43 protein-coding genes and 1 tRNA gene are annotated in these 43,912 nt (G+C 35.0%); 24 read left to right on the top strand and 20 right to left on the bottom strand.

The window, feature by feature from the left end; genetic code table 11:
* Positions 1-344 precede the first annotated feature (344 nt).
* The 3 genes from tatB to tatA are packed head-to-tail and all read left to right on the top strand — an operon-like array spanning position 345 to position 1,619.
* On the top strand, positions 345-725 hold the full coding sequence (tatB, locus tag WC614_12880; protein ID MFA5033894.1) for a Sec-independent protein translocase protein TatB: 381 nt from the start codon (positions 345-347) through the stop codon (positions 723-725).
* Between the two features lie 14 nt (positions 726-739).
* Positions 740-1,441 carry a twin-arginine translocase subunit TatC gene (gene tatC, locus WC614_12875; protein ID MFA5033893.1) on the top strand — a complete coding sequence of 234 codons (702 nt, stop codon included), beginning with the start codon at positions 740-742 and terminating at the stop codon, positions 1,439-1,441.
* Positions 1,434-1,619: a twin-arginine translocase TatA/TatE family subunit gene (gene tatA, locus WC614_12870; GenBank protein ID MFA5033892.1), complete on the top strand. Its 186-nt coding sequence runs from the start codon at positions 1,434-1,436 to the stop codon at positions 1,617-1,619. Before tatC ends, tatA begins: the two co-directional genes overlap by 8 nt.
* Before the next feature lie 105 nt (positions 1,620-1,724).
* On the opposite strand, the gene pth is transcribed toward tatA, so the two are convergent.
* Genes pth through rplM form a run of 5 tightly spaced genes read right to left on the bottom strand, consistent with a single transcriptional unit; the run spans position 1,725 to position 4,344 of the window.
* Entirely contained in the window at positions 1,725-2,279 is a 555-nt protein-coding gene (gene pth, locus WC614_12865) for an aminoacyl-tRNA hydrolase (protein MFA5033891.1), read from the bottom strand.
* On the bottom strand, positions 2,269-2,865 hold the full coding sequence (locus WC614_12860; GenBank protein ID MFA5033890.1) for a translation elongation factor Ts: 597 nt from the start codon (positions 2,863-2,865) through the stop codon (positions 2,269-2,271). The genes pth and WC614_12860 overlap by 11 nt, the downstream gene beginning before the upstream one ends.
* Positions 2,846-3,559: a 30S ribosomal protein S2 gene (gene rpsB / locus WC614_12855; protein ID MFA5033889.1), complete on the bottom strand. Its 714-nt coding sequence runs from the start codon at positions 3,557-3,559 to the stop codon at positions 2,846-2,848. The genes WC614_12860 and rpsB overlap by 20 nt, the downstream gene beginning before the upstream one ends.
* Complete coding sequence (rpsI, locus tag WC614_12850; protein ID MFA5033888.1) at positions 3,544-3,927, bottom strand: 30S ribosomal protein S9; 384 nt, start codon at positions 3,925-3,927, stop codon at positions 3,544-3,546. Before rpsI ends, rpsB begins: the two co-directional genes overlap by 16 nt.
* A gap of 3 nt (positions 3,928-3,930) precedes the next feature.
* A complete protein-coding gene (rplM, locus tag WC614_12845; protein MFA5033887.1) occupies positions 3,931-4,344 on the bottom strand; it encodes a 50S ribosomal protein L13 in 414 nt (137 codons plus the stop codon).
* A 776-nt stretch (positions 4,345-5,120) separates the two neighbouring features.
* On the opposite strand from rplM, the gene rpsH reads away from it, so the two are divergent.
* From rpsH to WC614_12740, 21 genes are all read left to right on the top strand, one after another.
* Positions 5,121-5,507 (top strand): 30S ribosomal protein S8, encoded by a 387-nt coding sequence (rpsH, locus tag WC614_12840; protein ID MFA5033886.1) that lies wholly within the window; start codon positions 5,121-5,123, stop codon positions 5,505-5,507.
* 7 nt (positions 5,508-5,514) lie between these two features.
* Entirely contained in the window at positions 5,515-6,081 is a 567-nt protein-coding gene (rplF, locus tag WC614_12835; GenBank protein MFA5033885.1) for a 50S ribosomal protein L6, read from the top strand.
* Positions 6,062-6,391, top strand: a complete 330-nt coding sequence (rplR, locus tag WC614_12830) for a 50S ribosomal protein L18 (GenBank protein ID MFA5033884.1) — start codon at positions 6,062-6,064, stop codon at positions 6,389-6,391. Before rplF ends, rplR begins: the two co-directional genes overlap by 20 nt.
* A 10-nt stretch (positions 6,392-6,401) precedes the next feature.
* On the top strand, positions 6,402-6,896 hold the full coding sequence (gene rpsE / locus WC614_12825; GenBank protein MFA5033883.1) for a 30S ribosomal protein S5: 495 nt from the start codon (positions 6,402-6,404) through the stop codon (positions 6,894-6,896).
* On the top strand, positions 6,881-7,072 hold the full coding sequence (rpmD, locus tag WC614_12820; GenBank protein MFA5033882.1) for a 50S ribosomal protein L30: 192 nt from the start codon (positions 6,881-6,883) through the stop codon (positions 7,070-7,072). Before rpsE ends, rpmD begins: the two co-directional genes overlap by 16 nt.
* Before the next feature lie 20 nt (positions 7,073-7,092).
* The gene (locus WC614_12815) at positions 7,093-7,752 is read left to right on the top strand and encodes a hypothetical protein (protein MFA5033881.1); all 660 of its coding nucleotides are present in this window, start codon (positions 7,093-7,095) and stop codon (positions 7,750-7,752) included.
* Between the two features lie 15 nt (positions 7,753-7,767).
* Positions 7,768-8,778: a rod shape-determining protein gene (locus WC614_12810; GenBank protein MFA5033880.1), complete on the top strand. Its 1,011-nt coding sequence runs from the start codon at positions 7,768-7,770 to the stop codon at positions 8,776-8,778.
* Between the two features lie 31 nt (positions 8,779-8,809).
* Positions 8,810-9,754: a rod shape-determining protein MreC gene (gene mreC, locus WC614_12805; protein MFA5033879.1), complete on the top strand. Its 945-nt coding sequence runs from the start codon at positions 8,810-8,812 to the stop codon at positions 9,752-9,754.
* Between the two features lie 21 nt (positions 9,755-9,775).
* Positions 9,776-10,243, top strand: a complete 468-nt coding sequence (gene mreD, locus WC614_12800) for a rod shape-determining protein MreD (GenBank protein ID MFA5033878.1) — start codon at positions 9,776-9,778, stop codon at positions 10,241-10,243.
* Positions 10,244-10,395: 152 nt separating this feature from the next.
* Complete coding sequence (locus tag WC614_12795) at positions 10,396-11,955, top strand: T9SS type A sorting domain-containing protein (protein MFA5033877.1); 1,560 nt, start codon at positions 10,396-10,398, stop codon at positions 11,953-11,955.
* A 99-nt stretch (positions 11,956-12,054) separates the two neighbouring features.
* Positions 12,055-13,038 carry a MoxR family ATPase gene (locus WC614_12790; GenBank protein ID MFA5033876.1) on the top strand — a complete coding sequence of 328 codons (984 nt, stop codon included), beginning with the start codon at positions 12,055-12,057 and terminating at the stop codon, positions 13,036-13,038.
* Between the two features lie 66 nt (positions 13,039-13,104).
* Positions 13,105-13,983 (top strand): DUF58 domain-containing protein, encoded by an 879-nt coding sequence (locus tag WC614_12785; protein MFA5033875.1) that lies wholly within the window; start codon positions 13,105-13,107, stop codon positions 13,981-13,983.
* The gene (locus tag WC614_12780; GenBank protein MFA5033874.1) at positions 13,980-14,978 is read left to right on the top strand and encodes a VWA domain-containing protein; all 999 of its coding nucleotides are present in this window, start codon (positions 13,980-13,982) and stop codon (positions 14,976-14,978) included. The genes WC614_12785 and WC614_12780 overlap by 4 nt, the downstream gene beginning before the upstream one ends.
* Positions 14,971-15,645, top strand: coding sequence for a tetratricopeptide repeat protein (locus WC614_12775; protein MFA5033873.1), 675 nt, complete (start codon positions 14,971-14,973; stop codon positions 15,643-15,645). Before WC614_12780 ends, WC614_12775 begins: the two co-directional genes overlap by 8 nt.
* 2 nt (positions 15,646-15,647) lie before the next feature.
* The gene (locus tag WC614_12770) at positions 15,648-17,420 is read left to right on the top strand and encodes a BatD family protein (GenBank protein MFA5033872.1); all 1,773 of its coding nucleotides are present in this window, start codon (positions 15,648-15,650) and stop codon (positions 17,418-17,420) included.
* Positions 17,417-18,157, top strand: coding sequence for a tetratricopeptide repeat protein (locus WC614_12765; GenBank protein ID MFA5033871.1), 741 nt, complete (start codon positions 17,417-17,419; stop codon positions 18,155-18,157). Before WC614_12770 ends, WC614_12765 begins: the two co-directional genes overlap by 4 nt.
* Entirely contained in the window at positions 18,154-19,098 is a 945-nt protein-coding gene (locus WC614_12760; GenBank protein ID MFA5033870.1) for a BatD family protein, read from the top strand. Before WC614_12765 ends, WC614_12760 begins: the two co-directional genes overlap by 4 nt.
* Positions 19,099-20,136, top strand: a complete 1,038-nt coding sequence (locus tag WC614_12755; GenBank protein MFA5033869.1) for a VWA domain-containing protein — start codon at positions 19,099-19,101, stop codon at positions 20,134-20,136.
* Between the two features lie 138 nt (positions 20,137-20,274).
* Positions 20,275-22,902: a C1 family peptidase gene (locus tag WC614_12750; GenBank protein ID MFA5033868.1), complete on the top strand. Its 2,628-nt coding sequence runs from the start codon at positions 20,275-20,277 to the stop codon at positions 22,900-22,902.
* A gap of 193 nt (positions 22,903-23,095) precedes the next feature.
* A tRNA-Arg gene (locus WC614_12745) sits at positions 23,096-23,169 on the top strand.
* A gap of 129 nt (positions 23,170-23,298) precedes the next feature.
* Positions 23,299-25,074, top strand: coding sequence for an ABC transporter ATP-binding protein (locus tag WC614_12740; protein MFA5033867.1), 1,776 nt, complete (start codon positions 23,299-23,301; stop codon positions 25,072-25,074).
* Here WC614_12740 and WC614_12735 read toward each other — a convergent pair.
* The 15 genes from WC614_12735 to WC614_12665 form a co-directional block, all read right to left on the bottom strand.
* Positions 25,066-25,467 (bottom strand): hydrogenase/urease maturation nickel metallochaperone HypA, encoded by a 402-nt coding sequence (locus WC614_12735; GenBank protein ID MFA5033866.1) that lies wholly within the window; start codon positions 25,465-25,467, stop codon positions 25,066-25,068. The two genes, WC614_12740 and WC614_12735, sit on opposite strands and share 9 nt — an antisense overlap.
* A 25-nt stretch (positions 25,468-25,492) precedes the next feature.
* Complete coding sequence (gene hypB, locus WC614_12730; GenBank protein MFA5033865.1) at positions 25,493-26,182, bottom strand: hydrogenase nickel incorporation protein HypB; 690 nt, start codon at positions 26,180-26,182, stop codon at positions 25,493-25,495.
* A 13-nt stretch (positions 26,183-26,195) separates the two neighbouring features.
* Positions 26,196-27,485: a phosphomethylpyrimidine synthase ThiC gene (gene thiC, locus WC614_12725; protein MFA5033864.1), complete on the bottom strand. Its 1,290-nt coding sequence runs from the start codon at positions 27,483-27,485 to the stop codon at positions 26,196-26,198.
* 3 nt (positions 27,486-27,488) lie between these two features.
* Positions 27,489-27,896, bottom strand: a complete 408-nt coding sequence (locus tag WC614_12720; GenBank protein ID MFA5033863.1) for a polymer-forming cytoskeletal protein — start codon at positions 27,894-27,896, stop codon at positions 27,489-27,491.
* Between the two features lie 10 nt (positions 27,897-27,906).
* Positions 27,907-29,049 (bottom strand): acyl-CoA dehydrogenase, encoded by a 1,143-nt coding sequence (locus tag WC614_12715; GenBank protein MFA5033862.1) that lies wholly within the window; start codon positions 29,047-29,049, stop codon positions 27,907-27,909.
* 21 nt (positions 29,050-29,070) lie between these two features.
* On the bottom strand, positions 29,071-33,036 hold the full coding sequence (locus WC614_12710; protein MFA5033861.1) for a C25 family cysteine peptidase: 3,966 nt from the start codon (positions 33,034-33,036) through the stop codon (positions 29,071-29,073).
* Between the two features lie 280 nt (positions 33,037-33,316).
* Positions 33,317-33,493 carry a Trm112 family protein gene (locus WC614_12705; GenBank protein MFA5033860.1) on the bottom strand — a complete coding sequence of 59 codons (177 nt, stop codon included), beginning with the start codon at positions 33,491-33,493 and terminating at the stop codon, positions 33,317-33,319.
* Positions 33,494-33,583: 90 nt separating this feature from the next.
* Positions 33,584-34,912, bottom strand: a complete 1,329-nt coding sequence (locus WC614_12700) for a T9SS type A sorting domain-containing protein (GenBank protein MFA5033859.1) — start codon at positions 34,910-34,912, stop codon at positions 33,584-33,586.
* A gap of 4 nt (positions 34,913-34,916) precedes the next feature.
* The gene (locus WC614_12695) at positions 34,917-35,129 is read right to left on the bottom strand and encodes a hypothetical protein (protein ID MFA5033858.1); all 213 of its coding nucleotides are present in this window, start codon (positions 35,127-35,129) and stop codon (positions 34,917-34,919) included.
* 29 nt (positions 35,130-35,158) lie between these two features.
* The gene (locus tag WC614_12690; GenBank protein MFA5033857.1) at positions 35,159-36,133 is read right to left on the bottom strand and encodes a zinc metalloprotease HtpX; all 975 of its coding nucleotides are present in this window, start codon (positions 36,131-36,133) and stop codon (positions 35,159-35,161) included.
* Between the two features lie 71 nt (positions 36,134-36,204).
* Positions 36,205-38,127, bottom strand: coding sequence for a DUF3857 domain-containing protein (locus tag WC614_12685; GenBank protein ID MFA5033856.1), 1,923 nt, complete (start codon positions 38,125-38,127; stop codon positions 36,205-36,207).
* 390 nt (positions 38,128-38,517) lie between these two features.
* On the bottom strand, positions 38,518-39,903 hold the full coding sequence (locus WC614_12680) for a radical SAM protein (GenBank protein MFA5033855.1): 1,386 nt from the start codon (positions 39,901-39,903) through the stop codon (positions 38,518-38,520).
* A gap of 267 nt (positions 39,904-40,170) precedes the next feature.
* Positions 40,171-41,061, bottom strand: coding sequence for a glycosyltransferase family 2 protein (locus WC614_12675; protein MFA5033854.1), 891 nt, complete (start codon positions 41,059-41,061; stop codon positions 40,171-40,173).
* A 36-nt stretch (positions 41,062-41,097) separates the two neighbouring features.
* Positions 41,098-42,534 carry a glycosyltransferase family 39 protein gene (locus WC614_12670; GenBank protein ID MFA5033853.1) on the bottom strand — a complete coding sequence of 479 codons (1,437 nt, stop codon included), beginning with the start codon at positions 42,532-42,534 and terminating at the stop codon, positions 41,098-41,100.
* Positions 42,527-43,912 (bottom strand): glycosyltransferase family 39 protein (locus tag WC614_12665; protein ID MFA5033852.1); only part of this gene is annotated, 1,386 nt, incomplete at its 5' end. The genes WC614_12665 and WC614_12670, both read right to left, overlap by 8 nt.

Here is a 43,912-nt window from a genome sequence, read left to right as displayed (position 1 = left end):
CCTGCGGCTCCTATTCCTGCTAATTTTAGGAATTTTCTTCTTGTAATTTTTTTCATTTTTCCTCCAAGTTTGTGTAATTAATGTAGTATATTTTTAATATTCTAAATATAAAAAGTCAAGATAATTATCCCGTATTTACTTTACAGGGGGAGAGCTTGTAGTTTATTTTAGTAGAAGAAATTAAATCATGAAATTTCGCAAGATTACAACCTATGAAAATAACATATCAAAAGCTCTATTTAGCTAGAATCAGAAAAAAAGAATTCTCGAGTTCGCAAACAGTAATATTTTTGATTTTTTACATAAAATTTGACAATAAGAGGTTTCATATTAGAATAAAAATAATGTTTGATATTGGATTTTCGGAATTAGTAGTTATCCTTATTGTAGCATTGTTTGTGTTTGGTCCACAAAAATTGCCGCAGATTGCAAGGTTTATCGCAAAAGCTATAAATAAACTTAAATATGAAACAGACAATGTTAAAAAAGTTATAGAAAAAGAGGTTATGGAAGACAATTTAATTAAAACAAATAAACGTCATAATCCGGATTTTAATGTTTATGAAAGATTAAATAAAGGAAAAAGTATACAAACAGAAAATAGTGGAAATAGGGAAAAAAGAGAACATAAAAAGAAAAAATTAAAAGTTAGTAACACTTCTAAAACTGTTAAAAACAAATCCGGAAAAAAGATAGGTAAGAGTAAGAGACAAAAGAAATGGTAAGAGAAGATAGATCTGTGAGTTTTTTTTCACATCTTGAGGAATTACGCAAGAGACTGATTTTTTGTGTAATAACGATTATAATTACTTCTGTTGTGGCGTATAACCAGACGACGAATATATTAAAGCATCTATCCCAGCCTTTAGGCAATTTGTATTTTTTGTCCCCTGTAGAGGCATTTATTGCAAGGATGAAGATAACACTATTCTGTGGGCTTTATCTTGCTCTACCGATTATATTTTATCAAATATGGAGATTCGTGGAAACGGGATTACATAATAAAGAAAGGCGGAGCATATCTTTACTTGTAGTTTTTTCTTTTTTGCTATTTACTTTAGGGGGAGCATTTGCGTATTTTGTGATGTTACCAATAGGATTGAAATTTTTATTAAGCTGCGGGACTGCAACCTTACAACCAATAATATCGGTAGAAAAGTATATAACTTTTGTAGTTGGTTTAGTCCTGAGTTTCGGACTGGTCTTCCAATTGCCAATAATTATATTCTTTTTAGCCCAAATAGGTATCGTGAGTCCAGGATTTTTATTTAAACAACAAAAGTATGCGATTCTGATAATATTTATAGTTGCGGCAATTTTAACGCCACCGGACGTATTCAGCCAATGTTTAATGGCAATACCATTGTTGATTTTATATGAATTTAGCATTTTAATATCGGTGTTTGCGGTAAAAAAAAGAAATAGGGGGGAAGATGGGTAAAATAGGAGTAGGAGAATTATTGTTAATACTCGCAATTGTGCTTCTTTTGTTCGGCGCTAACAAGATACCACAGATAGCGAAATCTTTAGGACAGGGAATAAAAGAATTTAAGAAAGCGAATAAAGGCGAGGGAGAGGATGTTAAGAATAAGACAAAAGGAGGAGGAAAAGTTAAATAATACACTTTAAGATTGAAAAGATATAAATTATCTTCCCAAATGCTTTCGAAATGGAATGCCTTTAATAAAGTACTTATTGTAATGTATATTTAAATGGGAAACATACTATTTAAAAGAAGAGTTACATATTATCATCGCCTGTTCTATATCCCCTTTTATGAAAGTGTCTATGGTTTGGATAATTATGGGAGCTAGTTCAGTTAATGCTTTGAGTTCGGTTTTTGAGAATTTAGACAGTACAAAATCGGCAGCGTCATATTTTTTGGGGCCTATGCCAATCCTGAGACGTGGGAAATCGTCAGTTTCCAAATGATAGATGATAGACTCCAATCCTTTGTGTCCGCCACTTGAGCCTTTGCGCTTTAACCTTGCCGTTCCAAAAGGGATTTCAAAGTCATCTACTATTACGAGAAAATCAGAATTGGAAATATTATATTTTTGTATGATTTGTTTTGCAATTATCCCGCTTTCGTTGACATAAGATAGGGGTTTTACGAGAAAACATTCTGTGGTTTCACCGACGAGCCAGTTGTTTTTTAATTTTAATTTAGTATTGTAATATTCGGATAACTTATCTATAAAGGAGGATCCTATATTATGTCTTGTGGATGTATATTCTTTCCCGGGGTTACCTATACCAAAGACAACTTTAGTCTTCAATCTTAAATCTGACAAATCTTTTTATCAGAATGTTTTCACGAAATTTGGAGATGTTTTCTTTGATAAAATCTTCTACGGTTATTTCAGCGTTTTTTAAGAAAGGTTGTTCCAGTAAACAATTATCTTTATAGAATTTTTCTAGTTTACCTTCAGCTATTTTATCCAGAATCTTTTCAGGCTTCCCTGATTGTTTGGCTTCTTCTTTATAGATTTCTATTTCGTGCGCAATTTCTTCTTTGGGAACTTCGTTTCTTGAAACCCATCGTGGTTCTGTTGCGGCGATTTGCATAGCTATGTCGTGGGCAAGTTGTTTGAATTCCGGAGTTCGAGAAGTAAAATCAGTTTCACTTCTTACTTCAACAAGGACACCAAGCCTTGAACCAAAATGTATGTAAGATTCAATAAGCCCTTCGCCAGTATCTCTTCCCATTTTGGATTCAGCTCTGGCTATTCCTTTTTTTCTGAGGAGGTCCGTTGCCTTAGCAATATCATTACCACATTCCACAAGCGCATTTTTACAATCCATCATGCCTGCGCCTGTTTGGTTTTTTAAATCCTGGATTAAACTAATACTTGGTTTTTCCACTGTTTTCTTTTATTGCTCTTCCTGCTAAAACGGCATCTGCAAGAATTTGGGTTATTAATGTTACAGACCTTACTGCATCATCGTTTGCAGGTATAGGATAATTTATTGGGTCTGGGTTGACATTCGTATCTACGATAGCTACAACCGGAATATTAAGTATCAAAGCTTCCTGAAGGGCTATCTTATCAAATTTTGGATCTGCAATAAATATAATAGACGGTAATCTGTTCATATCAAGAACGCCATCTAAAAATTTATGCATTTTTTCCATTTTTCGTTCCATGTCAAGAATTTCTTTTTTCTTGAATTTAGTCCAAAGGTCGGCAGCCTTATCTGCTTCGAGTTTTTTTAATTTATCAACACTTTTTCGTATAGTAACGAAATTTGTGAGTGTGCCACCAAGCCATCTTTGAGTACAGAAAAGAGAATTACACCTCAAAGCTTCTTCTTTTATGACATCGGCTACTTGAGATTTAGTTCCAACGAACATAATTAGTGAATCATTAGAAGCTATGTCTTTGACTATATCATAAGCTTTGTTCAAAAGTTCCAGAGTTTTGTCAGGATCAATTATATGAATACCTTTTCTTTCCCCAAAAATGTAGGGTTTCATCTTTGGGTCCCAGTGAGAAGTCCGGTGCCCAAGATGCATACCAGCTTCAAGAATATCTTTAACGCTTAACGTTTTGTCCATTGGAATGCCTTCCTTGCTTTAGCTAATCCATACTTGCGGCGCTCTTTTTCACGAGCATCACAGGTCAGGAAACCATAAGGTTTTAATACTTTTCTTAGTTCAGGGTAAGATTTTATTATTGCTCTTGCAATAGCGAGTTTTAGTGCGTCTGCTTGCCCTCTAACTCCGCCCCCCCTGACATAAGCAATTATATCAAATTGTTTATCTTTTATTTGTTGTAAAGGAGCTAAAATTGTTTTTATTAAATCTTCGCGACAGAAGTATTCTTTAAGTTGTTTGTTATTAACTTTTATTTCTCCTTTACCGTTAGTTAATTTAACAAGAGCGCTGGCTTCTTTTCTTCTACCGGCAGCTTTAGAATATTCCATAAGTTATACCTCCAACTTGACAGGTTTCTGAGTCTTGTGAGGATGTTCCGGACCTGTATAAACTTTTAATCTTTTCAATCTTTTGGCATTCAGTTTGTTTTTAGGCATCATACCATGAACAGCGTGAAAAATTATGCGTTCAGGATGTAATTCCATTTCCTTTGCATAAAGCGTTTGCGTGAGTCCGCCTCTCCAACCTGAATAACGGGTATATATTTTCTTATTTTCTTTGCCTCCGGTGACTTTTATTTTATCTATGTTAACACATATGACAAAGTCCCCTTCATCTTTGTGAGGTTCATAAGTGGGTCTATTTTTGCCCATCAAAATATTAGCTATTTTTGTTGCAAACCTGCCTAAAACCTTACCTTCAACATCTACTATCCACCATTTTCTATCCATAATGGAAGCTAACATAAATAAATAAACTCTTTTTGTCAAGACTTTTTATCAAATATTAAAATGTTTTGAAATAGTGGGGAGGAATAGTAAAAATTGTTGATATCCTTGAATTTAGACTTGTAGTATATTTTTGTAAGCAATAGATTTGTGATTAATTTGCTGTCATTTTTATTCCGACAGGTATATCCCTTTTGTTAAAATATATATAAATAGTTTTTTGATGAATTAGTATTATTGATAAAATTAAAGGCAAAGAATTTTTAAAATCAATATTTCTTTATTAGAATTAGATTAGAGGAAATTTTTCCCATAACATAATTTGGCCTGTGTAAAATTTAAACTATAATGATTTATTAAAATATTTGTTCTGACTGACTGGGAGTAAATGATAATATATTATACAGTAGAGATAAGCTCTAAACATTTTACTAACAACTAAACACTAAATATTAAGCTTGAAGCTTACTTGTTTATATCAAGTTCTGAATTAGTAGCAATAAAAAATATAAGGGAGATGAAGGAACAAAATACGGGCAGTAATTGTGAAGAAATACACTTTGTTTGACTCATAAAGATGTAAGGATGTAATTTAACTTTTCAACTTTGATGATCTGGATATAAATATACTATAACTGCTTTTGTCTATATATGTTTCTCTAAATGTATATGTAATTAAAGGAATTAACGCTTAAAACTTTAGTAGTGATTAATGTTAATATTCTGAAATAGTAATCACAAAAATAAAAAACTTGTTGACAAATATTGATTTGTTATTTACCCTCACAGACTATATGGGAATGACTGATCCGATTGGCGATATGTTAACTCGCATAAGAAATGCTATTAATGCAAAGCAGAGCGAGATAATTATGCCTTCTTCAATAATGAAACTTGGTGTTGCGGATGTTCTTAAAAGGGAAGGGTATATCAAGGACTATAACTTTGAAGCCTCAAAGCCTAAAAATTTCATACATATATATCTTAAGGATGTTCCCGTTATTCAAGAAATAAAAAGAGTAAGTAAACCGGGGTGCAGGATGTATAGTTCAGCCGAAAAGTTGCCTCGTGTAAGGGATGGATTAGGAATTGCAATACTTTCTACATCGCGAGGAATATTATCTTCTCGCGAAGCTAAAAACTTGAAAATCGGTGGCGAAGTTTTGGCTTATATTTGGTAATATAAAAATGTCAAGAATAGGTAAACTTCCAATTTTAATTCCAGAAAGCGTAAAAGTTCAGATGGATAATAATAAAATTAAAATTGAAGGTAGCAAAGGAAAACTTGAATATAATGTGCCGTCAAATATAAAAGTGAATATAGAAAATAATTATGTGAAACTTAGTTTGATTGAAGAAAATAAGCTTTACGAACCTATTTTTGGGACTACAAGGGCACTTCTTAATAATATGTTCACAGGGGTAAGTAAGGGGTATCAAAAAGCATTGGTAATTGTTGGACAGGGGTATCGCGCAAAAATGGATGGAGAAAAATTAGTTTTGCAGATGGGGTTTGCGAATCCTATTGAATATATGCCCGCGGAAGGTATAAAAATAACTGTTCCTGACCCACAGAAAATTATTATTACTGGTATAGATAAGGAATTAGTAGGCAATATAGCAGCAACTATAAAAGCATATAAACCACCTGATCATTATAAAGGTCAGGGTATAATTTACGAAGGCGAATACGTCCGTAAAAAACCCGGAAAGAAAGCAGCGGGTTCAGGAGCTTATGGAAGCACGAAATCGTAGGCATAAAAGATTAAGGTATAAATTGGTAGGCACACCGGAACGTCCTAGATTATCAGTTTATAGGAGTTCAAAATATATTTGTGGACAAATAATAGATGATACTGCAGGACATACACTAGCATATATAAGTTCTGCTGTTTTAAAAGAAGGGACTAAAAAAGTTAAAAGTAAAGAGTGTGGTAAACTTATTGCTCAGCTTGCACTTTCGAGAGGAATCAAAAAAGTTGTTTTTGATAGGGGTGGTTATCAATTTCATGGCAGAATAAGTGAATTTGCCATAGGCGCAAGAGAAGGTGGATTAGAATTTTAGTGGGAGAAATATGAAAGATACAAGGAATAATGATACTTCAGGATTAGAGAAACGCACAATAAGTATAAAAAGAGTTACGAAGACTACAAAAGGTGGGAAAAGACTTAGATTCCAGTCTTGTTGCGCGGTTGGAGATTGTCAGTCTCGTGTTGGAGTTGGTCTTGGAAAAGCTCAAGAAGTAGCAAGCGCAGTTAACAAAGCTGAAATTAGAGGTGAAAAAAATATGATAGAAGTTAAACAACGGGAAGGTACTATTCCACATAGTGTTTATGGAAAATGTGGAGCTTCTAAGATTTTTATGAGACCTGCTTCACCCGGAACTGGTATTATTGCATGTGGTTCTGCTCGAGCTATACTTGAATTAGGCGGGATAAGAAATGTTCTTACAAAAGCGTTCGGATCACATAATTCAGTTAATCTTGCGAAAGCTACCATTGATGCTCTTTTAAAATTAAGAACTTCTGAAGAGGTGGCCACTTTAAGGGGAATATGGAAAAAACAATAAATATAAAAATTACTCAGGTAAAGAGTGTAATAGGAAGTACTAAACGGAAAAAGGGAACAGTTAAGGCCCTTGGATTAAGACGAATAAGGCATTCGGTGATTCATAAGCTTACTCCTGAAATTGAAGGTATGGTAAATCACGTGAAAGAATTAGTAAACGTGGAATTAGTCAAATGAACTAATTGAGGACGGGTAGGTTGAAAAATTACAACCTATTTCTAAAAGAAATTGCTGAAAAAGAAGGAATTACACTTTTTGGCACCTGTAAAATTGAAGAACTGAAAGATTTATTCCATCAGGAGATAAAAGAAAATTTGCCATCTCTTTTGTATGCTATTTCTATAGGATATAGATTATCTAATGGAGTTCTCGCAACGATAAAAGATGCTCCAAGTTTACTTTATAAACATCATTATAAAAGTATAAATTGGTTACTTGACCAAGCTGTGGAAAAAATTGCAAGTGTGATTCAAAAGGAAGGAAAGCTTGCAGTTGCTATACCTGCCTCACAAATAGTTGATTGGGATAAACAAACTGGACATTTATCGCATATACTTATTGGACAAAAGTGTGGGATGGGATGGATTGGTCGTTCCGGAACCCTTGTAAATGCGAAATATGGAGCACAGGTAAGATATGCGACTGTTTTAACCGATATGCAATTAGAAGTAAGTAGTCCTTCAGAAGGAAGTTGTGGAAATTGTAAAAAGTGTATAGAAGCTTGTCCTGCTGGTGCAATTACTGAAGAAGGATATGATAAAAAAAAGTGTATGGAGAAAATAAAAGAGTTTGCTCGTATAAGGGGAATTGGAGTTGGTATATGTGGGATATGTATTAAAGCTTGTGTCCCAAATTAATGGAGAGAGATAATTATGTTTGATAGATTTGCAAGTAGAGGGTTGGGTATAGATTTAGGGACTGCTTCCACATTGGTATTTATTCCCGGCAAGGGAATAGTTCTCAATGAACCTACGGTAGTAGCCTTTGACGTAAAATCAAAACATGTTATTGCAGTTGGAAAAGAAGCAAAACAAATGCTTGGGCGAACGCCTGATACCATAAGAGCTATAAGACCAATGAGAGATGGAGTAATTGCTAATTTTGAAGCAGTGGAAGAACTTTTAAAACAATTTATTATGAGAGTTAAAGTAAGCGGTCTTTTTGCTAAACCTCGTGTGGTTGTTGCTGTCCCTTCCGGAACGACTGATGTAGAAAGGCGAGCTGTGCGAGATTCCGTAGAACATGCGGGCGCATCTGAAGCATGGTTGGTTTTAGAACCCGTTGCATCTGCTATAGGTGCCGGGTTAGAAATTGACTCATCGTTTGGCAATATGATAATTGATATCGGTGGAGGTACTACAGAGATAGCTGTAATTGCTCTCTCAAATATTGTGTGTAATGAATCAATAAGAGTAGCCGGAGATGAAATGAACCTTGCCGTAGTTGACCATTTAAAAAAGAAATATAATTTGTTAATAGGAGAATCTACAGGGGAAGCTATAAAGATAGAAATAGGGTCTGCTGCATTATCAAAAGAAGAAAAAAGTATGGAGGTTAGAGGAAGAGATGCTATTGGTGGATTGCCTAAGGCTATTAAAATTAATTCTAAAGAAATTCGTGAAGCGTTACAAGCGCCAATCACTGAAATTATCCGGGCGATTAAATTAGCATTGGAAAAAACCCCACCGGAACTTTCTTCCGATATTATAGAACAAGGAATTACATTGACCGGAGGCGGTTCGTTGCTAAATGGTTTGGGAGGACTTATTTCTAAAGAAACTGGGCTTATAGTAAAAACCGTAGACAATCCAATTGAATGTGTCGTTAAAGGTACAGGAAAAGTGCTTGAAAAATTTGAGAAATATAGAGACATCTTAGTTTAATATTTTAAGTAAAGGTAAAATTCCATAAAAAATGAAAAATAGAATTGGGTTAATTATAGTGACGTTTGTTTCTATAATTTTGATTATAACGGGAAGGACTGAAAATGGAATACAATTCCAACTGAAATTAAGTGGTGTTTTTGCCCCGCTGGAGTCATGTACCGCTTTTTTTTTTAATACCTTTAGAATAAGGCAGGAAAACAAAATTCTCAAACAAAAAGTAGTTGAGTTATCAACAGAGAATCAGATTCTTAATAGTTATAAATCTGAAAATGCTCAATTGCGAAAACTTCTTGATTTTAGCCAGCAAATACCTTATCTTGTAGTTCCTGCAAATATAATAAATAGGGAATTAGATCCCATATCTGAAGTCTGCGGAATTAACAAAGGTGTTTTGGATGAGGTAAAAATTGGACTACCTGTTATAACCGAGGATGGTATCTATGGTAAAATTGTAGAGGTTCAATCCAATAAAGCATTAGTTCAAACTTTGTTTAACTTTAATTTCAGGATAAGTGGAATGGATATAAGAAGTGGAGTACAAGGAATTGTAAGGTGGGAAAAAGGGAAAGGGTGCATATTAGAACATGTTCCAGTAAATTTCGATATAAAAGCAGGGGATGAAATCATCTCTTCCGGTATAGGTAGTATATTCCCCAAAGGATTAAATATTGGGAAAGTTAAGGAAGTGACTATAGATCCAAGCAAACTTTTTTATTATATTACTTTAGATCCTGCCTGTAAATTTGCTAAAGTTACTAATGTTTTTGTTCTAAAAGAAACAGCTTTGAATGCAAATGTTTCTGACGATTCTTTGTTAGTTAATACACTAGGTTGGAAAGTTATAAAAACAGTGCCGGATAGTATATATAATAAATCTTCGGATACTCTATATAATAAACCGAAAGATATTTATAATAGTTCTTTAAATGATACGGGTAGCATTAATCAAGAAGATGAAGAAATAATAGAGTAACTTCACTGCTAACAGGCAAAAATGATAAAATTAATCGTATCCACTTTTTTGTTTTTTATAATGCAAATTACGATAGTTAATAATATTGCCATATTCCATATTACGCCCGATATTGTTTTAATTATTATACTTTATATTGCTTTGTTTTATGGAGAAATAGGAATGTGGATAGGATTTGGAATAGGTATTTTTTTAGATCTTTATAATTTTTCACTGGGATGCAATACTTTAATGCTTTCTTTAATTGGTTATGGAGCTAAAGAATTATCAGGTAGAATTTATAGAGACGCCCCTTTATTATGGGGTATAATAATTATTACTAGTTCGATAATAAAGAATATAATTATATTTATACTGCAAAAAGAATTATCATTTCAACTTATAATGACATATATATTACCTGAAGCTATATATACCACAGTGGTAGGAATAGTTATATTTTATATATTCAAAAACTATCTGTTTATAAAAAATACTTATAACAGATAAAATTTAATAAAAGATTTATGGGAAAATTGAAAAAGATTTGACAAAAGCAACATGTTAAATAAAGATATCATAAATATAGATTTTAGGGGGGTGATAAGGATAAATAAAAATATAGTTTATAAAAATAGTAACGATTTTTTTAGGGGGTAAAAATGAGGAAATGTTTCATTCTTCTGATGATATTGCTTTTAGGCGTAAATGTGTTTGCTATAAATACAAACCTGAAAATTCAAGGTGCATTAAGAAATAGTAGTAAAAGTTGTGATTATGCTAAGTGTTCTCTAGGTCCAATACCTTTTAGTGCTTTTTCGGAAGACTTTGAAGGTGGATCGCTAGGTTGGGAAGCAGGCTTTGTCGGAAATCTTGTACCTACAACATGGCATACTGATACTTTTCAGGCTTATGGCGGAAGTGGAAAATCGTGGTGGATGGGAGGATCTCCTTCCATAAAAGGATATGATAATTTTTGGTACCAAAAATTAATTTCACCGAAAATAGTATTGCCAGCTACAGGTCTTACTTTTACATTTAAGATGAATAGGCATGTAGAAGGTACAGCAGGGGCAGAAGCACCATATAACGGTTGGGATGGCTGTAATGTTCGTATTTCAACGGATAATGGCGCTACATGGACAGTGTTGACAAATCCAACGCCTGCTTATAATTCTACAAGTATGTATAGTTTTGGTTTTGCACATGGAGAAGGGGCTAATGTTTCAGGTTGGGGTGGCTCTTCCGGTGGTTGGGTAAATGCAAGTTTTGATATCTCTTCTTATGCAAATGATACGGTTATGATTAGTTGGGTGTTTGCTTCAGATCCTGGACTTTGCACTGTGGATAGTGTAGGGATTTTTGGTTGGCAAATAGATAGTATTGATGTAGCGGGTGTATTTACAAATGACGGCGAAGATACTACGGGATTCTCCTATGCAAGCGGAGCTCACTTAATATATGATAGATGGGTGCTGACAGATAGTTCTTATAATAGCCCTGTACATAGTTATCATTGTATTCATGATTCTAACGCAATGCATGCACTTGTATCTCCTTCTATAAGTATTCCGGATACTGGGCAATCGTTTCTTTCTTATTATGTTTGGTGCGATATGCCTGATTGTGATGGAAATGCGGACCAGAAACTAGAGGATTATTACGAGATAGATATTTCTACAGATGATGGCATAGTATGGAACAATTTTGCTTATGATTATGGTGCTGCAGGCTCAGATTCTGGATGGGTACAAAGAGATATAGGACTTATGGAATCAAATATAATAGCTTTGGACCTTAGCCAATATGCAGGGCAGACGATTAAAATTAGATGGCTTGTTATGACTGACAATAACGATGATGGTGGAGTAGGAACAGGTTTGTATATTGATGATATTAACATTGATACGCTTGGCATAGAAGAAAGCAACAAGCCGAAAATATCTACATATAGCTTATCGAATTGCTCTCCTAACCCATTTACAAGAAGTACCGGAATCAAGTATTCCATTCCTACTAACTCTTGTGTTACAGTTAAAATCTTTAATCTCTCAGGACAGGAAGTAGCAAACCTTGTAGATAAAGAGCAAAATGCAGGTTCATATACTATTAACTGGAATGGAAAAGATAAAAATGGTAAATTAGTTCCAACAGGCATGTATTTATACCAGTTGAAATCGGGTAGTTTTTCCGAAACAAAGAAGATGGTATTAATGAGATAGTACTAGAAAACGACTAAGATTATTAAAAATGAGGGCGCTAAAAAGTGCCCTCATTTTTTTCTTGACTTTTTTAAAAAAAATACTAGATACAACCATACTATGGAAATAAAAGAAATTAACGAAAAAGTTCAGCAGGAGAGCGTCTTTTTAAGCACACTTTATGCTGAAATTGGTAAAGTAATAGTTGGTCAGAAATATTTTATTGATAGGTTGCTGATTGCACTTCTCGGGGATGGACATATTTTGGTTGAAGGCGTGCCGGGACTTGCTAAAACTCTTTCCGTATCGACACTTTGCGACTGTATTCAAACTAAGTTTCAACGTATTCAATTTACTCCCGATTTATTACCTGCCGATTTGATAGGAACTCTTGTATATAACCCGAGAGAAACAAGTTTTTCAGTAAAAAAAGGCCCGATTTTCAGCAACCTTGTCCTTGCAGATGAAATAAACAGGGCGCCTGCCAAAGTTCAATCGGCTCTACTTGAATCTATGCAGGAAAGGCAGGTTACAATTAGTGAAGAAACCTATAAATTAGAACAACCTTTTATGGTTCTCGCAACACAAAATCCAATAGAGCAAGAAGGAACTTATCCTTTACCTGAAGCTCAGGTAGATAGATTTATGTTAAAAGTCAAAATAGGATATCCTACGAAAGAGGAAGAATTGGAAATAATAGAAAGAATGACAAGCAAAGAAAAACCTAAGGCTAATAAGGTTATAGGAGTAAAAGAAATATTTCACGCAAGGGAAGTAATGCAAGAAATATATGTTGATAAAAAAGTAAAAGAATATATTGTTAATCTAATATTTGCTACTAGAGAACCGGATAAATATGGCGCAAAAGACCTTAAAGGATTAATAGCTTATGGAGCATCTCCTCGCGCATCTATTTATCTCACGATTGCTTCAAAAGCTAATGCGTTCCTGCATGGGAGAGGCTATATTACACCCGAAGATGTTAAAGCTGTTGGATATGATGTACTGAGGCATAGAATTATTTTCACTTACGAAGCAGAAGCAGAGAACATAACAACGGATGATATAGTAAAAAGATTATTTGAAGAAGTGGAAGTCCCATAGTTCTTTTTCCTCTCCGTCGGAGGACGGTTAAGTTCGTCTAAGGCGGACTAAAATTTAATATTCAAAATGCTTTCAGAAGAAGTAATCAGAAAAATCAGGAAAATAGAAATCCGCTCAAGACGAACGGTTACCGATGTGTTTGCGGGTGAGTACAAGAGTGTTTTTAAAGGTAAGGGAATGGAATTTCTTGAGGTCCGCGAATATTTCCCCGGGGACGATATCAGAACAATTGACTGGAATGTTACTGCAAGAACCGGAATCCCTTATGTGAAAAAATTTGCAGAGGAAAGAGAACTTACCCTGATGATACTTCTTGATGCCTCGGCTTCTTTTGATTTTGGAACAAAGACTAGAATAAAAAGAGAATTGGCAGCAGAAATAGGCGGCGTACTTGCTTTCTGCAGCCTTAGAAATAATGATAAGCTTAGCCTTGCCGTTTTTACGGATAAAATAGAAAAATTTATTCCTCCTGCTAAAGGAACGGCCCACGTGCTTACTACAATAAAAGAAATTCTATATTTTAAACCGGAAAATAAAAAAACAGATATGAAGCTAGCATTAGAATATGTTTCTCGGGTTATGGCAAAAAGATTTATTCTCTTTATTATCTCTGATTTTTTGACACCGGGATATGAACAAGCGCTTAAAATAGTAAGTAAAAAACAGGATGTAATCCCAATAAGAATGTTGGACCCTTTAGAAATTGAACTTCCTTCTGCAGGAGTAGTTGAATTCGAAGATCCGGAGTCTATGCAGAATATTGTTGTGGATACATCTGACTCCCAATTCAGAAAAAACTTTGTTCTTAAAAGAAAAGAAAGGCATGAAGAAGTAAAGTCTTTCTTTAAAAATTCAGGTATTGATTGTATTGATATAAGAACAAATGAAGATTATATGAAACCCCTTATCAAGTTTTTTGCAATGAGAGCAAGAAGAATGAGATGAAATTTGCCGAACCTGGATTATTTGTTTTGTTGTTTATACCACTGATTATATTCTTTTTGTATCTGTTTTATATAAAAAGACGAAAACAAATCAAATCCAAATTAGGAGATATTGAATTAGTAGAAAAAATGTGTTCGTCTGTAAATTATAAAATGCAATCTCTAAAAGTGTTCTTTATAATTTTAAGTTGTATTTTATTAGTTTTTGCCTTGTGCAGACCGCAATGGGGAACAAAGTTACAGGAAATTAAAAGAAAAGGACTTGATATTATGTTTATTCTGGACTTGTCTAAATCTATGTTAGCTGAGGACATTCCACCGTCAAGATTAGAATACGCGAAATTAGAAGTTTCTAATTTCATAGATAAATTAAAGGGAGATAGAGTTGGAATATGTGGGTTTGCGGGGCGGGCATTTATTTATTGCCCGTTAACTCTTGATTATTCGGTTGCAAAACTTTTTCTCGATATGCTTAACCCTGATGCTATTCCTACTCACGGTACTAAAATCGGAGATGCTATTATAAAAGTAAAAGAATCTTTTACCAACGACAATGCATCTAATTCTAAGTATAAAATAGCTATTCTTATTACAGATGGAGAAGATATTGATTCTGACTGGCATTCTGCCGTTCAGGAAGCAGTTAAATCAGGGTTTAGAATCTATACTGTTGGAATAGGAACCCCCGAGGGGGAACCAATTCCAATTAAAGATGAAAATGGGAATATATCCGGTTATAAAAAGGACCCCGAGGGGAAAGTTGTAATGAGTAAACTTAATGAACCTATACTTGAAAACATTGCCATACTTACCGGAGCAGGTTATTCAAGAGGTGGACTGGATAAAGTCTATCAAGCATTATCACATCTTGAAAGAAGGGAACTTACCGATAAGTTTGAAACTCAATATCAGGATAAATTTCAGTGGTTTCTACTGCCGGCAATAGTTCTTCTTATCGCAGGCTTCATAATTCCTGATAGGAAAAAGAATGCTTAATTTATTGTTATTTGTCGTCCCTATGCTTTTGGGCTCTCCACGAGACCTAAATGAGCACGGGAATAAATTATACAATAAAAAGGACTATGGTGGAGCATTGGAAAAATATAAATCCGCCCAGGTGAAAGATCCAAGACTTATGGTAATAGACTATAATATGGGATGCGCAAGGTATAAAGTAGATTCTCTGGAATATGCGATGTCACTATTTACAAAAATTATGGCTTCGCTTGAAAGTAAGGAACTAAAGGAAAAAGCTTGCTATAATATTGGAAATACTCTATTTAAATCGGGGAATTTGGAACTGGCAATGGAGTCATATAAACAAGCTTTAAGAATGAATCCGGACGATAAAGATGCAAAAATAAATCTGGAATTTGCACAAAAAATGTTAGAACAACAGAAACAGCAGCAAAAAGATCAAAAAAATCAAGATAAACAGAATCAGGATAAGCAGAATCAAGATAAAAAGCAAAATCAACAGCAAAAGGAGCAACAAAACAAGCAAGATAAACAGCAACAACAGGATAAACAAAACCAGGAACAACAAAAACAAAATGCTCAAAATATTCTTAAAAGCTTAGAACAAGATGAAAAAGATACTAAACAAAAGAGTCAACAGAAAAATGCTAAAGTAGGACAGATTCAAATCCTTAAAGATTGGTAAAAATGATTAGAAAAACGGTAAATTCTAAAACTATTATTTCCTTTATCACAATATTTTTATTGCCTTTGGTTCTAAGTGCTCAAAATATAGATTTTACTGCTTCTTGTGATAGAACGCAGGTTGCATTAGGAGAAACTTTTACTCTTGAAGTTAAAGTCGGGGGTAATATATCTAATGCTCCCGAACCTAAATTGCCACAAATGAATGATTTTGATGTTGTTTCCACCGGTAGAATGCAAAATATGTCTATTATTAACGGAAAAGTATCTTCCGCCATATCTTTTAACTATACTCTTTCCCCAAGAAAAATCGGTAAATTCACTATTCCCCCCTGTACTATGACATATAAGGGGAAAAGTGTACAAACCCAGTCTATTGATATTGAAGTGGTAAAATCATCTGCGTCTACACAATCCTCGTCCCAATCACCCAATACTGTGAATCTACCTAAAAGGGGTACGGGACAAAAAGATGTTTTTGCTACGCTTACAATTAGTAAGAATAAAGCTTATGCAAATGAACAATTACTTCTAACTTTTAAATTTTATCAAGGAGTAAATCTATCATCTAATCCATCTTATAATCCACCTCCTGTAACAGGCTTCTGGATGGAAAATTTAGGACAAACCCATAATTATGAGACTATTTCCGGAAGGCAATATCTTGTAAATGAAATAAAATATGCGTTATTTCCAATGTCGGAAGGAACATATAAGGTAGGTCCCGCTTCTATAAGATATGAAGTAGAAGATTTTTTCAGTTTTCCATTTGGTGGCGAAACAAGGGTTGCAACAACCAATCCATTGGAAATTACGGTCATTAATCTCCCATCGAAAGCCAAACCAACTGATTTTTCCGGTGCCGTCGGAAAGTTTGAAATGTCATCCAAGTTAGATAATGCACAGGTAAAACAATGGGAACCTGCTACTCTATCTATTACGATTAGTGGAGAAGGAAACATAAAATCAATAGAAACTCCTAAATTACCTGAATTACCTGATTTTAAGATATATTGTTCCGGCTCGGATGTAAAATCCAATACTAGTAAAAATAGAATTGCAGGACAAAAGGTTTTTAAAGTTATCCTTGTTCCTCAAAGAGAAGGTAAGTTTGAAATACCACCTATAAATTTTTCTTATTTTGACCCTTCTATTGCCGAATATAAGACACTGACCACAGGTAATTTGTCTCTTAGTGTAAGCGCCGGGATAAAATCACAGTCTTATGTTGCGTCCCAGGAAGGACAACCCGTTGAAATAGTAGGGCAAGATATTCAATATATAAAAACAGAATTGAATCTTAAAAAAGAAAATAATTGCCTTTATAAAAATAAAATGTTTTTATTTGTTCAGATTTTGCCCTTGCTTGCTCTTTTAATTGCTTTTGTATCGGCTAAACAAAAGGAAAAACTCCTGACGGATAAAGCTTATGCTCGTGCTGTAGGTGCCGACAGGACAAGAAAAAAAGGGCTTGCCAAGTGTCAGAAAACATTAACAAAAGGAATGACAAAAGAGTTTTATGATGAAGTTCATAGAATTTTAATCGGGTATATAAGCGGCAAGTTAAATATACCGGCACCTGCTCTTACAACAGAGGTAGCAATAAATAGGCTGAAAGGAAAAGGTGTTGATGAAGAACTGTTGAAAAGATTTCATAATCTGCTTTCTTGCTGTGAGCTTACAAAATTCGGATTGGGTGAATTGAAAAATGAAGAAATGAAAAAGAATTATAAAGAATTAACCGAACTATTGACAGAATTTTCAAAAAAATTATGAAAATAATATTATTATTGATCTTATCAACCAATCCGGATATTGCTACTCTAACAGATGCCAATAACCTATATAATAAAGGACAGTATGATGCTTCCATAGAAAAATATGAAAACTTAATTAATAAAGGTGTAGCAAACCATGTGATATATTACAATTTAGGAAATTGTTATTTTAAGCTTGGTAAATTTGGAAATGCTGTTTATTTTTATAAGAAGGCACAAAGACTTGCTCCGGGAGATCATGATATTAACTATAATCTTGATTTTGTACGCTCAAGGCTTACGGATAATTTGAAAACATCACAGTATCCTAAATTTATTACTTCTTTCATAGATTTTTTTACATCTTTGAACGTTAATTTCCTTTCACTATTTGCTTCTATATTATATTTCCTGCTTGTAATTACGATTATTATGTCTTTGTTTAAAACCCGCTTCCCGGTTAAAAATTATATATTGGGGTTATTTGTAGCTTTATTTGTTGTTCTGGTTGTTTTTATTATAAATTTCAAAACAGTAAATTCCAGGGAAGGTGTCCTTATCGATAATGTTGCAGAAGTAAGAAGTGGACCATCGGAAGATTATACGCTGATATTTACCATCCATGAAGGGATGGAAATGAGAATATTGGATGAACAAATCCGACAAACAACAGGTGGACAGGAAAGCTGGCTTAAAATAACTTTGCCTGGTGGACTTGAAGGATGGCTACTTGCAGAGAAAGTTAAAAAATTATGATAACACTCCTTTTTATACTAATTTCTTCGGTTAACTTTAATACAAATGTAGATAAAAATGAAATATCTGTTGGAGACCGTATTAAATACCAGATAGATATACAAAAAGAACAATCAATAAAACTTGATACTACTGAATTACCCCAAATAGGACAACCGATTAAAGTAATTTATTTCCCTGTTGATACGGATACTTTATCTGTTAAAATGTTAAGTAGTAATTTTGAAATAATAGACAGAAAAATATCCGAAGATAAAAAATCGGTTAAAATTGTTTTTACTCTTACAAGCTTTAAGGCGGGAAACGATACTATACCTGAATTAACCATAAAATATAAAGATAATACAGGGAACAAATCCGAATTTGTTACTAAAGGAATACCTGTTAACGTTAAAAGTATATTGCCTGATAATATTCAGGATATAAAAGATATTAAGCCCCCGGAATCAATACCAAGAAATTGGGGGATGATACTTTTAATCTTATTGATTATAGTTGTTTTGGGTGCTACAGGATGGATAATATATAAGAAAAGGCGTAGGAAAATAGAAACGGCTGAAATATTATTAAGGCCGCCTTATGATTTAGCATTAGAACGCCTTAACTCCTTAAAATTAGACAAAAATAATATAAAAAAGTATTATATCGAACTTTCGGATATTATAAGACAGTATATTGAAGGAATATATACTATTTCTGCGCCTACCGAAACTACCTTTGAACTTTATAGAGAATTAAGAAAAATAAAAATAAAATATGAAATCATTGAATATATAAAAAGCTTTTTAGATAATTGTGATATGGTAAAATTTGCTAAATATGTGCCTTCTCCGGAAATAATAGAAAAGAATTATCTGGATGCAAAGGAAATTTTAAGTAAGACTAAACCTGAGGAAAAAGTTGTTATATCAGAAAATGTAGGTAAAAACGGAGGTCAATAAATGTTTCATTTCGCATCTCCATATTGGTTGTTAGGATTGCTCTCTCTTCCTTTAATATTCTGGTGGCACCTTAAGAAAAAACATTCAACTATGAGATTTACTTCCGTTGATTCTTTTGCAGGTATAAAAGAATCTTTTAGAATAAAACTTTATAAAATATTGCCATTTATTGAGATTTTTACAATTGGTGTATTGTTAATAGGGCTTGCAAGGCCTCAAATCGGAAAAACGTATGAAGAAATAGTTACAAAAGGTATCGATATAATTCTTGTATTAGATATTTCTTCCACTATGAATACTATTGACTTCCCGCCCGATTATAATGTGGATAAAATTGAAGGTATATTGAGAAGTGGGCACCAGGAATCTTTACCCATCCGTTTACAAATTGCTAAAAATGCTGCTAAAGATTTTATTAATGGCAGAAAAGGGGATAGAATCGGTTTGGTTTTGTTTTCTCAACAGTCGTTTACGCAATGTCCCTTAACTCTGGATTATAATATACTTTTAAAACTTCTTGATGAGTCCAAAATTGGAATGATTGAAGATGGAACCGCTGTGGGAATGGGCATTGCAACAGCTGTAAATAGAATAAAAGACTCTGATGGAAAAAGTAAAATTATTATTCTTTTAACAGATGGAATAAATAATGCCGGTAAAATAGACCCTATGACCGCCTCGCAACTTGCTAAAACTATGAATATAAAAATATATACTATAGGAGTGGGAAATAAAGGAATAAGCGTATATCCGGTCCAAACAGGTTTTGGTGTTAGATTTGCAGAAGTAAAAGAACAGTTAGACGAAGAACAATTACAAAAAATTGCCGATATTACAGGTGGACTGTATTTTCGTGCAGACTCTCCGGATGCCCTAAAAGGTATTTATAAAACTATAGATAAATTGGAGAAAGTAGACATAAAAACAAAAAGATATACTCTTTATCGGGAAATATATAAATATTTTGTATATATTGGGTTATTGAGCTTGTTATTGTATATTTTTCTGATTTTTGTAATAGTAGCAAAAATTCCTTGAACTAATTTATACTTAAAAAACAATCAAAAATAATAAATTCCCAGAGAAATAGTAATTGACAAACATAAAACTCCAATTATTAATTAAAAAATTTAAATTACAACCATATTATATGAAGATGCAGGACAAGGGGGCGACATGAGGAAAGGGAGATTTAATGTAGCAAAAGCTACATTAGCAGGATTCGTGAGTTTGTTTTTCATTGGCAGGCTTTTTGCGGCTAATGATATTACAAGACCGGATGGAAGTACGGATATAACTAAATTAAACACTCTTCTTAAACAGAAGGGTGCAGGATGGGTTGCAGGAGAAAATCAATTTTCTAAAATGACTTCCGAAGAAAGGAAATCTTATCTCGGAACTTTGACTTCTAACGAGCAAATTCCCGAAAAAGAAGTAAAACAGGTCAAAACATTACCTGCTTATTTTAACTGGAAAAACAAGAATGGCGTTAACTGGATGAGCCCTGTAAAAGACCAGAAAAGTTGTGGAAGTTGCTGGGCATTTTCAGCTGTTGGTGTAGTAGAAGCATTAATAAATATAGGAGAAAATAATCCTACACTTAATTATGATCTGTCAGAACAAACATTAGTTACGTGCTCAGGAGCCGGAAGTTGTGGTGGAGGATACGTCGACAAAGCGCTTAGTTTTATCCAGAGCACAGGGCTTCCTCTGGAGAGTTGTGACCCTTATACTGCTGCTGACGATGGATGCAGCAGATGTGCTGATTGGGCATCTCAGGTGAAGAAAATTAGTGGTTACAAAAGCGTTTCAGGTGCCAATATTAAAACTGTGTTATTAGAAAATCCACTTTCTGTTACTATGCAAGTTTATGAAGATTTTTGGTATTATTCCGGTGGAATATACTCTTACCAATACGGTGGTGCAGCAGGTCAGCATGCTGTTGTAGTTATTGGTTGGGATGATGCGAATTCCTGCTGGATAGCAAAGAACTCATGGGGCACAGGTTGGGGAGAAGGCGGGTTCTTCAGAATAGCATATGCTAATGACGCGGGCTTCCCGGGTTCTCCTCTTGATGCAGATTATGCCCTTGTTGCTCTTACCGCACCTAATGGCGGAGAAACTATCATAAAAGGTGATACGTATATTATAAAATGGTTTAATGTGACCGGTGATGTAAAAATAGATTTATATAAAGGTGGCGTATTTAATAGCACGATAGTAAGCAGCGTATCAAATACCGGAGTTTATAGTTGGGTTGTGCCTACAAGTTTAGGCACGGGAGCGGATTATAAAATAAGAGTAAGTCGTGTATCTAACGCTTCTGTTTATGATGAGAGCGACAATTACTTTACTATTACTGTTCCAAATGTTGTGGTTACTACTCCTAATGGTGGTGAAAGCTGGGTAGCAGGAAGTCCGTATACTATAAAATGGACAAGCGTTGGAGTTAGTAGTGTGAATATAAGCCTATACAAAGGTGGAGTTTTGAATAGTAATATAGCAAGTAATGTTGGAAGTACCGGTTCATACTATTGGAATATCCCTGCATCTCAGGCTTTGGGCACGGATTACAAAATAAGAATAACAAGTACTACTAATTCTTCTATTTTAGATGAAAGCAATAGCTACTTTTCGGTTACCGGACCGGCTCTTACGGTTACTACTCCAAATGGTGGAGAAAATTGGGCAACGGGCAGTACTTGTGCTATAAAATGGTCAACTTCCGGAGTAAGTGGTAATGTAAAGATAGATCTATATAAAGCTGGAGTTCTGAATAAAACCATAATAAGCAGTACTTCTAATTCCGGGACATATAACTGGGCTATTCCTACGACACAGACACTGGGAACGGATTATAAAGTGAGAGTAACAAGTGTTTCTAATACTTCTATCTGGGATGAAAGTAATAGTAATTTTATTATTAGTGTTCCAAATATTACCGTTGTTACACCAAATGGTGGAGAAAACTGGACACAGGGATCTGTTAATGCCATCAAATGGTCAACAGCTGGGGTGACCGGCAATATAAAGATAGAGTTGTATAAAGCCGGGGTATTTAAACTTTCGATAACGGGCAGTACCGGAAATACCGGAACATACAATTGGACTATACCTACAGCTCAAGCAATAGGAGCAGACTATAAGATAAAAATAACAAGCGTATCCAATACAGCTATCTCAGACCAAAGCAATAACAATTTTTCAATTTCAGCTCCGACAATAACAGTTGTTACGCCTAATGGTGGCGAGAGTTGGACAAGAGGAACGGTTAATGCTGTAAAGTGGACAACCGTTGGTTTAAGTGGGTATGTAAAGATAGATTTATACAAAGCAGGAGTCTTCAAAAACACTATAATTAATAGTGTTTCTAACACCGGGACATATAACTGGACTATACCTACAGCTCAAGTAGTAGGGGCAGATTACAAGATAAAGATAACAAGTTCTTCCAATACTACTGTTTCCGATCAGAGCAATAATAACTTCAGTATTGTTGCAGCGGCAAAAGCAAATATGCCAAAAGTTATAAGTGAATACAAGCTTTATCAATCTTCTCCGAATCCCGCTAAAGGACAGGTTTTAATTAGTTATCAGGTGCCTGTAAAGACTAGTGTAAGTTTAAAAATCTATGATAGAAGTGGTAGACTGGTAAAGACGCTTATAAATGAAGAAAAAACGATGGGATACTATGAAGTAAATTGGAATAGAAAAGATGATGCGGGTAATGTGTTGCCTCAAGGAGTTTATCTCTATAGGCTTGAAACAAAAGGCTTTAGAACGGCAAAAGAATTGATTTTATAAAAATTCAAAAATCAGGTTCAGATTGTACCTAGTTTGTATCAGTCTGAACCTGGTTTTTATTTTCAGCGAATAAAACTCTAGAAGCATATATAAATATTTGAAATAGAAGTTTTTGTTTTTATAATCCCAATTTATAATGGAATAAATTTTTTACTTGCAAAGTAACAATTTTTGAGACATAATCCTATTTTGTGCGCCTGTAGCTCAACTGGATAGAGTGGTGGACTTCGAATCCAAAGGTTGGGGGTTCAAATCCCTCCAGGCGCGATAGATGTATATCAAATTGTTGTCAAAATGGTAAAAAAGAATATGAATTTTATTAGCTTACTGTATCCAGCGGAGCTGGATAATCCGCCTGAGGCGGACTAAGGACTTTGTCCAAGAGCTTCCTATAAAATGAAACTATTTGCTCCTTATCTGGCTAATTATAAAACCAAACTCTTTATTTGTTTTACGTTTATGATGCTTTTTGCCCTTGTGTCGGGGTTTTCTATTTCCTTATTGTCTCCCTTTTTGAATGCAATTTTTTATAATAAACCTGTACTACCGGATGCTCATTATGATTTATTAGTTAAGTTTAACGCCTGGGTTTTAGGTGAATCGAAACTCTCTGCTCTTATAAAAATACAGATAATGCTGGTTTTAGTTTTTCTGTCTAAAGGAATTTTTAGCTATATTAACAGGTATTTGGGGGTATCAGTAGAAGAAAATATAACTAAAGATATAAGAAATAAAACATATTCTCATTTAGAAAAGCTTTCTCTTGATTATTTCCACGGTACAAAAACAGGTATAATAATTTCAAGGTTAACCAATGATATATCCAAAATTCGTGATTCAATTAAAGATGGAATGCTTGCGTATTTAAGGCAATTATTGCTTATTTTCGTTTTTCTTTGCTTTGCTGCCTATATATCATGGCATCTTATGTTGATAAGTATCGTAATTTTCCCTTTATTTGGGTATATTTTGAATAAACTTGCCAAAAAATTAAGAGAAAAAAGCAATAACGTTCAGGAAGATATGGGGAAAATTATAAGTTTACTTGGCGAAATTGTAGGCGGAATCAAAATAGTAAAAGCTTTTTTATCGGAACCCATTGAGAAAGCCAAGTTTTTCAAATCTACTCAAAGTTATCTCAAATCCGCTCTAAAATTTGAAAGAGTAGGTTTGATAGGAATTCCTTTGGCAGAAATGATAACGGCTATTGGTTCCTGTATAATAATAGGTTATGGAAGTTATGAAATCCTTGTTGTTAAGAGTCTTACACCGGACAGATTTCTTGTTTTTCTTGCCTGCGCCTTATCAATTATGGAATCATTAAGGCAATTACCTATGGCAAATGTTAAGTTACAGGAAGGAACTCAGGCTATAATAAGAATAAATAAAATTTTAGATATTAAACCCACTATTACGGAAATATCTAACCCTATACATCTTGATTTTAATAAACAAATTAAGTTTCATAACGTGCAATTTAGTTATGAAGCGCCCCAAATTGTATTAAGTGATATATCGCTAAAAATAGATAAAGGCGAAAATATAGCTCTTGTAGGCCCATCCGGGGCAGGGAAATCTACACTTACTGAATTGTTGCTTAGGTTTTATGACCCGACAAAAGGCCTTATTACAATTGACGATATTGATATTAAACAGGTATATATTAAAGAATTGCGAAGTCTTATTGGGCTTGTTACACAGGATCCTATCCTATTTAATGATACTGTGGCAAATAATATTGCTTATGGTTTTTCTTCCATAGACTATGATAGAGTTGTTTCTTCTGCTAAGCTTGCAAATGCAGATGAATTCATTAACAAGATGCCGCTAAAATATGATACTGTAATAGGGGAGAGGGGAATAAAATTATCGGGAGGAGAAAGGCAAAGACTGGCAATTGCCCGTGCACTTTATAAAAATCCACCGATTCTTATATTTGATGAAGCCACTTCTCACCTGGATAATGTAACGGAGTCTAAATTACAGGAAGCTATACAAAAATTACTTGCAAACAGGACTGCAATAGTTATAGCACACAGATTATCAACTGTCCAGAATATGCATCGCATAATTGTTATGAATGAGGGTAAAATAATAGAAGAAGGGACTCACGAAGAACTTATAAAAGCAGGAAATCTGTACCAAAAACTTGCACAAACAGAATTAAAGTAAGCCTTTCTTTTTTCGTGGGATTTTTTTTACCTTTACGCTTTTCAGATTACACTCCCGCCCTTTTATTAAATCAATCTTCTTGGAATTGCATTTTTTACATCTCAAATCAGGTAATAAAAAATGATATACAGGGTCAGCGGAAAATTTTATATTTCCACTATAACCACACTTATTACAATAAACAACAGGTTTTATTCTTTTTATATTAATCTTAAGATTGGTTTTATTTGTGTTTTTTAGCAATTCTTTTAGCCAGAACTTAATTTGTTCTTCGTTTGCAAATGTAAATTCTCCAAGTTCAATATTTAGACCAATTATTGTTAGCTTATCTTGCCGTTTTTTAAATTCATTTAAATGCATAACAATTTCTTTTGCAATTGTGAATTCGTGCATTTTGTATATGTGATTAAAGAAGTTTTTATTTTAATAACTTACTAATGAAAGTGGCGAGAAGTTCAACGCCTATGTTTTTTCGTGCACTGGTTTCAAAAACTTTTATACCGGGTTTTATCTTTTTCATAGCAGATTGTAATTTTTTAGGTTCTACACCCATTACATCTTTCAATTCTATTTTATTAATTACTCCTATATTAGCTTCCATAAAGATATAAGGATGTTTTACAACCATAAAAGGTCCTTCCGTCACGGAAACGACTACCATTCTTTTGTGTGTTCCGAGTACAAATTCTCCGGGACATATAAGATTCCCTACATTTTCAATAATTAATAAATCAATTTTATTTAAAGGAAGTTCTTTTATTGCCTTTCTTACAAGATTGGCATCTAAATGGCATTCTTTCCCCGTATTTATCTGAATTACTTCTGCTCCTGCAGATTTAATAATATCTGCATCAAGAGTTGTTGTTAAGTCTCCGCATAGAACGGCAATTTTGTATTTTTTACTTAAAATACTTACTATTTTTGTTATTAAAGTAGTTTTCCCGGCTCCTATTGCTCCCATAATATCAATTGCTAATATATTATGTTTTTCCAATAACTTTTTATTCTCTTTAGCTATTTCTTTATTCTTTTTAAGAAGGTCTTCAGATAGTTCAATATCAAAAATTTCTCCATCAATACTTTCTATTATTTTAGTTTTTCTTTGCATTCTGTCCTTTTGTTTATTTATGTTTTTTTATTGCATCTTCTACTATTTTTATTGCGCAATAATCTCCACACATAGTACATACTTCCGACATTTTTGGTTTTCTTTCCAAACGAAACTTTTTCAATATTTCGGGGTCTATTGCCAATTCTGTCTGTCTATCCCAATTTAGTTTTTTTCTTGCTTTTGAAAGCTCGTTGTCTCTTTCTTTTGCGCCTTTGATTCCCTTTACAATGTCTCCCGCGTGTGCTGCAATTTTTGATGCGATTATTCCTCTTCTGACTTCCTCTATATTGGGTAATCCGCCGTGTTCTGCAGGAGTAACATAGCATAAAAAATCTGCTCCCGCGGAAGCTGCGATTGCTCCACCTATGGCGCTTGTTATTTCATCATACCCGGGGGCAATGTCTGTAACTATTGGCCCTAAAACATAAAACGGTGCACCCTGACATATTTTTTTCTCCAATTGTATGTTCATTGCTACTTCATTCAGAGGAACATGTCCGGGCCCCTCTATCATTACCTGTACTCCTCTTTTATTTGCTCTTTCTTTAAGCTCTCCAAGAATAAGAAGTTCTTGAATTTGAGCTCTGTCTGTTGCATCACCAATTGCTCCGGGTCTGAATCCATCACCAAGAGATAAAATAACATCGTATTTATATGCAATATCAAGTAAACGGTCAAAATGCTCATATAAAGGATTTTCTTTTTTATTTGCTAACATCCATGTGATTAAAAACGCTGCTCCTCTTGAAACGATATCCATAATTCTTGTTTGAGCACATAGCCTGTCAAATACTTCTCTTGTAACTCCGCAGTGTACGGTTATAAAATCTACTCCATCTTTAGCCTGTTCTTCTATGACTTTGAAAATATCATCAGAAGTCATAAAAACAATTCCCCCTTTGGATTTAACTGTTTCTGTGGCTACCTGGTATATGGGGACTGTTCCAATTGGTCCGGCAAAAGCCTCCTGAATAATTTTTCTAAATTTTCTTAAATCTCCGCCTGTGGATAAATCCATAATCGTATCTGCTCCTGCTTCTCTTGCTACTTGAGCTTTCTTTTTCTCCAATTTAATATCACAGCAGTCTGTGGAAGAACCAATGTTTGCATTTATCTTAGTTCTCAGCCCTTTGCCAATTCCACAAGGATGTTTTAAACTGTATTTTGAGTTGCAAGTAATAACAATTTCACCGTTTGCTACCCCTTTAGCTATAGTTTCAGGAGATAACCCTTCCTGTCTTGCAACAGCCATTATTTCTGGAGTGATTTTCCCCTTAAGTGCATAATTAATCTGTGTCATATTTTAATCTAAATCGATAGCACCTGCTGTTGATCTTTCCCTTTGTCCTTTAAAAAATTGAGGTTTGGCTTGCATTTCCCTATCGCTCATGGAACAATTACCATCAAACATAACTCCCTCTTCTATAATAAGTTGTTTGCATTTTATGTCACCTTTAAGTCTTGAACCTGTCCCAAATTCTGCCCTTCCACCTATGAATATATTTCCATCTATACTACCGGCAAGCATAAATTCTTTTGCATGAATATCTCCCCTTACTTTGCCTGTTTTGCCAATAATTATTGCTTCCGTAACATCAAGGTTTCCCTCTACAGTTCCATCAACTCTTATACTTCCTTCTACTTTAAGTCTTCCGTTGACGATTGTTCCAACACCAATGATATTAGTAATAGTAGCTCTTGGTTCTTTCATTGCACCTCCTTTACTTCAAAATATCTCTTGCAATAACGAGTTTTTGTATTTCAGAAGTCCCTTCATATATCTCTAAAATCTTAGCATCTCTGTAAAAACGTTCAATTGGGTAGTCTTTTGTATATCCATACCCCCCATGGATTTGTAATGCTTTTCTGGATACATTAACAGCTGTTTCTGAAGCAAAAAATTTTGCCATCGCGGAATAACGCGAAAATTTAGGTATACCGCTATCTTTACAATAAGCTGCATAATAAACAAGCCATCTTGCTGCTTCTATTTGTGTTGCCATTTCTGTAATCATTGCCTGAATTAGCTGGAATTCAGCGATTGGTTTCTCAAATACTTTTCTTTCTTTGGCATATTTTATGGCTGTATCAAAAGCCCCTTCTGCAACGCCTAATGCTTGTGCGCCAATGTCAATTCTTGATACATCAAGCAAGTGCATACAAATCTTGAATCCATCTCCTTCTTTGCCAAGAATGTTGGTTTTTGGTATTTTTACGTTCTCAAACATTAATTCGGAATTAGAAGTTCCTCGCATTCCCATTAAATCCTCATGTTTTCCTATCGTAAATCCGGGGGTGTCTCGTTCTACTACAAAAGCACTTATCCCTTTATGTTTTAATTCTTTGTTGGTGTAGGCAAAAATAATGAAAATACTGGCTTCTCCTGCGTTAGTAATAAATCTTTTTGTCCCGTTAAGTATATAATTATCTCCATCTAATACAGCTGTTGATTCCATTCCTGCCACATCTGATCCTGCGTTGGGTTCAGTAATTCCTATGGCACCTATCTTGTCTCCTTTACAAAGGGAAGGTAACCATTTTTTCTTCTGTTCTTCTGTTCCAAAATTATAAATAGAATAGCAAATGAGAGCATTATGAACGGCAACAATAACACCGGTGGAAGGACAAACCTTTGAAAGTTCCTCTACTACAATAGCAAGAGAAAAAAAGTCAAATCCTGCGCCGCCATACATTTCAGGCACTACAACTCCCATTAATCCTAACTTTCCTAGCTTTTTTATATTTCCCTTTGGAAATTTAGCTTCTCTATCTATCTCTGCTGCCATAGGTTCTATCTCTGCTTTAGCGAATTTACGAATCATTTCCTGTAACATTTTTTGATCTGCATTTAATTCAAAATCCATAGATCCCCCTAATTTCTTAACTTATCTGAGAATCATAAGTTTATAAACTTTAGATATTTCTTCTCTTGTAGACCCCTCTGATACCGCATTGATTTTATACATGTAGATACCATTAGCCACTCTATTTCCGAGTTTATCTCTTGTGTCCCAGTAAATTTTGTTTGAGCCCGGGAGTAAAGCCGCGGATTCGATAGTTTTAATAAACCTGCCGGAAACAGTATAAATTTTTATAGTTACGCTTGACTGTTTTGATAAAAAGAAATGAAATTCCGTATGTTCTCCTCGCACAGGATTTGGAAAGTTCATAACTTTTGTAAGGGTTAGTTCGCTTGCAGGTTCAATTCTTAATATAGCAGTGGTGACACTTGTATTGCCTAAGTTATCAGATGCCTGAAACACCAGTGTGTCTATTTTTTCAGTTAAATCCAGTTGATATGAAACTCTGCCACGAGTACAACTTCCAACATCATATTGAAAATAATCTGCAAGTTGCACATTAAAATCTAATAATTTACCGCTTTTTATTTTAAGCGCAAGGACAAGATTAAGGGGTGTTATTCTGTTAAATATATTTATTCCGGATTCATCTTCTAATGTGGCTGAAAATGTGAATTGTCCGGGTACCGTAAAGAAAGTATCCGGTTCTCCTAATTTAATTGTTTTGCCATTTGCAGCCATTGTAATTTTAGGTCCTGTTATGTCTTTTATATTGCCTTTACCCCATTTAGCAGATATGTCTTTGTATGTATTGCCACATAAATTGCCATTCCATGCAAAAACACTGATTTTAGCTTGATCCCCACAAATTAAAGTATCCTGAATAGAGTCAAGTTCCGGGATAAAAAATTCCTGTTCCCATACTCCATTTTTTACTTCGGTAACACCTTCGAAAAGTATATCATCAATTAGCTGGAAAGGTTTTTGGTCAGGCCCCATTAGCATTCTTCCCCGCATCTTATATTTTGTACTACCTGTAATGCCAGCATAAGAAATGCTGTTATAGTTGTATGTATAAGTATATTCGGAACTCCTGACGGTAATAAAAGCAAATTTAGCTCCAGGTGCTTTACCTTTCACAATCAATTTTTCACCGCCTCTGATTACATTTGAGAAAGAGTCTATTTCCACTGATATAACCCTTTCAGGCAATCTTGTTGCTGGATCTGCAAATAAATTCTCATTTACTTGTAAATCTTTTGCAAGACTGCGCCCATACATTCCCTGTCCTAATGTGTTTAATTTCTGCTTAAGTAAAAGACTAATTAGTAAAGTATCCATACCTGAAGAACCACCTGTAGTCCTGGTTGACGCTACAGAAGCAATGGCGCCCTTGTTGTATACCTTTTGCAAATAATCGGCCATACAATCATCATCTATCCTATCAAAACATCCCACGCCACATGACCAGAATTGCCAGATAGGATTTTTTACGCTGTTATTTAGTGCATCAATATCACGGGGATTGTAAAAAAGAACCTCGTGACAAAAAAGGTAAAGATTGCCATGACCGGATGCAAGCGTCATATACATACCTTTGTCAATGTTTCTTATGATATCGTTTTCTGCCCTAGGTTTAACAGTACCTTCTAACGGATAGTTCATCGAATAAACCTTAAATGCATCATATTCTTTTGGAAGCATATTTGCACATCGCTCTAAATTCGCTACGAACATATCCCTGTCAGGATATTCATCGTCAGATATTAACAATACTCTGTTCTGCCATACGCCCTGACTTGTTTCATATTTAATAAGTTTATCTACGGCATTGCTGGCTTCTTCTTTACTTTTTGCCGTAATTCTTCCTATGGCAAAATCTCTGTCAGTAAACCAATCGTCCCAACAGTAATTGCTTTGAGGCGGATATCCGTATTCTCCGACTTTATACCCTTCTTCTCTCGCAGGAATACGGTTTTTGGGAACATCTGACTTGTATGCAAACGTTCCGGCACCAAGCAGTAAACAATATCCTGGTTCGCCCCAGTTGTCATATGCATAAGTTAAAAAGTTTTTTATTGCATAAGGAGAGCTGGATAATCCCCATGAAAAGTTGTTGTAAATATCATTCAAAGCAACTACTTCCGTTGCCATACCGTAATTGTTTCTATAGTCTTTAAGTCTTATCGCATATTCCATAAAATCCGAAGGTGAAATTATTATATTTTTTACAACTGCAGTTTTATTTCTTAAATTATAAGGACTTTCAGTCTTTATGCTGCTAATAGACTTGTATCTGCAACTTGCATAATAATTTCCTTCGGTCCCGTAAAACTCTGCTGTTCCATTTGCAAAGCTTGATCCATAAACTTTAACAGGATGTAATGGATTAGAAATATTGAATATTATTGGACTTTCTTGAAAATCTGTAATTGTGAATTTATCTTTACCGTGGAACTTTAATTCTCCGTTACTGGCTCTGTAACTCTTAGAATAACGTACTTCAAACCAATCGAAGAACAAAATATCTTTATCCGTTGACGAATCATCCTTGACCACCTCGAATTTTAATGTGTTTTGTCCTTCTTTTAGAGATGAGGCAACTCCTTCGAATGTTTTTTGTGGATATTCATTTGGTCCTATCCATTTTTTATCCATTATTTCCGTGTTATTTAAATAAATTTTTATTCGGTGTCTCATAGTATCTGAACGTTCTTTTGCTCCACTACTCATATCTGTATACCATCCGTAAACTGCAACCGTAATATTACAGGAAGTGCTGTAAACTCCCGTTGCGTTAAACGTATAATTTTTTGCGATACTATGAGTTCCGGGTTCCCTTTCGATTCTTTCCCAAACCCAAGATAATCCACATTTTGCAGGACATTCATTGTCCTGTTCAATATGTAGGGTGTCTCCAAAATATGACGCTGCTGTTCCACTCCCACTGCTTTCTAAACTGTCTCTTTTTCCTTGCGATTCTCCGTAAGTCAACCAATATATGTTTGTATTTGTAAATGGATTGAAGTATTCCGATTCGTTTTTCCCGTAACCTGCTAATACAGTAGCATAAAATAGAATACTTGTATCAGGTAATATGGATATCGGAATTTCAATCAAACTGTCCCCAAAATTTGTAACCATTTTACTGCCACCATTATAAATTTTTATAGTAGTCGGATCAATTCTGCCAATGCCAACGGAATTAAGCTGATTCCTGTCTATTTTGTATATGCCTTCCGCTGAAACCTCTATCTTGTACCACGAACCGGTAGAGTATTTACGGGAAGATTTTAAAGGGGACGATAATCTCCAGTTCTTTGCCTGTTCGTAGTTAAGCAATACGGCTTTAAATGTATTTTCAAATATCTTGTCTTGCCTGTAAGTTCCGCTGCCTCCGGAAAATTTTAGATGCACTTTTAAACTCTTGTTTATTGCCATGGTTTTTCTAACTGGGTTGTATCTGATTGGATTTATTCTTAGTTTTATTATTTCCTGCCCTCTGTAAATGTTCCTTTCTGCTATTTCTACTACTTTTGATGGCCAGAATATGTCCTGTGCATAAAGCGTCTTGTCTTTTTCTTTTGATGTGAAATCCTGCAGAGGAGGAACTTCTTTGTTCCTTGTTTCCTCTCCCTTTAATTCTTCAAATTGGATTTCTACTTTAGCACCAATAGGAATACCTATGGTTACGTATGTTACAGGCAACGCAGGCTTCCCTGCTTCAGGTTGAACGTCCGCGTTTAGTATGTAAGGCGAAGTCTCATATATCTCTCCGGTGTTGTATATAAAATCTATTCCGCTTTTAGACGAATTTAATACTTCAATTGTCCGCGGTGAATTACTTACATCCTCTTGAGTTTTTTTTGAGATTGTTGTCCCATTTACGGGCCCCACATTTCCTTGTATCTTTTTATCCTTGTCTTTGGCTGTTGTCTGGTTCTGCTGCGGTACAATTCCTTGACTTTGTTTGGCTTGCGGAGTTGTTTTTGTCGGGACAGGGTTTGTTGTCGTCAAGTTTCCTGTTAATATTAATAGAAATAACCACATTTTATCTCCTTGTTCTTTTGTACGATTTATGCGTTGTTATTAAATTCCACATTCAACTTATATCTATATACCTACTTATTTACTTTGCAACAAAAAAAACTTTAATTTATATAAATACTATATTTTAGTTTTTTAGATGTTTTTATTCGCTTTATGCGAATTAGACTTTTTGCCCGCTTACGATAGGCAGATTGCTAGTTTGCTATTTCCTCTTTTCGCCTTACTTAACTTGCCCAGCTTACTCAACGTGCTTAACTCTTTTTTCCCTATCTACTCGATACTACTTGCTATCTATTAATTTCTCCGCCTCATCTATCAACATTATGGGAATATCATCTTCAACCCTATATCCTAATTTGCATTTATGACATAAAAGTTTATTGTTTTTTTTGTCATACTCTAAATCACCCTTGCATTTAGGACAAGCAAGTATTTCTAATAATTTGTCATCTAACATTTCCCCTCCCGATTATTTTGCTATATTTCTCATTTTTTTATTTTTTGGTTTTTCTCCTACTTACTGCCTACTATCTACTTTCTCCTGTTTTTACCTCATCTTCACTATCTTAAATGGCTTTATCCCGCAATTATCTCTGGGCTTTGCAAAATAAATTCCTTTTTGTAAGTTGTTCCCAAAAGTAGTCCATTCATTTGTTATGTTTATGGTTTCCACTTTTCTGCCTAAAATGTCGTAAATTTGTAATTCTCCCGTATAACCACTTACTCTTGAAAACCCAACAAAAGGATTGGAAATTACTCTGAAAATATTCGTGTCTGGAAATTCATAAACCCCGGTATTTTCGAACATTCCGTATAAATCATAATCCTGTGTATTTTTTGTGCCGAATACTGTAAGATAACCAAATTTATCCGCAGAAATATCTGTCCAGTATACCTGTTCGTTTTGTGAAAAAGATTCCTTGCGGATAATTTTCCCTGACTGTGCAATCATTATAATGTTAAATTCATTTATTGTTGACGTGCTGACAATATACATATCCCCGTTAAAACTTAAGGATGGGAAATAAGAATCTTTATCCTCAATTAAAGTGATCGCAGAATCATCCACTAATTGCCCGGCTTGAGAAACTATTCTCCCTTTTATCTGGCAGTCTCCTTCCCATATCACGAACCAATTTGTACCGTCAGAACTTACTTTCGGGGAAGACTCATCCCACTCTTCATAAGATATGTACAAATCGGTAGATAGTAGTTTCCCTTGTTTTGATAACAATTGCGCTCGAATGTCATAGTTTTCTTCTAAAGCATCGCTCCATACTACTAAATATTGGTTATTATTAAAAGCAATGCTTATATCCTTTGGAATGTTTATTTCGTCAAGCGTAATTAAAGTATCGTCTGTGGATTTACCGTCCTTTGAAAAAAACTTTCCTAAAAGCTTATGTTTATTTGCTCCGTATGTGCAGTAGAAAGCCGCAAAATATTTGTCCCCGTCAAAACACATAGCTTCAGGATATATTCCCTCCTCTGACATCCATATATCAGTGCTGTCCAATATTGAACCATTGTTCGAAACAAAAAATCCTCTATTCCATTCAAAACTAGTTACTAAAAACTTGTTATCTGTTGGGTTGAAAGTAATAATAGGCTTGGAAATACCGGAAGTCAAAGTTATTAAAAACTCTGTTCCCTCAAGCATCCCATATTCTGATACTATTTGTCCATAAACTCTATCCATATTTGTTCCCGCGCGATTATCCACCCAACAAACTAAATATGATAATTTCCCTTTGCAAACGGTAGGCAATATCTGATCCCCGATACTATTTGAAATCGTAATTTTTGTCTGCTCTGCTGATAATATGCCGGCAAGAAAAATTCCAACAATTATTCCCTTCAAACCTTTATTTTTCATTCTTCTACCCAACTTTAGTTGAGGGTTCCCCGGAATTTATCCCTCTTTTACCCCCGTTTGTCATTCCCTGCCTGCCTGCCGTAGGCATGGCGAAAGTCGTAAATCTCGCCTTGGTGGTGTCGGGAATCCACTGTTTTTCTTTTCTTGTGCTAATCGTGCCTGCCCGCCGTTCGTTTGGAGGGTGGAATATCGTGGTTTCAATCTGTAATCTTTTCATTTGTATTTTTTATTTTTGATATTTGATTTTTAATTTATCCTTTCATACGTCGCCAGTTTCTGTATCCGCTTCAGCATATTTGGATGCGTGCTGAAAACTTCCATCGTTTTTGCCCCAAAACCTATCTTTATACTCCCCCTTCTCAGTTTTTCCATTTCGCTCTCATCAATAGTTCCGCTTTTATCCAAATCCAATTGCTTGAGTTCGTTAAACTCTTCAAACGCGCGCGATGGGTCATTTGCGAAAAACGCCTTCAATCCCTCTACTTCTTTGATCCCTTCTTTTGAAGTGCGCGCACTCCCATACACTAATTTATATAAAGCAGAAGCTAAAGCGCTTGGACGATTTCCAAGCTTGACCGAACCGTAATCCGCAAAATATTCGCGAATCCTTGAAGCATAAAGCACAAGCAGGTTAGTAATTAAATAAAACAAAAACGATATAAACCCGACAAGCGCAATCGCTCCTCCGTTATTGTTCTCGCTTCGTCTTCCACCGCCAAAAAACATTGTATGCCACGCTATGCGATATAGTATTATCGGAATGACTGATAATAATGTAATTGTCAAAACATCCCTGTTCTTAAGATGCGATATCTCATGCGCAAGAACTGCGCGAAGTTCGTCCTTGCTGAGCAAATTCATTATTCCCTGTGTAACACATACTCTGCCGTCACTCGTCCATCTTCCGAATGCAAAAGCATTTGGTAGCGCTATCTGGGCTATGCCGACTCTCGGCTTTGGAATTCCTGCTCTCGCGGAAAGCTCGGTTATCATACTATGCAAGTCCGGCGCCTCTTGCGGAGTTACATATTTTACTCGCATCCCCCATTCTACAAGCTTCGGGCTTATGAGGTATTGAATTAACATAAATATAACGGATATCATAAGATAAAAATAAAAAGAAGTTATTCCCATCGTGTATGCAACTAAGGAGACAATCCCAAAAACAATACTGAATAAAATAATTACCAGCAATCCCATCTTAAATTGCATCCCTGCCATTTTCCCTCCTTCTCTTTTTTTTCTACCCAGCTTTAGCTGAGGGTTTCTGGGGCTTTAGCCCTTTTTTTGTCTTACTTCTTTATCAAAACTATCTCCTGCTTCCCGTACTGCTCCACATCTGTCATAACCTGCTTCAACTCCTTATACTTTTCTACTGGAATAAAAGGCTCTAATATACAAAACTCTGATGTGCTTATTAACTTTCCACCGCTTACTTTTTCAGTGAAATTTATTCTTAAATATTTGCTTTCAAAACTAAATCCCTTTCGCGGTTTCTTTACCTTATAGCCTTGCGGAATGCTTAGCGTCTGTGTCCCGTTTCCCATTATCGGAACACGAAAATCTATCGGGTGTTTCCTTTGCTCAAGCCCCCACGGAGAACCCATTCCCGATAAATCTCCCCCAATGGAAGTCGCAGCTCCGGCATTTACAATATATAACTCATTCCCTTTCTTCAAAGCATATTCCGGGATGCTATAAAGTAATTTTATTTTAATCGGAGCGGATAAATCTTCGGCTTCCGATATGTCAAAACTATCCAACTGCGCCTGCGTAGAATATGCTTTTATCATCTGTTCAAATACCTGTTTTACCTGCTCTTTTGGTATGAAACGCAATCCTCTTAATGCCATATCCATAAAACCTTTTGCAGACATTGTTAGTTGCGCTTTAAGAGCCCCGTTTTTATCAAGTGTTCCTTTTAAGTCCGTAATCATTTTATTGTTTTCTAAATTCTCATAAGGTGCGAATCCAAGGTCTTTCCCAATGGAATCGCATACCAATACTTCCCTGTTCTGCTCCATTACCGGGAAATAATCCATCGTGTATTCTACCGTCGGGTCTAAATAATAATACTTCCCGTCTTTCGGTATTGCTACGATTGCATGCTCAAATAAATATGTCGGGATTTCTTTTGCCGTACGGTAACTTACATTCAAAAGAACAATGTTCGATTCAACTCCAATCTCTTTTAACATCGCTACCAGTAAAGCTGCTTTGTCCCTGCACACTCCCCATTTCCTTTCAAACGTAAGAGTCGCTAAAGCAGGCTCAAACCCTTTATCCATACTCACTGCTTCAGTACGTAAATAACGGATTTTCGTTGAAACAAAATCAAATAATGCGTGTATTTTCAAGTCCTGAGTTTTTAACGTGTCCGTAAGTTCTTTTACTTTTGACTTTATTTCGTCGTTTAAACCGAGCGATGGAACCGATAAATCATAATACCACTTCGAAACTTTCTCCCACGTGGGGATATTGGAAATTATAAGCGTTGTGGCTACCTGCGATAAATCTGGCATAAGCGGTTCCGGCAGTATTTTCGCAATGTCTTTTTGAGACCAGTTATAAATTATTGAGTTCTTGCTGAATTCCTGCGAAGCATTAAGTTTGCCATTCTTTACAAGATATTTTATCTTTATTTCATTCGGACATTCAATCCTGTATGTTTTCTCCAAAACGGGCTCATCCCCTTCAAAATAGGCAACATCCGTGAATCTGTCTTTCATAAACGGTTTATTTATGGTTATCTTGAATTTATATTCTATCGTTACACCAATGTCTATTTGTGGAAAAATAATCTTTACCATCCTGATGTCGGATAAAAACATCTTTGAACCTGAACCTTCGGAGTTCATAGGTACAAAAGGAATATCCTTTATCTCGGAAGGAGAAACATTGATTATTTTTCCCTCTTTATTAATTAAGCGGGCAAATTCTATCTTTACATCCATAAATTTGGGGACATAACTGAATTCGACTTCGCCGAATTTCTTTTTTCCGTAAGTAGATAGGATTTTAACCATTTTATGGTAATTGTAAACTGCTTTACCCGTTCCTTCTAATTTTACGTCCGTGCTGTCAAATATAACTACCCCGTTCGCTTCACTGTATTTGTTCTGTGTAACGTCTTGAATCAGGGCTGACGGTATATTTGTTCTCCCTGCACAACCTAAAAATAAACTGATACATACTAAAGAATAAAGCTTTTTCATAATGTTATCCCCCTAATATATTAAAGTGAAATATGCTACCAAAAAATGTAGTTGTCAACCAAATTGTTACTTGTTGTATGCGTATCTTCCTTTTATTTCTTACTCTATAATTTTTCACCTATGTTCTTTTTTCCGGTGTCCTCTATTTTTAACTTGGAATTCCCCGCCCCTCTGCGGCGTGGAATGAGTTTTGTAAACATATAGTTGGGTAGGTTGAAGCCCTCGATCCAACCCCTTGCTCTTTGTTTTTTTGAGTCGTTTTGTATAGTTAGAAGTTTCTATTTTTAATCCGTGAAAATCCGTGTCTTTTATCCGTGGCTAATTTTTCTGTATTCTGCTTTTTCTTCCTGCTAATTTTGTAAATCTGCGTCCTATTTTCTTTCCGTTATCTCACCACTTCGTCTCGAAAAATATCTTTACCATACTGAAAAAATCCTTTCTTACCAAATTTTTCTTTGCAAAATTTAGTATGTACCCGGGTCTGAAATAAAACTCCCTGTAAAACCTGTTAAAATATTTTTCTACGATGTCCCAGCTTATCGTTGGATGCTTGTAAACATCCCTTGCCAGAATATATAAATTATATTTTGACCAATCATAAGTCTTGATGAATCCGCCTTTATCTAATTCTTTGAATAATGCGGTCCCCGGTAATGGCATCGTAATTGACATCTTTGCCATATCAAGCGGAAGTGATTTCGCAAACGCTATAGTCTTTTTAATTGAATCTTCCGTTTCCCCCGGCAATGCTGCCATAAAAAACCCAAATACCTCAAGCCCTGTGCTTTTTGCCATTTTAACGACTTCCCTTATTTTGTCTAAACTTATGCCTTTCTTTATTTTATCAAGGATTGACTGGTCGCCTGACTCTATCCCAAAATAAACACGGTAACACCCTGCTTTATACATCAATTCCAATAATTCTTTGTCCACGCGGTCTATTCTTATTCCCGTAACCGTAGCCCATGGAAATTTAAGGTTGCGATGCAAAATTTCTTCACAGATTTGCTTTGCCCGTGCTGTATCCATTGTAAAATTATCGTCCGCAATGTGAAGCTCTTTGAATCCCATTTTTAACATATATTCTATCTCTTCTAATACCCTGTTGACCGACTTAAATCGGAATTTCGTGCCGAAAATGTTTTTTGTGCAGTACCCACAGGTGTAAGGACATCCCCTGCTTGTCTCAATCCAGCCTGCCGGACTGGCGCGCGATAAAAGAGGAGTCGTTTTGTATTGAGATATGTTTATTAAATCCCAAGCCGGTAGAGGTAAATTGTCTAAATTTTCAATATACCCCGCGCAGGGATTCATTTTTATTTCCCCCCTTTTTTTATAAGCAATTCCGGGAATATTATTAAGATTCTCCCCGTTAATAATTTTCAGTAGCGAAAAATCCCCTTCCCCGATTACTGCAATGTCTATGTCTAATTCTTTTAATGTCTCTTCAGGAAGTGCGGTAGAATGAGCGCCTCCGCTTATTATTACGATCTCTTTGGAATACGATTTAATCGTTTGGCAAATTCGCCGGGTCTCTTCAAATAATAACGTTGTAAAAGTAATGCCGACAAAATCCGGTGAAAATGTCTCTAAAACAGTATCGAGAGGAGGTTCTTTATTTAAATCTAATATCTTTACATTATGTCCTGCTTTTACCAGTGGTGCTGCAAGAACGGCAAGCGCAAGGGAAGGCGAGTAAATTGCCCCGCCTTTGATCTTTACGTTATTATACGACTGAAATTGAGAAGGATTTATTAATAATACTTTTTTATTCATTTCTACTTAAATTAATCTCGCCTGCTCTTACGTTAGTTCCTCTGCCTGTGTTTCCCCTTTTGTCATTCTGATCCGAAGACGAAGAACCTCAATGAATTACTACCAAATTACTATCAGTTACAATTGGTTGCTATTCTTTACTCTATGTTTTTTATCTGTGTAAATCCCTGCTTGCCTACCGTCCTTTTTGGCAGGTCTTCTGCTATCTATTTTTTGTTTTTTTGTGTTTTAGTGTTTTTGTGGCAGAGTATTATTCCTGTCTCCCTTTTATATTCTCAATACCAGCCACCACATTCTAAGTCCGGTTTTTAATCCGCGCCACATATTTCCGCCTACTCCTTTGCTTTCTCCTACCCGCTTCTTAAACGTTATTGGAATTTCAATTACTTTTAACTTATTCTTTAACGCCATAAGTATCATTTCACAGGAAAAATGATTGCTCGTAACTTTTAGTTGCCCTATGATTTTGTCTAAAGCCTCTTTTCTTATTATCCTGTAAGTACACCCGATATCCGTAAGCCTTGTGTCAAAATATACTAATTGTATTAATTTTGCCATAAATAAATTCCCGTATTGTATAAACCAGCTCATCTGGCAGTCGGCACTGCTTAACTCGCGGGTAGTCCTTGTCCCGACCACCATATCCGCATTCTCAAGGTAACTAATGAATTTATTTAAATCGCGAGCCGAAAAAGTTCCGTCTCCTTCCGTTAAAACAATTATATCCCCTCTTTTACTTGCTTCTCTTAATCCACGCATACAAGCCGCTCCGTATCCCTGCACTTCTTCCACTACTATGGTTGCGCCTGCCTTTTGGGCAAACTCAACCGTTCTATCCTTGCAGTTGTTATCTACTACGAGTACTTCATTTACAAACGGAATTTTACGAAAATCCTTTACTGCTTCCCCGATGGAAAGTTCGTCATTGTAAGCAGTAAGCGCTACGCATATTTTTTCGTCTTTTAAAGGTTTAACCATTATTGTTCTCTTGTATCGGAATATTAAAGAAAAAATAAAGTTTAACAATACAAGCCCAACACCCATATAAAAAATAATTGAGCAGATATTTATAATCTTAAGCGTAAAAACGAAGTCAACTATTCTTAATATAAATGCAATGACTATAAAATGCATCCCGTATAATAAAAGTTTCCCCATATCTTATCCTCTACTTGTTTTTCTCTATTTCTCTGCCTACTTCCTACTATAATAACACACCTTAATCTTCATAAACTCTTTTTCTTTCTTGATACAAAACTTTTCATTTAACCATTCTTCAAACTCTAGTTCAGGATTATTATAGACACTCTTAAAAAACCAGATACTTTGCATATTGTCAATTCTATTTTTTATGCCGTCGGCAATTATACTCCCTTTAGCCGTAGAAATCGCAAAGGGAAAACATTCTACGGGAATGTTTTTTTTGTAATAATATCTAAACGGCTCTATCCCGCCACTCAAGACAATTGCATTTGCTTTCAACTCGCTCGTTTCCACAAACTTAACGCTCTCCCGCCATTGCTCTTTCTCTACAGTAGTATAATAAGAAAAAAGAATATACCCGCTTATCCCGGTGATGCTTAATATAAGTAATAATTGAATAATTTTATTTCTAAACGCAAATACTCCTTTTGAAATCAATAAGTAATAAGCAGGTATTACAAAAATCAAATAGCAAGGTCTTAAAAATGGCTTCTTTAACAAATAATATAGAATATAACTTATTGCTATTGGAGTGATAATCCAGAGAAAACATAAAAGACAGGATTGCTTATTTTTTATGCTCTCTCTAAAGCTTGATAAAATAGAAAAGAGAGAAAGTCCCAAAAATGCAATAACTAATATTTTATGTTCGGAAGAAAGCGACCATATTATGTAATATAACTCCATAGGCCCTATCTTTTTAAGCCAAAGACTTCCGGCTCCTTCAAAAATTTGCGTTTTAATCGTAGGAAGTTGTAATTTAATAATTACAAAAAGCCATGGGATATAACAAATAAAAACTATAAGAAAAGACATTACCCATTTTTTTAACTCCTTTTTTTTCAACAATAAAATATAAATAGCTTCAAATACAATAAAAAAGAGTCCATAAATGTGAATATAAACAAGTAAAATGTTTATAATTGTAATAGAAATTAACTTTTTCGGAATGAGGCTTTCGCCTAACTTTATAGCTTTGATAAACAGTATACTTGAAATGAGAACTACTAGTAAAAAAAGAGCATACATCCTTGCTTCCTGTGATTCCCATATGGGTGGTTTTAATGATATGGCAAATATAAATGCTCCTAATATTCCCTCTTTCTCGCCAAATAAAACTGTACCTAATTTATACATCAATAAAATTGAAACTATTCCTGCAATTGCTGATAAAGCACGCACAACAAACTCGCTTTTGCCAAAAATTTTTATCCAAAAATGGACAAGAGTAAAATACAATGGAGGTGAAAAATCCTGAAAGGTCATTGCTTTAATCATGGGTACAAATGGTTTGCTAGCATTCTCAATCCCTACAGCCTCATCAATCCATATACTTTCGTTCCCCAACTGATATAATCGTAAAAAACTACCTAATAATATAATTAGAATTAGTATAAATGGTGTATTTATTTTAAGAGCCTTATTCATTGTCGTTTTTCTGCTTACTACTCACCCGTACTGTCTGTTGGGTAGATTTAATGCAATAATAAACTTTAATGCTCATAAAATCTTTTTCTTCCTTGATACAAAACTTCCCATTTAACCATTCTTCAAATCCCAGTTTAGGATTGGTGTAGTTACTCTTAAAAAACCAAATACTTTGCATATTGTCAATTCTATTTTTTATGCTGTCGGTAATTATGCTCCCCTTAGCTGTAGAAAACGCAAACGGAACGCATTCCACGGGAATATTTTTTTTGTAATAATAATTAAACGGTTCTATTCCGCCACTCAAGACAATCGCATTTGCTTTCAACTTGCTCGTTTCCACAAACTTAACGCTCTCCCGCCACTGCTCTTTCTGTACAGTAGTATAATAAGAAAAAAGAATATACCCGCTTATCCCTGTCACAACTAATAAACTTAATGCCTGTGCAACCTTATTCCTGAACCAGAATATACCCCTTGTAACCAGTAAATAATATGCAGGTACTACAAAAAATACATATCTTGGGTCTAAAAATGGTCTTATTAAATAAGACAAAATATATGCAGCGGATATCGGTGTTAATATCCATAAAACTAAAAATAAAATATTGGAACGATTGCGTTCCTTGAAACACCGGATAATTCCAAACATAGCAAGTATCCCGAATACTAAAACCAATAATTTATACTCGGATGATAGTTTCCAGATTATATAATAAATATCCGCTAGCCCTTTTATTCTCCCAATCCAACTGCCTGCTCCCATTGGAATTTGAGTCTTTAAAACGATAATCCACGGAATATAACAAATACTTATGATTATCCCGGATATGAAAAAATCTTTTAACTTTTCTCTTTGCGCGACTAAAATATAAATTCCCTCGAATAATATGAAAAACAACCCATATAAATGAGTATAAGAAATTAAAATATTAACCAAAGTAAGTAAAAATAATGTTTTTTTGCTGTTTGTTGTGCAGAATTTTATGAATAATATACTTGAAGCGAGTACTAAAAACATAAATAATGGGTACATTCTTGCTTCCTGGGATGCCCATATCGGTGGTTTGGATATCGCAAATATGAATGTCCCAATCAATGCTTCTTTTCTGCTAAAAAGGAGTTCCCCTAACTTATACATCAATAAAATTGATGCTATCCCTAAAATGGCGGATAATAGACGCACGGCAAACTCGCTTGTGCCAAAAAGCTTTATCCATCCCCATAATAAAGTAAAGTAAAGTGGGGGCGAGATGTCGTGGATGATAACATTCCCTATCATACCGGTAAACGAACTGCAGACGTTTCCTATCCCCACCGCCTCATCAAGCCATATACTCTCGGTCCCCAGTTGGCATAACCGTACCCCCCCCCCCGT

This window comes from bacterium (assembly GCA_041649255.1).
In the GTDB taxonomy this organism is placed as follows: domain Bacteria; phylum Hydrothermota; class UBA3073; order JACQXS01; family JAQTXJ01; genus JAQTXJ01.
The sequence above is the reverse complement of the archived record's forward strand: the minus strand, read 5'-3'. Positions and strand labels throughout refer to the sequence as shown.

Bases quoted from the DNA above. Each gene is read 5' to 3' on its own strand.
- tatB (MFA5033894.1), top strand. From the start codon at position 345: ATGTTTGATATTGGATTTTCGGAATTAGTAGTTATCCTTATTGTAGCA.
- tatA (MFA5033892.1), top strand. From the start codon at position 1,434: ATGGGTAAAATAGGAGTAGGAGAATTATTGTTAATACTCGCAATTGTG.
- rpsB (MFA5033889.1), bottom strand. From the start codon at position 3,559: ATGGACAAAACGTTAAGCGTTAAAGATATTCTTGAAGCTGGTATGCAT.
- rpsI (MFA5033888.1), bottom strand. From the start codon at position 3,927: ATGGAATATTCTAAAGCTGCCGGTAGAAGAAAAGAAGCCAGCGCTCTT.
- rplM (MFA5033887.1), bottom strand. From the start codon at position 4,344: ATGTTAGCTTCCATTATGGATAGAAAATGGTGGATAGTAGATGTTGAA.
- rpsH (MFA5033886.1), top strand. From the start codon at position 5,121: ATGGGAATGACTGATCCGATTGGCGATATGTTAACTCGCATAAGAAAT.
- rplF (MFA5033885.1), top strand. From the start codon at position 5,515: ATGTCAAGAATAGGTAAACTTCCAATTTTAATTCCAGAAAGCGTAAAA.
- rplR (MFA5033884.1), top strand. From the start codon at position 6,062: ATGGAAGCACGAAATCGTAGGCATAAAAGATTAAGGTATAAATTGGTA.
- rpsE (MFA5033883.1), top strand. From the start codon at position 6,402: ATGAAAGATACAAGGAATAATGATACTTCAGGATTAGAGAAACGCACA.
- rpmD (MFA5033882.1), top strand. From the start codon at position 6,881: ATGGAAAAAACAATAAATATAAAAATTACTCAGGTAAAGAGTGTAATA.
- WC614_12810 (MFA5033880.1), top strand. From the start codon at position 7,768: ATGTTTGATAGATTTGCAAGTAGAGGGTTGGGTATAGATTTAGGGACT.
- mreC (MFA5033879.1), top strand. From the start codon at position 8,810: ATGAAAAATAGAATTGGGTTAATTATAGTGACGTTTGTTTCTATAATT.
- mreD (MFA5033878.1), top strand. From the start codon at position 9,776: ATGATAAAATTAATCGTATCCACTTTTTTGTTTTTTATAATGCAAATT.
- WC614_12795 (MFA5033877.1), top strand. From the start codon at position 10,396: ATGAGGAAATGTTTCATTCTTCTGATGATATTGCTTTTAGGCGTAAAT.
- WC614_12790 (MFA5033876.1), top strand. From the start codon at position 12,055: ATGGAAATAAAAGAAATTAACGAAAAAGTTCAGCAGGAGAGCGTCTTT.
- WC614_12785 (MFA5033875.1), top strand. From the start codon at position 13,105: ATGCTTTCAGAAGAAGTAATCAGAAAAATCAGGAAAATAGAAATCCGC.
- WC614_12780 (MFA5033874.1), top strand. From the start codon at position 13,980: ATGAAATTTGCCGAACCTGGATTATTTGTTTTGTTGTTTATACCACTG.
- WC614_12775 (MFA5033873.1), top strand. From the start codon at position 14,971: ATGCTTAATTTATTGTTATTTGTCGTCCCTATGCTTTTGGGCTCTCCA.
- WC614_12770 (MFA5033872.1), top strand. From the start codon at position 15,648: ATGATTAGAAAAACGGTAAATTCTAAAACTATTATTTCCTTTATCACA.
- WC614_12765 (MFA5033871.1), top strand. From the start codon at position 17,417: ATGAAAATAATATTATTATTGATCTTATCAACCAATCCGGATATTGCT.
- WC614_12760 (MFA5033870.1), top strand. From the start codon at position 18,154: ATGATAACACTCCTTTTTATACTAATTTCTTCGGTTAACTTTAATACA.
- WC614_12755 (MFA5033869.1), top strand. From the start codon at position 19,099: ATGTTTCATTTCGCATCTCCATATTGGTTGTTAGGATTGCTCTCTCTT.
- WC614_12750 (MFA5033868.1), top strand. From the start codon at position 20,275: ATGAGGAAAGGGAGATTTAATGTAGCAAAAGCTACATTAGCAGGATTC.
- WC614_12740 (MFA5033867.1), top strand. From the start codon at position 23,299: ATGAAACTATTTGCTCCTTATCTGGCTAATTATAAAACCAAACTCTTT.
- WC614_12735 (MFA5033866.1), bottom strand. From the start codon at position 25,467: ATGCACGAATTCACAATTGCAAAAGAAATTGTTATGCATTTAAATGAA.
- hypB (MFA5033865.1), bottom strand. From the start codon at position 26,182: ATGCAAAGAAAAACTAAAATAATAGAAAGTATTGATGGAGAAATTTTT.
- thiC (MFA5033864.1), bottom strand. From the start codon at position 27,485: ATGACACAGATTAATTATGCACTTAAGGGGAAAATCACTCCAGAAATA.
- WC614_12720 (MFA5033863.1), bottom strand. From the start codon at position 27,896: ATGAAAGAACCAAGAGCTACTATTACTAATATCATTGGTGTTGGAACA.
- WC614_12715 (MFA5033862.1), bottom strand. From the start codon at position 29,049: ATGGATTTTGAATTAAATGCAGATCAAAAAATGTTACAGGAAATGATT.
- WC614_12710 (MFA5033861.1), bottom strand. From the start codon at position 33,036: ATGTGGTTATTTCTATTAATATTAACAGGAAACTTGACGACAACAAAC.
- WC614_12705 (MFA5033860.1), bottom strand. From the start codon at position 33,493: ATGTTAGATGACAAATTATTAGAAATACTTGCTTGTCCTAAATGCAAG.
- WC614_12700 (MFA5033859.1), bottom strand. From the start codon at position 34,912: ATGAAAAATAAAGGTTTGAAGGGAATAATTGTTGGAATTTTTCTTGCC.
- WC614_12695 (MFA5033858.1), bottom strand. From the start codon at position 35,129: ATGAAAAGATTACAGATTGAAACCACGATATTCCACCCTCCAAACGAA.
- WC614_12690 (MFA5033857.1), bottom strand. From the start codon at position 36,133: ATGGCAGGGATGCAATTTAAGATGGGATTGCTGGTAATTATTTTATTC.
- WC614_12685 (MFA5033856.1), bottom strand. From the start codon at position 38,127: ATGAAAAAGCTTTATTCTTTAGTATGTATCAGTTTATTTTTAGGTTGT.
- WC614_12680 (MFA5033855.1), bottom strand. From the start codon at position 39,903: ATGAATAAAAAAGTATTATTAATAAATCCTTCTCAATTTCAGTCGTAT.
- WC614_12675 (MFA5033854.1), bottom strand. From the start codon at position 41,061: ATGGGGAAACTTTTATTATACGGGATGCATTTTATAGTCATTGCATTT.
- WC614_12670 (MFA5033853.1), bottom strand. From the start codon at position 42,534: ATGAATAAGGCTCTTAAAATAAATACACCATTTATACTAATTCTAATT.